At 38.7% G+C, this 57,671-nt stretch carries 53 protein-coding genes (2 of these 53 only partly in view); 24 read left to right on the forward strand and 29 right to left on the reverse strand.

The window, feature by feature from the left end; translation table 11 throughout:
- The 8 genes from ACZ1GV_RS06285 to gyrA form a co-directional block, all read right to left on the reverse strand.
- Positions 1 to 378, reverse strand: partial view of a hypothetical protein gene (locus tag ACZ1GV_RS06285; protein WP_472675725.1) — the beginning only. 777 nt of this gene lie to the left of the window's left edge; 378 of the gene's 1,155 nt are visible here — the first part of the coding sequence; its start codon is at positions 376 to 378; its stop codon lies off the left edge, out of view.
- A complete protein-coding gene (locus tag ACZ1GV_RS06290) occupies positions 371 to 583 on the reverse strand; it encodes a lipopolysaccharide assembly protein LapA domain-containing protein (RefSeq protein WP_472675726.1) in 213 nt (70 codons plus the stop codon). Before ACZ1GV_RS06290 ends, ACZ1GV_RS06285 begins: the two co-directional genes overlap by 8 nt.
- Before the next feature lie 63 nt (positions 584 to 646).
- Complete coding sequence (locus ACZ1GV_RS06295; protein ID WP_210559476.1) at positions 647 to 928, reverse strand: integration host factor subunit beta; 282 nt, start codon at positions 926 to 928, stop codon at positions 647 to 649.
- 79 nt (positions 929 to 1,007) lie between these two features.
- The gene (rpsA, locus tag ACZ1GV_RS06300) at positions 1,008 to 2,675 is read right to left on the reverse strand and encodes a 30S ribosomal protein S1 (protein WP_472675727.1); all 1,668 of its coding nucleotides are present in this window, start codon (positions 2,673 to 2,675) and stop codon (positions 1,008 to 1,010) included.
- Positions 2,676 to 2,765: 90 nt separating this feature from the next.
- A complete protein-coding gene (gene cmk, locus ACZ1GV_RS06305) occupies positions 2,766 to 3,446 on the reverse strand; it encodes a (d)CMP kinase (protein ID WP_472675728.1) in 681 nt (226 codons plus the stop codon).
- A gap of 90 nt (positions 3,447 to 3,536) precedes the next feature.
- Positions 3,537 to 4,829, reverse strand: coding sequence for a 3-phosphoshikimate 1-carboxyvinyltransferase (gene aroA, locus ACZ1GV_RS06310; RefSeq protein WP_472675872.1), 1,293 nt, complete (start codon positions 4,827 to 4,829; stop codon positions 3,537 to 3,539).
- Between the two features lie 25 nt (positions 4,830 to 4,854).
- On the reverse strand, positions 4,855 to 5,949 hold the full coding sequence (gene serC, locus ACZ1GV_RS06315) for a 3-phosphoserine/phosphohydroxythreonine transaminase (protein WP_472675729.1): 1,095 nt from the start codon (positions 5,947 to 5,949) through the stop codon (positions 4,855 to 4,857).
- 219 nt (positions 5,950 to 6,168) lie between these two features.
- On the reverse strand, positions 6,169 to 8,856 hold the full coding sequence (gene gyrA, locus ACZ1GV_RS06320; protein ID WP_472675730.1) for a DNA topoisomerase (ATP-hydrolyzing) subunit A: 2,688 nt from the start codon (positions 8,854 to 8,856) through the stop codon (positions 6,169 to 6,171).
- Positions 8,857 to 9,102: 246 nt separating this feature from the next.
- On the opposite strand from gyrA, the gene ubiG reads away from it, so the two are divergent.
- From ubiG to yfaE, 4 genes are all read left to right on the forward strand, one after another.
- Complete coding sequence (ubiG, locus tag ACZ1GV_RS06325) at positions 9,103 to 9,831, forward strand: bifunctional 2-polyprenyl-6-hydroxyphenol methylase/3-demethylubiquinol 3-O-methyltransferase UbiG (protein ID WP_472675731.1); 729 nt, start codon at positions 9,103 to 9,105, stop codon at positions 9,829 to 9,831.
- 325 nt (positions 9,832 to 10,156) lie between these two features.
- On the forward strand, positions 10,157 to 12,472 hold the full coding sequence (gene nrdA / locus ACZ1GV_RS06330; protein WP_472675732.1) for a class 1a ribonucleoside-diphosphate reductase subunit alpha: 2,316 nt from the start codon (positions 10,157 to 10,159) through the stop codon (positions 12,470 to 12,472).
- A 40-nt stretch (positions 12,473 to 12,512) separates the two neighbouring features.
- The gene (gene nrdB, locus ACZ1GV_RS06335; protein ID WP_472675733.1) at positions 12,513 to 13,643 is read left to right on the forward strand and encodes a class Ia ribonucleoside-diphosphate reductase subunit beta; all 1,131 of its coding nucleotides are present in this window, start codon (positions 12,513 to 12,515) and stop codon (positions 13,641 to 13,643) included.
- Between the two features lie 26 nt (positions 13,644 to 13,669).
- Positions 13,670 to 13,936 (forward strand): class I ribonucleotide reductase maintenance protein YfaE, encoded by a 267-nt coding sequence (yfaE, locus tag ACZ1GV_RS06340; protein WP_472675734.1) that lies wholly within the window; start codon positions 13,670 to 13,672, stop codon positions 13,934 to 13,936.
- 3 nt (positions 13,937 to 13,939) lie between these two features.
- Here yfaE and ACZ1GV_RS06345 read toward each other — a convergent pair whose 3' ends face one another.
- The 3 genes from ACZ1GV_RS06345 to ACZ1GV_RS06355 are packed head-to-tail and all read right to left on the reverse strand — an operon-like array spanning position 13,940 to position 16,016.
- Positions 13,940 to 14,587: a DUF2987 domain-containing protein gene (locus ACZ1GV_RS06345; protein WP_472675735.1), complete on the reverse strand. Its 648-nt coding sequence runs from the start codon at positions 14,585 to 14,587 to the stop codon at positions 13,940 to 13,942.
- Between the two features lie 3 nt (positions 14,588 to 14,590).
- Positions 14,591 to 15,388 carry a glucosaminidase domain-containing protein gene (locus ACZ1GV_RS06350; RefSeq protein WP_472675736.1) on the reverse strand — a complete coding sequence of 266 codons (798 nt, stop codon included), beginning with the start codon at positions 15,386 to 15,388 and terminating at the stop codon, positions 14,591 to 14,593.
- Between the two features lie 58 nt (positions 15,389 to 15,446).
- Positions 15,447 to 16,016, reverse strand: a complete 570-nt coding sequence (locus ACZ1GV_RS06355; protein WP_472675737.1) for a hypothetical protein — start codon at positions 16,014 to 16,016, stop codon at positions 15,447 to 15,449.
- 160 nt (positions 16,017 to 16,176) lie between these two features.
- Here ACZ1GV_RS06355 and yfbR point away from each other — a divergent pair, with 160 nt between their 5' ends.
- The 6 genes from yfbR (at position 16,177) to ACZ1GV_RS06385 (ending at position 23,572) form a co-directional block, all read left to right on the forward strand.
- Positions 16,177 to 16,770 carry a 5'-deoxynucleotidase gene (gene yfbR, locus ACZ1GV_RS06360; RefSeq protein WP_472675738.1) on the forward strand — a complete coding sequence of 198 codons (594 nt, stop codon included), beginning with the start codon at positions 16,177 to 16,179 and terminating at the stop codon, positions 16,768 to 16,770.
- Positions 16,771 to 16,781: 11 nt separating this feature from the next.
- A complete protein-coding gene (locus ACZ1GV_RS06365; protein WP_472675739.1) occupies positions 16,782 to 18,104 on the forward strand; it encodes an anti-phage deoxyguanosine triphosphatase in 1,323 nt (440 codons plus the stop codon).
- A gap of 300 nt (positions 18,105 to 18,404) precedes the next feature.
- Positions 18,405 to 19,934, forward strand: a complete 1,530-nt coding sequence (locus ACZ1GV_RS06370) for a GGDEF domain-containing protein (RefSeq protein ID WP_472675740.1) — start codon at positions 18,405 to 18,407, stop codon at positions 19,932 to 19,934.
- A gap of 10 nt (positions 19,935 to 19,944) precedes the next feature.
- A complete protein-coding gene (ppnN, locus tag ACZ1GV_RS06375; protein WP_472675741.1) occupies positions 19,945 to 21,300 on the forward strand; it encodes a nucleotide 5'-monophosphate nucleosidase PpnN in 1,356 nt (451 codons plus the stop codon).
- 89 nt (positions 21,301 to 21,389) lie between these two features.
- Positions 21,390 to 21,776 carry a DUF3192 domain-containing protein gene (locus ACZ1GV_RS06380; protein WP_210559460.1) on the forward strand — a complete coding sequence of 129 codons (387 nt, stop codon included), beginning with the start codon at positions 21,390 to 21,392 and terminating at the stop codon, positions 21,774 to 21,776.
- On the forward strand, positions 21,773 to 23,572 hold the full coding sequence (locus ACZ1GV_RS06385) for a hypothetical protein (RefSeq protein WP_472675742.1): 1,800 nt from the start codon (positions 21,773 to 21,775) through the stop codon (positions 23,570 to 23,572). The genes ACZ1GV_RS06380 and ACZ1GV_RS06385 overlap by 4 nt, the downstream gene beginning before the upstream one ends.
- Here the strand turns inward: ACZ1GV_RS06385 and ACZ1GV_RS06390 are convergent.
- From ACZ1GV_RS06390 to ACZ1GV_RS06400, 3 genes are read right to left on the reverse strand one after another with little or no spacing between them, the layout of a single operon-like run.
- On the reverse strand, positions 23,555 to 23,932 hold the full coding sequence (locus tag ACZ1GV_RS06390) for a DUF423 domain-containing protein (RefSeq protein ID WP_472675743.1): 378 nt from the start codon (positions 23,930 to 23,932) through the stop codon (positions 23,555 to 23,557). The two genes, ACZ1GV_RS06385 and ACZ1GV_RS06390, sit on opposite strands and share 18 nt — an antisense overlap.
- Positions 23,922 to 24,599 carry an alpha/beta fold hydrolase gene (locus ACZ1GV_RS06395; RefSeq protein WP_472675744.1) on the reverse strand — a complete coding sequence of 226 codons (678 nt, stop codon included), beginning with the start codon at positions 24,597 to 24,599 and terminating at the stop codon, positions 23,922 to 23,924. The genes ACZ1GV_RS06390 and ACZ1GV_RS06395 overlap by 11 nt, the downstream gene beginning before the upstream one ends.
- Entirely contained in the window at positions 24,586 to 25,500 is a 915-nt protein-coding gene (locus ACZ1GV_RS06400) for a transcriptional regulator GcvA (protein ID WP_472675745.1), read from the reverse strand. Before ACZ1GV_RS06400 ends, ACZ1GV_RS06395 begins: the two co-directional genes overlap by 14 nt.
- Before the next feature lie 211 nt (positions 25,501 to 25,711).
- Here ACZ1GV_RS06400 and cysK point away from each other — a divergent pair, with 211 nt between their 5' ends.
- Both cysK and ACZ1GV_RS06410 read left to right on the forward strand, forming a co-directional pair.
- Positions 25,712 to 26,680 carry a cysteine synthase A gene (cysK, locus tag ACZ1GV_RS06405; protein ID WP_472675746.1) on the forward strand — a complete coding sequence of 323 codons (969 nt, stop codon included), beginning with the start codon at positions 25,712 to 25,714 and terminating at the stop codon, positions 26,678 to 26,680.
- A gap of 71 nt (positions 26,681 to 26,751) precedes the next feature.
- Positions 26,752 to 27,201: a hypothetical protein gene (locus ACZ1GV_RS06410; RefSeq protein ID WP_472675747.1), complete on the forward strand. Its 450-nt coding sequence runs from the start codon at positions 26,752 to 26,754 to the stop codon at positions 27,199 to 27,201.
- Between the two features lie 7 nt (positions 27,202 to 27,208).
- Here ACZ1GV_RS06410 and ggt read toward each other — a convergent pair whose 3' ends face one another.
- Positions 27,209 to 28,942, reverse strand: a complete 1,734-nt coding sequence (gene ggt, locus ACZ1GV_RS06415; protein ID WP_472675748.1) for a gamma-glutamyltransferase — start codon at positions 28,940 to 28,942, stop codon at positions 27,209 to 27,211.
- A 100-nt stretch (positions 28,943 to 29,042) separates the two neighbouring features.
- Between ggt and rrtA the strand changes: the two genes are divergently transcribed.
- Positions 29,043 to 29,651, forward strand: coding sequence for a rhombosortase (gene rrtA / locus ACZ1GV_RS06420; protein ID WP_472675749.1), 609 nt, complete (start codon positions 29,043 to 29,045; stop codon positions 29,649 to 29,651).
- Between the two features lie 9 nt (positions 29,652 to 29,660).
- Here the strand turns inward: rrtA and ACZ1GV_RS06425 are convergent, their stop codons facing one another.
- From ACZ1GV_RS06425 to ACZ1GV_RS06435, 3 genes are all read right to left on the reverse strand, one after another.
- On the reverse strand, positions 29,661 to 32,090 hold the full coding sequence (locus ACZ1GV_RS06425; RefSeq protein ID WP_472675750.1) for a S9 family peptidase: 2,430 nt from the start codon (positions 32,088 to 32,090) through the stop codon (positions 29,661 to 29,663).
- 18 nt (positions 32,091 to 32,108) lie between these two features.
- On the reverse strand, positions 32,109 to 33,149 hold the full coding sequence (gene sohB, locus ACZ1GV_RS06430) for a protease SohB (RefSeq protein WP_472675751.1): 1,041 nt from the start codon (positions 33,147 to 33,149) through the stop codon (positions 32,109 to 32,111).
- 117 nt (positions 33,150 to 33,266) lie between these two features.
- A complete protein-coding gene (locus tag ACZ1GV_RS06435; RefSeq protein ID WP_472675752.1) occupies positions 33,267 to 36,002 on the reverse strand; it encodes a VolA/Pla-1 family phospholipase in 2,736 nt (911 codons plus the stop codon).
- Between the two features lie 220 nt (positions 36,003 to 36,222).
- On the opposite strand from ACZ1GV_RS06435, the gene ACZ1GV_RS06440 reads away from it, so the two are divergent.
- Positions 36,223 to 36,969, forward strand: coding sequence for a YciK family oxidoreductase (locus ACZ1GV_RS06440; protein WP_472675753.1), 747 nt, complete (start codon positions 36,223 to 36,225; stop codon positions 36,967 to 36,969).
- Here the strand turns inward: ACZ1GV_RS06440 and ACZ1GV_RS06445 are convergent.
- Positions 36,966 to 38,948 (reverse strand): ATP-binding protein, encoded by a 1,983-nt coding sequence (locus ACZ1GV_RS06445; protein WP_472675754.1) that lies wholly within the window; start codon positions 38,946 to 38,948, stop codon positions 36,966 to 36,968. The genes ACZ1GV_RS06440 and ACZ1GV_RS06445 overlap by 4 nt on opposite strands.
- Positions 38,949 to 38,985: 37 nt before the next feature.
- Here ACZ1GV_RS06445 and ACZ1GV_RS06450 point away from each other — a divergent pair, with 37 nt between their 5' ends.
- Positions 38,986 to 40,608, forward strand: coding sequence for an HD domain-containing phosphohydrolase (locus ACZ1GV_RS06450; RefSeq protein ID WP_472675756.1), 1,623 nt, complete (start codon positions 38,986 to 38,988; stop codon positions 40,606 to 40,608).
- Between the two features lie 30 nt (positions 40,609 to 40,638).
- On the opposite strand, the gene rluB is transcribed toward ACZ1GV_RS06450, so the two are convergent.
- From rluB to ACZ1GV_RS06475, 5 genes are read right to left on the reverse strand one after another with little or no spacing between them, the layout of a single operon-like run.
- Complete coding sequence (gene rluB, locus ACZ1GV_RS06455) at positions 40,639 to 41,505, reverse strand: 23S rRNA pseudouridine(2605) synthase RluB (protein ID WP_210559446.1); 867 nt, start codon at positions 41,503 to 41,505, stop codon at positions 40,639 to 40,641.
- Positions 41,506 to 41,546: 41 nt separating this feature from the next.
- Positions 41,547 to 42,146, reverse strand: a complete 600-nt coding sequence (gene scpB / locus ACZ1GV_RS06460) for an SMC-Scp complex subunit ScpB (RefSeq protein WP_472675757.1) — start codon at positions 42,144 to 42,146, stop codon at positions 41,547 to 41,549.
- On the reverse strand, positions 42,139 to 42,966 hold the full coding sequence (locus tag ACZ1GV_RS06465) for a segregation and condensation protein A (RefSeq protein WP_472675873.1): 828 nt from the start codon (positions 42,964 to 42,966) through the stop codon (positions 42,139 to 42,141). Before ACZ1GV_RS06465 ends, scpB begins: the two co-directional genes overlap by 8 nt.
- 1 nt (position 42,967) lies before the next feature.
- A complete protein-coding gene (locus tag ACZ1GV_RS06470; RefSeq protein ID WP_210559445.1) occupies positions 42,968 to 43,588 on the reverse strand; it encodes an L-threonylcarbamoyladenylate synthase in 621 nt (206 codons plus the stop codon).
- Between the two features lie 30 nt (positions 43,589 to 43,618).
- Positions 43,619 to 44,482, reverse strand: coding sequence for a PHP domain-containing protein (locus ACZ1GV_RS06475; protein ID WP_472675758.1), 864 nt, complete (start codon positions 44,480 to 44,482; stop codon positions 43,619 to 43,621).
- 290 nt (positions 44,483 to 44,772) lie between these two features.
- On the opposite strand from ACZ1GV_RS06475, the gene ACZ1GV_RS06480 reads away from it, so the two are divergent.
- The 6 genes from ACZ1GV_RS06480 to trpA are packed head-to-tail and all read left to right on the forward strand — an operon-like array spanning position 44,773 to position 51,548.
- Positions 44,773 to 46,401, forward strand: a complete 1,629-nt coding sequence (locus ACZ1GV_RS06480) for an anthranilate synthase component 1 (protein ID WP_472675759.1) — start codon at positions 44,773 to 44,775, stop codon at positions 46,399 to 46,401.
- Positions 46,402 to 47,004, forward strand: a complete 603-nt coding sequence (locus tag ACZ1GV_RS06485) for an aminodeoxychorismate/anthranilate synthase component II (protein WP_472675760.1) — start codon at positions 46,402 to 46,404, stop codon at positions 47,002 to 47,004.
- Position 47,005: 1 nt separating this feature from the next.
- On the forward strand, positions 47,006 to 48,028 hold the full coding sequence (gene trpD / locus ACZ1GV_RS06490) for an anthranilate phosphoribosyltransferase (RefSeq protein WP_472675761.1): 1,023 nt from the start codon (positions 47,006 to 47,008) through the stop codon (positions 48,026 to 48,028).
- Between the two features lie 11 nt (positions 48,029 to 48,039).
- Complete coding sequence (trpCF, locus tag ACZ1GV_RS06495) at positions 48,040 to 49,530, forward strand: bifunctional indole-3-glycerol-phosphate synthase TrpC/phosphoribosylanthranilate isomerase TrpF (RefSeq protein WP_472675762.1); 1,491 nt, start codon at positions 48,040 to 48,042, stop codon at positions 49,528 to 49,530.
- Positions 49,517 to 50,737, forward strand: coding sequence for a tryptophan synthase subunit beta (gene trpB / locus ACZ1GV_RS06500; protein WP_472675763.1), 1,221 nt, complete (start codon positions 49,517 to 49,519; stop codon positions 50,735 to 50,737). Before trpCF ends, trpB begins: the two co-directional genes overlap by 14 nt.
- A gap of 1 nt (position 50,738) precedes the next feature.
- Positions 50,739 to 51,548: a tryptophan synthase subunit alpha gene (trpA, locus tag ACZ1GV_RS06505; RefSeq protein WP_472675764.1), complete on the forward strand. Its 810-nt coding sequence runs from the start codon at positions 50,739 to 50,741 to the stop codon at positions 51,546 to 51,548.
- Positions 51,549 to 51,557: 9 nt separating this feature from the next.
- Here trpA and queE read toward each other — a convergent pair whose 3' ends face one another.
- Positions 51,558 to 52,232 carry a 7-carboxy-7-deazaguanine synthase QueE gene (queE, locus tag ACZ1GV_RS06510; RefSeq protein WP_472675765.1) on the reverse strand — a complete coding sequence of 225 codons (675 nt, stop codon included), beginning with the start codon at positions 52,230 to 52,232 and terminating at the stop codon, positions 51,558 to 51,560.
- Positions 52,233 to 52,376: 144 nt separating this feature from the next.
- Here queE and queC point away from each other — a divergent pair, with 144 nt between their 5' ends.
- Positions 52,377 to 53,036, forward strand: coding sequence for a 7-cyano-7-deazaguanine synthase QueC (gene queC, locus ACZ1GV_RS06515; RefSeq protein WP_472675766.1), 660 nt, complete (start codon positions 52,377 to 52,379; stop codon positions 53,034 to 53,036).
- Positions 53,026 to 53,661 carry a DNA-J related domain-containing protein gene (locus tag ACZ1GV_RS06520; protein ID WP_472675767.1) on the forward strand — a complete coding sequence of 212 codons (636 nt, stop codon included), beginning with the start codon at positions 53,026 to 53,028 and terminating at the stop codon, positions 53,659 to 53,661. The genes queC and ACZ1GV_RS06520 overlap by 11 nt, the downstream gene beginning before the upstream one ends.
- A gap of 3 nt (positions 53,662 to 53,664) precedes the next feature.
- On the opposite strand, the gene ACZ1GV_RS06525 is transcribed toward ACZ1GV_RS06520, so the two are convergent.
- Entirely contained in the window at positions 53,665 to 53,904 is a 240-nt protein-coding gene (locus ACZ1GV_RS06525) for a hypothetical protein (RefSeq protein ID WP_210559434.1), read from the reverse strand.
- A 117-nt stretch (positions 53,905 to 54,021) separates the two neighbouring features.
- On the opposite strand from ACZ1GV_RS06525, the gene fabA reads away from it, so the two are divergent.
- On the forward strand, positions 54,022 to 54,537 hold the full coding sequence (fabA, locus tag ACZ1GV_RS06530; protein WP_472675768.1) for a 3-hydroxyacyl-[acyl-carrier-protein] dehydratase FabA: 516 nt from the start codon (positions 54,022 to 54,024) through the stop codon (positions 54,535 to 54,537).
- A gap of 65 nt (positions 54,538 to 54,602) precedes the next feature.
- Here the strand turns inward: fabA and rmf are convergent, their stop codons facing one another.
- The 3 genes from rmf to uup form a co-directional block, all read right to left on the reverse strand.
- Positions 54,603 to 54,776 (reverse strand): ribosome modulation factor, encoded by a 174-nt coding sequence (gene rmf, locus ACZ1GV_RS06535; RefSeq protein ID WP_210559432.1) that lies wholly within the window; start codon positions 54,774 to 54,776, stop codon positions 54,603 to 54,605.
- A gap of 186 nt (positions 54,777 to 54,962) precedes the next feature.
- A complete protein-coding gene (locus ACZ1GV_RS06540; RefSeq protein ID WP_472675874.1) occupies positions 54,963 to 56,657 on the reverse strand; it encodes a DUF3466 family protein in 1,695 nt (564 codons plus the stop codon).
- Positions 56,658 to 56,678: 21 nt separating this feature from the next.
- A protein-coding gene (uup, locus tag ACZ1GV_RS06545; protein ID WP_472675769.1) for an ATP-binding cassette ATPase Uup crosses the window boundary here: on the reverse strand, positions 56,679 to 57,671 show its 3' portion. The gene runs 918 nt beyond the window's last position; the window shows 993 of its 1,911 coding nt (coding positions 919-1,911); the start codon falls outside the window, past its right edge; its stop codon occupies positions 56,679 to 56,681.

Genomic DNA, 57,671 nt, shown 5'->3' on the forward strand with positions numbered 1-57,671 from the left:
CTCAAGCATGCCAGCAGAAGTGAAGTCTTGAGCTAATTCAAGTTTGATAATCTCAAGTTCATAACTAGGAATCTGTATCTGATCGGTTTGGACGAGGCCTTGATGAATGGATATGGCTTTATCTATTTCACCTTTTTTTCTGAAAAGTTTTGCTAATGTTAGATAATTTTCAATATTTGCAGGTGTGTCGTCTAAATATTGGATGAGACGATCGAAAGCCTGTTCTTCTTTATTATTTAATAACAAAGACACACTGGAGTTTAATGCTTTGTTTAGTGATTTTTGTTGCTGAAGCATTTCCTTCTTGGCATTGTGTTTTCCCATTACCCAACCATAGGCTACTGCAATAGGTAAAAGTAAGAACAGTAATTCAAGCATTTACTTTTTTTACTACCTTACGAATAACGAAGCTAAGAAGTGTTAACAAAATCCCAACAAGCACTGAAGATGCTAATAGTATTGATAATGGCAACGATAGTTTGACAAATAGCAGGTTGATATCAACCAAGTGACTATTTTCACTTCCCAACGCCAAAGCAATTAATATAGCAACAATAAAAAATAGAAACGAAATCAATCTCAAAAGCCTACCCCTTACATTAGGGGTATAAGGCTATTGTATGTTATTCAAGTAGTCAATTAACGATTACTTAAAATCCACTCTTTCTCGTAATTCTTTACCCGGTTTAAAGTGAGGTACGTATTTGGCATCTAATTGCACTGACTCACCTGATTTTGGGTTACGCCCTACTCTTGGTGCACGGTAATGTAATGAGAAACTACCAAAGCCACGTATTTCTATACGATCACCACTAGACAAACACTCTGCCATATTGTCAATAATACTCTTTACAGCCGTTTCTACGTCTTTAAGAGGAAGTTGAGGGTGTTGTTCTGCTAATTTTTCTATTAATTCTGACTTAGTCATCTATTTCACCTAAAATTGAGATAAAAATAAGGGAGCAATTAAGCTCCCTTATAGTTATAGCTCATTTAAATTCAAAAGCTTAGTCTTTTTGTGCATTTTTAAATGCAGCAGCCATCGCGTTTTCGAATTCAGGAGTTTGATTTTGAAGATTATCAAGTACTTGCTTCTCTTCAGCTTCGTGTATCGCTTTGATTGATAAGCTGATTACACGGTTCTTACGGTCAACGCCAACAAACTTAGCTTCAACTTCTGAACCAGCTGTTAATACAGTAGATGCATCTTCAACGCGCTCTGCTGAAATTTCAGAAACACGGATATAACCTTCTACGTCAGTACCTAGCTCAACAGTCGCTCCTTTAGCGTCAACGTCTTTGATAAGACCTTTAACTAAAGAACCTTTCTTGTTCGCTTCTAAGTATTCAGAGAACGGATCAGAATCCATTTGCTTAACACCTAGAGAGATACGCTCACGCTCAGGGTCTACTTGTAGAACAACAGCTTCGATTTCGTCGCCTTTCTTGAATTCACGAACTGCGTCTTCACCAGAAGCATTCCAAGAAATGTCAGATAAGTGAACAAGACCGTCGATGCCGCCATCAAGACCGATGAAGATACCGAAGTCAGTGATTGACTTGATGTTACCTGAAACGCGGTCACCTTTGTTGTGTGACTTAGCGAATACTTCCCAAGGGTTGTCTTTACATTGCTTAAGACCAAGTGAAATACGACGACGCTCTTCATCAATTTCAAGAACTAGTACTTCAACTTCATCACCTAAGCTAACAACTTTAGATGGGTGGATGTTCTTGTTTGTCCAATCCATTTCTGAAACGTGAACAAGACCTTCAATGCCGTCTTCGATTTCAACGAAACAACCGTAGTCTGTAAGGTTAGTAACACGACCTTTAAGACGTGAAGACTCTGGGTAACGAGCAGCAATGTCGCCCCAAGGATCTGAACCAAGTTGCTTAAGACCAAGAGAAACACGGTTTTTCTCTTTGTCGAACTTAAGTACTTTAACATCGATTTCGTCGCCAACTGCAACGATTTCGCTTGGGTGCTTAACGCGTTTCCAAGCCATGTCTGTAATGTGAAGTAGACCGTCAAGACCACCTAAGTCTACGAATGCACCGTAGTCTGTAAGGTTTTTAACGATACCTTTAACTTCTGAACCTTCTTCAAGGTTAGCTAGTAATTGTTCGCGCTCTGCTGAGTTTTCAGTCTCGATTACCGCACGACGAGAAACAACAACGTTGTTGCGCTTCTGGTCTAACTTAATTACTTTGAATTCTAACTCTTTGCCTTCTAAGTGAGAAGTATCACGAATAGGACGTACGTCTACAAGAGAGCCAGGTAGGAATGCACGGATGCCTTCAACTTCAACAGTGAAACCACCTTTAACTTTACCAGAGATAAGACCTGTAACGATCTCTTCTTCTTCACAAGCTTTTTCAAGACGAACCCAAGCTTCGTAACGCTTAGCTTTTTCACGAGAAAGAATAGTCTCACCGAAACCGTCTTCGATTGAGTCTAAAGCTACGTCTACTTGGTCACCAACGCTAACTTCTAATTCACCAGCGTGGTTTTTAAATTGTGATGCAGGGATAGCAGATTCTGACTTAAGGCCAGCATCAACTAATACAAGGTCACGTTCGATAGATACGATAGTACCTTTAACGATTGAACCAGGGCGTGTTTCGATAGTTTGAAGGCTTTCTTCAAATAATTGTGCAAAATTTTCTGTCATGAGTTTTCTTCATTAGTTCCAGTGCGGCGTTCCTGCGACAAAGGGGTTGATTTTTAACTTGTTACTTCCATGCTAACAAGGCTGTCTAAATTAAATTTCGAACTTTTTTTCAATAACTTGAATAAGTTGTTCGTATACTTCTTGTGCCGATATAGAAGTAGAGTCAATACAAATTGCATCGTCAGCTGGCACCATTGGCGCCACACTTCTGTTCATGTCTCGTTCGTCACGAGCCTTGATATCGTTCAAAAGGTCGCCGATTTTAACATCGTGGCCTTTCTCTTTCAACTCTTTAAATCTTCTATCTGCGCGTTCTTCCGCACTCGCTGTCAAAAACACTTTTACTTCAGCTTCTGGGAATACAATCGTACCCATATCACGGCCATCTGCAATTAAGCCCGGCAATTGTTTAAAAGCTCTCTGGCGTCTTAATAAAGCCTCCCTCACCCTTGGTAAAGCAGCAATTTGAGATGCAACGCCGCCTACTTCTTCATTTCTGATGGATAGGGTAACCTCTTCGCCTTCAAGAATTATTTTTGAGGTGTTTTCTGCTGAGAGGAATTGAACATCTAGGTGTGCAGCTAAAGGAATTAAACTTTCTTCGTCGGAAGGATCGACTTGGTGGTGTATTGAAGCTAAGGCTAATACTCTATAAATGGCGCCACTATCTAAGATTTCCCACCCTAGTTTAGAGGCCAACAGACGACATACAGTGCCTTTCCCTGCGCCGCTTGGTCCATCTATAGTGATGACCGGTACTGATTCTTGCATAAATACTCCACTCGCTGAAATTGCGGGCAGTATTATACTTGAATCTGAGTAAATTTAAATTAATTTAATTTTACCGGTCCGCCACTTTTATTACTTTATGATTAATTGTGTAAACCGTTCAAAATAATCCGGAAAAGTTTTACTCGTAACCTTAGGGTTATTAATAGTTACGCTATTTTCAGCAAACCCTAACAGCGAAAAGCACATAGCAATACGGTGATCATCATAAGTGTCAATATCGGCATGTTGTATCGTTAATGGCGGAGTAATGGTAATAAAGTCCGGCCCTTCAACAACATCAGCCCCTACCTTTTTTAATTCGGTCGCCATTGCAAATAGACGATCCGTTTCTTTTACACGCCAATTATAGATATTCGAAATCGTTGTTGTACCTTTGGCAAATAAAGCTGTAGTGGCAATTGTCATCGCAGCGTCGGGGATATGATTCATGTCTTGACTCACGGCGACTAAACTTTTATTCGATGAAACTCGGATGTGATCATCAAAATATGTCACTTCTGCGCCCATATCAGTTAGCACGTCAGCAAATCGAATATCACCCTGGACACTATTTTTCCCAACACCATAAACATTTACTGGACCACCTGATATCGCACCGGCGGCTAAAAAGTATGACGCTGAAGAGGCATCACCTTCTACCATGTATTTTTTTGGTGATACGTAGCATTGGTTGTCATCAATAACAAACTCCGAGAAATTATTATTTTTAACATGAACACCAAATGTATCTAAAATAGCTATTGTCAGATCGATATAAGGTTTGGAAACTAATTCTCCGATGATCTTAATAGTAACCTTTACCTTAAGTAATGGTGCCGCCATAAGTAGCGCAGTTAAAAATTGGCTTGAGACACTTCCGTCTATCTCTAAATCGACGGAACCGTCTAAGCACTTAACATATGGCGCAATAGCTAACGGTGGGAAACCGTGATCGTTCATATAGTTAACGTCTATACCTAGTGGCTGCATAGCGTCAATTAAATGCTCAATTGGACGCTCAAACATACGTGGTTCACCGGTCAAAGTAGAAGATATATTGCTAACAGCTAATATGGCGGCTAATGGTCTCATTGCCGTTCCTGCATTACCTAAAAACAGCGGTGCGTCCGGTTGTCTAAATACACCACCATTACCAATAACCGTGCACTCTGTCTTATCGTCACTCAGTTTTGTTTTTACACCGAGTTGTTCAAGCGCCACTAACATGTGCTTTATGTCGTCACTGTCTAATAAATTGGTAATGCGCGTTTCACCCTCACACAAGGCCGCCATTAACAATGCTCTATTTGATAAGCTTTTAGAGCCAGGTACGGTAACATCGCCTCTAAATTCTTTTATATGAGGCATAACTAATTGTTCAATAACTGCAGACATAATTTCCCTGAGACTAGGCGTTTTCTAATTCAAATTTTTTCATGAAGTTTACCAAAGCTTGGACCCCTTCAATTGGCATAGCGTTATATATACTAGCGCGGATTCCACCAACACTTCTGTGGCCTTTTAATGCGAGAAGCCCAGCTTGCTCTGCTTGCTCTAAAAATTTACTTTCTAAATCAGTATTTTTTAGGAAAAAGGTAACATTCATTCTAGATCTGTTTTGCGCTGCTACTTTACTATAAAACAACTGCGAGTCATCAATTGCTTTGTATAGCAGCGCTGCTTTTTCGATGTTAACTTTTTCTATTTCAGAAACACCGCCTTTGGCTATTAACCACTTGAATACCAAGTTTGCTAAATAAATGGCAAACGTAGGTGGTGTGTTAAACATACTTTCTTTTTCAGCGGTTAACGCATAATTAAAAATGGACGGAACATTATTCTGGCTTCGCTTTAGTAACGCGTTTTTAATGATTACAATAGTAAGTCCCGACGGCCCAATGTTCTTTTGGGCACCAGCATAGATCAGGTCAAAATCATTTACATCAATAACACGAGATAAAATAGTCGATGACATATCGGCAACAACACATAAGTTACGCGATACTTTTTTTGGTGATTCGAATACTTCGATACCATCTACAGTCTCATTTGGACAATAATGAACAAAGTCTACCTCGTCATCTAATTGCCATTGTTCTACAGGGAGAACCGAATAAAGATTATTGTCATTTATAACCGGCTTAGTTTCTTTTATTTGCCCAAATTTCTCGGCTTCTTTAACTGCATCTGCAGACCAGGAACCTGTCGTGACATAATGTGCGCCATCAGTGCTACCTTGTTTTAACAAGTTTAATGGTACTGCTGAAAATTGGCCTCGCCCGCCACCATGCATAAATAAAACACTATAGTCTTTAGGTATATTAAGTAAACGTGTTAGACCTTCGACCGCTTCGTTATAAACGTTAATAAACTCTTTGCTACGATGACTCATTTCCATTACAGAGCAACCCGTATTACTCCAGTCGAGTAACTCTGCTTGCGCAATTCTTAAAACATCATCTGGAAGCTTTGCCGGGCCCGCGCAAAAGTTATATTTAATCATAGTGTTCTCAAAAGAAATGAACGAAAAAGTGGAATAAAGACTCTAACTCTATGAAACCGATTTCTCAACTCAATTTTGAGGTGGTTTACATATAATTTCATAATTGAAATGGAACAGGCTTACCTTGTTGTTTTAACGCACTCACTTTTAATAAATTTCTAAATAAAAAACAAAAAAGGCCCCTTTAAGGAGCCTTTAGATAAATATTTAAGTAACAGTTTACTGTTCGTCGTCTTCCGCTACATCTTTTGAGTCGGCAGGACCAGTTGAGCTGCCTTCACCTTCTGCTGATTCAATCTCTGATTCCGTTGAGTCTTGCTCAAGGTCTGAGCCTTCAACAATGATTGGATTTCCATCTTCATCCAATTCAACTTCTTCTTCGATTTCTTCAATACGAGCTAGACCAACAACAAGTTCGCCGTCAATTGTGCGTATCAAACGAACACCTTGTGTGTTTCGACCAACAACAGAGACTTCCTCTACTCTTGTTCTTACTAAAGTACCTTTGTTACTAATGATCATGATTTCATGATTATCAGCCACTTGAGTAGCACCTACCACCAAACCATTACGTTCACTAACTTTAATAGAAACAACACCTTGAGTTGCTCGACTCTTTGCCGGGTACTCATGCTGTGGTGTACGTTTACCGAAGCCGTTTTCAGTAATAGTTAAGATATTATCCTCATGATTAGGGATAATAAGTGAAACTACTTTCGCATCGTCTGTTAACTTAATACCACGCACACCCGTTGCTGTACGTCCCATTCCACGAACTTGATTTTCATGGAAACGAACAACTTTACCGTTTTGTGAGAACAACATGATTTCGTCTTCACCATTCGTGATGTCAACGCCAATCAATTTATCGCCTTCATTCAAGTTTACGGCAATAATACCGTTTGAACGAGGTCGAGAGTATTCTGTTAATGCTGTTTTCTTAACGGTACCGTTGGCTGTCGCCATGAAGACAAACTTACCTTCTTCAAATTCACGAACAGGCAAAATAGCGGTAATTTTTTCATCTGGGTCTAACGGTAAAATATTTACTATTGGACGACCACGAGATTGACGACTTGCAAGAGGTAGCTGATAAACTTTTAACCAATACAAGCGACCAAAGTCAGAGAAACATAGAATCGTATCGTGTGTATTTGCAATTAATAACTTCTCGATGAAATCTTCATCTTTCATTTTAGTTGCAGACTTACCTCTACCGCCACGACGTTGAGCTTGATAGTCAGTTAACGGCTGATACTTGGTATAACCCTCATGAGAAAGCGTTACAACAACATCTTCTTCATTAATTAAGTCTTCTAAATTAATATCATGCGAAGCGTCGCGAATTTCTGTGCAGCGCTCGTCGCCGTAAGTCGCACGTATTAATTCGATTTCTTCACGAATAACTTCCATTAAACGCGCTGGGCTACCTAAAATCTCTAGTAATTCAGCTATTAGCTCCAAAAGCTCAGCATATTCACCAAGGATTTTTTCGTGCTCTAGACCGGTTAACTTATGAAGTCTTAATTCTAAAATCGCTTGAGCTTGTTGTTCAGTCATAAAGTACTGACCGTCACGAATACCAAACTCATCTTCTAGCCATTCTGGACGTGCAGCATCATCGCCAGCACGCTCCAACATTGCAGCAACAGAACCTAGGTTCCATCCACGAGAAGTTAAGCGAACTTTTGCTTCAGCTGGCGTTGGAGAGGTCTTGATTAGCTCAATAATTTCGTCAATATTTGCTAATGCAATGGCTAGCGCTTCTAAAATGTGTGCGCGATCTCGAGCTTTGCGTAAGTCAAATACGGTTCTGCGAGTTACAACTTCACGTCTGTGCGACAAGAAGGCTTCAAGCATTTCTTTTAGGTTGAATATCTTTGGCTGACCATGGTCAAGCGCAACCATGTTGATACCAAAAACCGTTTGCATTTGAGTTAATGCGAATAAGTGATTTAGAATAACTTCTGTTGGCTCACCACGTTTAAGTTCAATAACGATACGCATACCGTCTTTATCAGACTCGTCACGAAGTGCAGAAATGCCCTCTAGCTTCTTATCTTTTACTAATTCAGCAATCTTTTCAATTAAGCGGGCTTTGTTAACTTGGTAAGGTATTTCGTTAACAATAATTGTATCTTTACCCGTTTTTTCATCCGTTTCGATTTCTGTTTTAGCTCGGATATAAACTTTACCACGACCGGTGCGGTATGCTTCTTCAATGCCTTTACGGCCATTAATAATAGCACCCGTTGGGAAATCAGGGCCTGGAATATGAGTCATCAACTCTTCTAGGTCCATGTCAGGGTTATGTGATAAGGCTAAAGTAGCATCGACAACTTCACGTAATGAGTGAGGAGGTATGTTTGTTGCCATACCAACAGCGATACCAGACGAACCATTGATCAGTAAGTTAGGAACCTTGGTTGGTAACACCGCTGGAATAAATTCGGTACCATCATAGTTTGGAACAAAATCAACTGTCTCTTTTTCTAAGTCAGCTAACAGCTCGTGAGCTAGTTTTTCCATACGTACTTCGGTATAACGCATGGCAGCCGCTGAGTCACCGTCAATTGAACCAAAGTTACCTTGGCCATCAACTAGCGTATAACGTAAAGAGAAAGGCTGAGCCATACGTACAATCGTATCATATACGGCGCTGTCACCATGTGGATGGTATTTACCTATTACATCACCTACTACACGAGCAGACTTTTTGTAAGGTTTGTTCCAGTCATTACGCAATTCGTTCATTGCGAATAATACACGTCGATGTACCGGCTTTAATCCATCACGTACATCTGGTAACGCTCGACCTACAATTACGCTCATCGCATAATCTAGGTAACTGGTTTTTAATTCTTCTTCAATATTAATCGGGCTAATATTGTTGGCAAGATCTGTCATAAACGCACTGTTCCCTGCAACTACTTTAATGAAGTTTTATTGTTATAAAGTCAGCTCGCGATTGTAACACAATGACGATAACTGGCTAGTTTAAATTAGTAATTTGTCCGACATCTAATTAAACATCAATCTATAACTTTTTTATACAAAAACAAAATTTTTCTACTTCAAAGATCATTGATCCATCTTTATAATAAATTTTAGTTGTGTCATCTTACCCTGGTGGCGATAAATTAATGGATCAAAATGAAGCCTGAACAGAATCCTCAAAATATAACTAATGTTGATGATAGTGAAATCAACAAGTTTAACTCTATAGCAGCTGCTTGGTGGGATAAAGAAGGAGACTTTAAACCTCTACATTTATTGAACCCTACTCGTGTTGCATATATCCAAGAAAAAACAAATGGTGTAGACCAGCAAGTTGTTTTAGATATTGGTTGCGGTGGTGGTATTTTTGCTGAGCAATTGGCTAAGTTAGGTGCTGATGTCACTGGTATCGATCTCGCTGATGACTCGCTAAATGTTGCCCGACTTCATGCTATGGAATCCAAAATAGCGAACGTAGAGTATATAAAAGCTAGTGCAGAACAATTCGCAAATGAATATCCAGATAAGTATGACATAGTTACTTGTCTTGAAATGCTGGAACATGTACCTGATCCTGAGTCTGTTGTCCGTGCGGCAATTACATTATGTAAGCCTGGAGGAAAGGTATTTTTCTCAACACTTGATAAAACATTCAAAAGTTATTTATTAGCGATTATCGCCGCAGAAAAGTTATTAAAAATCGTTCCTGACGGAACGCATGACTTTGATAAGTTTATTAAACCAGCGCAGCTCATTGGATGGGCTGAGCGCCATGGTGTAAAGGTTAAAGAAGCAGTAGGTGTACATTTTAATCCGTTTACCGAACAGTTTAAGATTAAACCAGGGGTAGATGTAAACTATTTAATCTACTGTGAAAAACTGTAACTAAAGTGGGCTCGTTTTGAGCCCTTTTTTATGAATTTTTTCGAATAAAAAAAAGATCTTTTTTTAGTTTTTAACTAGATTTTTTCTGTCGGTATTTGACAGTAATTGTCATAGCGTTAGGGAACACTTACCCTGTAAAAAAGTGGCTATATTTACCACAACATTTAGGGTTGCATTGAGACTCAACACACTCTATCTTGTGGCACTGTAATAATTAAAACACTATATGATGTGTTTTTATCCAATGGGTAAAATAATTGGTTAATGTTAATACGATTAGCATAATCCGTGCGCATACAATAAAAATAAAGGACAAGCAGGCCAGATGAATACCAGCCTTTCTGTTAGCAAACGAGATGGTTCTAAAGAACCTCTCGACTTAGATAAAATCCATAGAGTCATTACTTGGGCCGCTAAAGGTCTAGATAATGTGTCTGTATCTGAAGTTGAAATTCGCTCTCATATACAATTTTATGATGGCATTAAAACAGAAGACATCCATGAAACTATTATCAAAGCAGCCGCAGATCTGATTTCAGAAACCAGTCCTGACTATCAATATATGTCAGCGCGTTTAGCTGTGTTTCACCTACGTAAAAAAGCGTATGGTCAGTTTGAACCACCTCGTTTGTACGATCATGTTAAAAAGATGGTTGCAGATAAGCGTTATGACGAGCATTTACTCGAAGACTTTACCGAAGCAGAATTCGATGCGATGGACGAGTTTATGGTCCATAACCGCGATCTTGATTTTAGCTATGCAGCGGTAAAACAACTAGAAGGGAAATACTTAGTTCAAAACCGAGTTACCGGTGAAATTTATGAAAGTGCACAGTTTCTATACGTCCTTGTAGCAGCTTGCCTTTTTGCTAAGTATCCAGCAGACACTCGGTTAGATTATATTCGCCGTTTTTATGACGCTGCGTCCCAGTTTAAAATTTCTTTACCTACACCAATTATGTCTGGTGTTCGTACCCCTACTCGTCAATTTAGCTCTTGCGTATTAATTGAAGCTGGCGATAACCTAGATTCTATTAATGCAACGTCATCTGCAATTGTTAAGTATGTTAGTCAACGCGCTGGTATTGGTATCAACGCTGGCCGTATACGTGCTTTAGGTAGCTCTATTCGAAATGGTGAAGCATTTCATACCGGCTGTATCCCTTTTTACAAACACTTTCAAACAGCCGTTAAAAGCTGTTCGCAAGGTGGAGTACGTGGTGGTGCCGCTACCCTATTCTATCCACTTTGGCACTTAGAAGTAGAGTCGCTTTTAGTGCTAAAAAACAACCGCGGTGTTGAAGAAAACCGAGTTCGCCACTTAGATTACGGCGTACAGTTTAACCGCACTATGTATTCTCGTTTGATTAAAGATGACTACATTACTTTGTTCAGTCCATCTGATGTTCCTGGCTTATACGATGCTTACTTCGAAGACCAGGACAAGTTCGAAGAGTTATATGTAAAATATGAAAATGATGACAGTATTCGTAAGAAACGTATAAAAGCGATTGAGTTATTTAGCTTGTTCTTAAACGAACGTGCTAGCACAGGCAGAATCTATTTACAGAACGTCGATCACTGTAATACACACAGTCCTTTTAATCCTAAATTAGCGCCAGTTAGACAAAGTAACCTTTGTTTAGAAATCGCATTGCCAACTAAACCGCTTCAGCACATTAATGATGAAGAAGGTGAGATTGCCTTGTGTACACTGTCAGCATTTAACTTAGGTGCTATTGACTCTTTAGATGAATTAGAAGAATTAGCAGAACTTGCTGTTCGTGCTTTAGATAACTTACTTGATTATCAAGATTACCCGGTAATTGCTGCTAAAAATGCAACTATGGGTCGTCGTACTTTAGGTATCGGTGTTATTAATATGGCGTACTACTTAGCCAAGAATGGTGCTAAGTATTCTGATGGTTCTGGCAACAATCTTACGCATCGAACATTTGAAGCTATTCAGTATTACCTATTAAAAGCATCAAATGTGTTGGCCAAAGAACAAGGGCCTTGTCCTAAGTTTAATGAGACCACCTATTCTCAAGGTATACTGCCTATCGATACGTATAAAAAGGCCGTAGATGAGTTCTGTGATGAGCCTTTACATTTAGATTGGGAAGGTCTTCGTGCGGATATGGTTAAGTATGGCTTACGTAATTCCACATTATCAGCACTTATGCCATCTGAAACTTCATCACAGATTTCAAATGCTACTAATGGTATTGAGCCACCGCGTGGTTTGATTTCTATAAAAGCAAGTAAGGACGGTATTCTAAAACAGGTAGTGCCAGAGATTGCGACGCTTCGTGACCAGTATGAGTTACTTTGGAGTTTAGAGAACAACACAGGTTACTTACAACTAGTTGGCATAATGCAGAAGTTTATCGATCAAACGATATCTGCAAACACAAATTATGATCCAAGTAACTACCCTGATCATAGAGTACCTATGCAACAGTTACTTAAAGATTTACTAATGGCTTATAAATACGGCGTTAAAACGCTTTATTATCACAACACGCGTGACCAAGCTGGTACGGTAACTGAAGGTGGCAAAACGAAAGCTGTAGAGCCACCGACGACTGTAGTAATCGAAGATGATGAAGACTGTGAAGGCGGTGCGTGTAAGATTTAATTACACGCCATTCATAACCTAATTAAATAGAGTAAAGATAATGCGTTATACCACTTTTAATCAAAAAGATGTTAATCCACTAGAGCAGCCGATGTTTTTTGGCGAAACGGTTAACGTTGCTCGTTACGACCAGCAACGTCATTCCATCTTCGAGAAACTTATTGAAAAACAACTTTCTTTTTTCTGGCGTCCAGAAGAGATTGACGTAAGTCGCGACAGAGCCGATTTTCAGTCTATGACAGAAAGCGAAAAACATATCTTTATTTCTAATTTAAAGTATCAAACGCTGTTAGATTCTGTTCAAGGTCGAAGCCCTAACGTAGCTCTTTTACCAATAACGTCTTTACCAGAATTAGAAACTTGGATTGAAACATGGTCTTTTAGTGAAACTATTCACTCACGTTCATATACACACATCCTTCGAAATTTGTTTAACGACCCTAGCCCAATTTTTGACGATATAGTTAGAAATGAAGAAATACTCAAGCGTGCTACTGATATATCTCAATATTATGATGATTTAATATTTCACACACAGTTATTTCAAACACTAGGTGAAGGCAAGCATACTATTGACGGCGTTGAGTACAATGTTACAACTCGTGAATTAAAGAAAAAGCTTTATCTTGCTGTAAACTCTATCAATGCGCTTGAAGCTATCCGTTTTTATGTAAGCTTTGCTTGTACTTTTGCATTCGCAGAACGTGAAATCATGGAAGGCAACTCAAAAATTATTCGCTTGATCGCTCGTGACGAAAATCTACATTTAACCTCTACGCAACACATCATTAACTTGTGGGCTGATGGGCAAGACGATCCGGAAATGCAAGAGATCAGTGTTGAGTGTTTTGCTGAAGCGCAACAAATCTTCCTTAAAGCGGTTGAGCAAGAAAAAGAATGGGCAACTTACCTATTTAAAGATGGCTCAATGATAGGTTTAAATGAAGAGATTCTTTGTCAGTATGTTGAATACATCGCAAATCATCGTATGGCCGCTATTGGTATGCCGACTATGTTTGATGTAAAAAGCAACCCTTTGCCATGGATGAATAAATACTTAGAATCAGATAACGTACAAGTTGCTCCACAAGAAGCTGAAATTAGCTCTTACTTGGTGGGTCAAATCGACTCTGAAGTAAACGCATCTGCGTTTGACGGTTTTGAATTGTAATTGATTCATCAATTACTTTTCTCTCTATGGCAAAAGTTCGTGTAATTCGAAGTGACAAAGCTGATACTGATTTTGATTACACAAACTCAGATAAAACCTTGCTCGATTCATTACAATCTAATGGCGTAGACATGCTATATCATTGCCGAGAAGGTTTTTGTGGTGCTTGTAGATGTAAGTTGAAAAGTGGTTCAGTTGAGTATTTAAATGAACCACTGGCCTTTGTTCGCAAAGGTGAGATCTTGACTTGCTGTAGTCAACCTATCGAAGATATAGAAATAGAGCTTTTGTAAGCTCTATTTTTTTATGTATGGCACGACTTTATCGGGCCTTTCATTAAACCTTACTTTTCTAGAAAGATCGGTCATTTCTATTTTGGTGATCGTACAACCTAAATCATTGCAAACGCCTACATCTGGGGTTTGAATTTGCAGCGTCGTACCTCCTTTCCCAAGAAACGTAAGACCGACAACGTCAGGTGCTAAAAAAGACATCATACCTGTTTGCTTTTTTAATGCTTCATCAAATGTATTTGTCATACTATGGATTTGTTGGCCAGTCACTTCTTCGCCAAAAAGCAACACACTTTCTAAACGCATATCTAACCCACAGTTATCATCATTTCTTTTATCAATAACAACTTGCGCCTTGTCTAAGTCAAACTGCTTATCAAAAGGAAGAATGATCTCCCCGTCTTCGTAAAAATATACATCTAGTGACTTTAGCTTGGTTTTTAACTTTACCGAATTAATCTCGCATGGTTGGCCAGTTGTTATTTCTTTGAGATAAAAAGCTAGTTTCACATTCTGAAACTCAGGCTTATCTAGTTTTTCTATTCGGTCAAAGAAACCGTCATAACTTAGAGATAAAGACTTAGTATTAGCTGCTGCTATCGGAGCAACTAGAACCGATAGCAATAGTGTGCTGATTAAGGTTTTGTTCATGAATTAATCTATATACTTATTGTTAACACGGATCATTGTTTGTATTTCTTCAACATAAGCTTCTCGTCTAATGGAATACTTTAACAAACCCGTTGCTAACATTGACGGATCTAGTTCTTCTTGTTGATTTCGTTGTTGCTCTCGAACACTACGTAAAGAAACATAAGCATGGCCAGTGTTAAGGTTATTAAAATAACTACGTATTGATGCTATCGGATGCTTAAACAGGCGCACTTCATAAGTTTGCCCTTCTGGGCGACCTGTTGGAATAACACCACAACCTTTTTTAAAGCACCATTGGCCAAAAAGGTTGTTTGCCTCTAACGCAAACCTCGACGTTCCCCAAGCACTTTCATTTGCAGCCTGCATTAATACTAACGCTACGGGTAAAGTATCTGCTCTACGCAATAGACGTTTTTTCATTTCTGCGAATGATAGTTCACTAGAAACATCATAACGTTTTAATATTTTTGCTAGTCTCGCTTTTTCGTTTTTAGATACCGGCATCTTATCCAAGTTCAAGATAAAATCACGTTGCTGCTCTATTTCGTAATTGACCTGTTCGACAAGGGGCTGTAGGTATGAGAAAAATGCCTTTTTTTTCTCTCGAACATCGCTAATTGCTGAAAAGTCCGGTAGATGTTCATTTTCGTAAACGACATTAGTCTCTGCCGCGATTTCATCTTGTTGGTCTTCATCAGCCTTATCAGGATGATTAAAGAATGGATAAGCCGCAAATGTAGTTACAATAACTATTGTTAGTAAACGACTGACCAGATTAGACTTTGGAGGATTGTGCATAAACACCTAAAATATTATCAAATTATTTATTAATATTTTAGCATAGCAATTAAGCGCGTTATACCTTAACTTTATCCCAATAAACTTGGCTACCGCTTAGGTTAGATATCGCCTTTGTTAGCGACGAAAACAAAGTTATTTTATCGTCACTATTTGTTATACATTGATATACGAAGTTATGACAATTATTCTCTGCTAAATCATATTCATTATACGTAAACACGCGCCTTACTGCCCTGTCTGCCAAACCTTCAAACTGAATTGACTGACCTTTTTTATCATTGGCAACATAAATGTGATTTCCAGACCGTTGTTTTAAAAAGCGCTCAGCTGATACAGCCTTTACCAGACCTGAATTACTAAACTCTATTATCGTATCCCGGTCAATCCACACTCCGGTATGATCGAATGCATTAAAAACTTCACAGCACACCACACTGCCCATTGCGGGTTCGTTACTATAATTTCCATTACAGTAACTTGATGGCATTTTAACGGTACGTGCGAAGTCTAGGTCATGGTCATCTAATGATCGTCGGCTATCGAGTTCTCGATAATATTTTTTAGCGTTTTCGTTAGCTAACGCTGTACCAATGACCGTGGCGAACGCTATTAAAGGTAAAGCCATAAAATACTCTTTGGTTAATTTACAAACACACTTACGTATACAATCTCACATGTGTTTAATTATAGATGTATTTTTGTGCAACAAAATGTGACTAATGACAATCGAACTGAAAATAAAATACTGCTATGCTTGTCTCATATTTATAAGAAGAAGTTAAGTTATGGAAAAAAGTCACTTTTTTGCGAACATGTCACGATTAAAACTCATTTTTAGATGGCCATTAATGAGAACCGTGACACCAGAGAATGTTCAAGAGCATAGTCATCAAGTTGCGACTGTTGCACATATGTTAGCAATAATAAAAAACAAGAAGTTTGGTGGCAATCTCGATCCTTATCAAGTGGCCGTTGTTGCTTTGTACCATGACGCTAGCGAGGTATTAACGGGCGATCTTCCAAGTCCTATTAAATACCACAACGAGGAAATAGCTCGCGCATACAAGAAAATAGAAAACATTGCTGAGCAGTCACTTATATCAATGCTACCCGAAGAATTTCAAGACGAATTTCTACCATTAATTGATCATCACAAAATACCAGAAGACGTTGCATTTATTGTAAAATCCGCTGATGTAGTATGTGGTTATATCAAAGCAATTGAAGAAATAGCTGCAGGAAATCATGAATTTGAAAAAGCAAAAAAAAATATAGAGAAGTCATTAGAGAAATATCAAACAGATGAACTACGTTATTTTATCGATGTTTTTTTACCTAGCTTTTCGCTTAGCTTTGATGAAATATCTCAACCTTTGTAAAGAGTAGATTAATGAAAGCTTGGACTGAGCGTCGCTCACAAAACGACAACGTAAGACCGAACGATCACCGCGAGCCTTATCAAAGAGATAAAGCCCGAATTTTACATTCTGCAGCTTTTCGAAGGTTACAAGCTAAAACTCAAATCATGGGAGTCGGGCAAGATGATTTTTATCGAACCCGCCTAACCCACTCATTAGAAGTGGCTCAAATTGGCACTGGCCTATTAGCGCAACTTAAACAAAGCGAACAAGTAATAGCTAACGCCACTTTACAAGGCATCTTACCCCCTGATGCATTAGTTGAAGCAATCTGTCTGGCTCATGATATTGGTCACCCGCCTTTTGGACACGGCGGTGAAATAGCTTTAAATTACATGATGTTTGACGCTGGAGGCTTTGAAGCCAATGGACAAACATTACGAATAGTTTCTAAGTTAGAACCGTATACTGAACATCATGGTATGGATCTTACCCGTAGAACGGTTTTAGGCCTTATAAAATATCCGCAATTTATTAGTAACAACGCTGAATTTAAGAATAATAACGACAAGTCTATCCCTTTTTTGAACACCAGTCTTTGGAAGCCAACCAAAGGGCTATTTAGAGCCGATCAAGATGTTGTTAACTGGGTGTTTTCACTTTTTAATGACGACGATAAACACTTGTTTTGCACAGCCATTAACAGTTCGAACACCAACGAAGCCCCTTATCAACAAAGTAAAACTATTTATAAATCTTTTGACTCGTCCCTAATGGAAATTGCAGATGATATCGCTTATGCCGTGCATGATTTAGAAGATGCAATAGTGCTTGAAAATGTTCAAAAGCATCAATGGGAAACTGACGTTTTATCTGAATTAAAGATTATTGAAAATCCTTGGGCAAAAAAACATGCCGAACAATTAACAATCATGCTGTTTAGCGACACACCTTCTAAGAGGAAAAATGCAATTGGTGCTTTGGTTAATCATTTAATTACCAGCATCGAAATAAAACAAGTATCTGAGGACTTTAACGACCCTTTACTTAAATATAACGTCGCTTTAAATGAAATGTCGAAGCCAATTTTACAATTACTAAAAAGATTTGTTTTTAACAACGTGATTCAGACACCTGAAATTCAGCAAGCTGAGTTTAAAGGACAACAAATGTTAGTTAAGCTATTTTTAGCCTTTCTATCTGACCCGCAACGACTTCTGCCTTCCGCCACCTTAGCTCGTTTTGAACAGTTAAATTCACAAACTGAGCAACGCAGAGAGATCTGCGATTATCTAGCAAACATGTCAGACAGCCAAGCGATTAGATTGTATAACACCATGTTTGCATCATCTTAATTTGTAACCCAACCTGTAACCATACAAAAGTACTTTCAATATTTGCAATATTGGTTTATATTTGGACGTATAAGCCTATGTTGCTATTTATGGAGAGTCACTATGAATGATGAGTACAAACAAGAGCCGAACTGGTTACCTTATTACCTACTAAAATAAATCATTTATTTTAGTAGTTTATGTACCAAAATAAGCTGATCGACCAATAGAAAAAGTCATGTTACATGGCTTTTTTTTTGGTTTACAATTATAGTTACTCCATATCCCAAATATTAAAACTCACCTATCACAAGCGACTATATGAGTACTAAATCAAATTCGGAAGTGAATAAGCTTCATGATGTAAACGCTTCGCTAGATAAGAACCTCACAGAGTCCTTTAAACTTATCGAGCGATTTGGAGCTTTACTCAAGGGAAACCAAAAAGAGCTTGATCATAAATTAGCCGGTCTAAGAAAAGCTATAAAGCAAACCTCTACAGGTGACGACTTAAGTGGGCACATAATATCTGTTAATCAGAGCTTAAAAGGATTTGAATCTGAATTTTCTACCTGTCTACGAAACATTAAAAAAGACATGTTAGATATCGGCGAGTCGCTACAATCGATTAAAGGTATGGACGCCGACCTGCGTCGCAGCTTGAGAATGGTGTTAAATAAAATAAAAGCAACTGACTCAAACGTCCTTACAGAGATACAGCCCAATATAACGAAACTTGTAAAGATATTAGTTTCAATTAAAGTACCCCCGTCGTCGTCGTACTCAGGCAACAGTAATCCAGAAACGAATGTTTTGAGTAATAACATGATAGAACGTTTAATAACTGGGTTGGTAAGTCTATCTCAACAAGATGTTATTAAGCCGAGCCTCGACTCGTTTAGCGATAGAATACGTATTTCTAGTAATGATGAACAAAAGTTAGATATTTGCCTTGGTTTTTTCGAAGATGTCGTAGGAAGATTTAGTGAAGAGTTTACTCAGACACAATCATTAATTGTTAATATTAACAAAGCATTAGCAGATGTACACACTACGTTAATTGAGTCGCTAAAAAGCTCAAAGGGTTATGATAAACAGTTACGAGCACTCAACTCTCAAATTGACAAACAAATTAAAGAGTTGTCGGAGAGTACTAGCACTGCTACTTCTTTAAACGAACTGCAAGTCGTAATTGATAAAAAGCTTTCTGTCATAAATACCTCTATCAAAAAGCGTGATGACATTGAACAACAACGATCTGACAAGTTACAGAAGTCCTTAAATGCAATGGAAGCAAAATTGGGTGGCTTAGAGCAACGTACTGACTACTATAGAAACAAGTGGTTGGAAGAAAAGGTCAGAAACGGTATAGATACTTTAACTGGCTTACCGAATAGAGGCGCATACGACAACCGTATACAAGAGGAATACCAACGCTGGTTAAGACAACCTCAGCCTTTGACAATTGCTGTTATTGATATTGATCATTTTAAAAAAATAAACGACAACTACGGACACAGTGTCGGTGATAAAACACTTAAAATTGTGGCTAACACATTACAAAAAAACTTGCGGAAAACTGATTTTTTAGCCCGTTATGGCGGCGAAGAGTTCGTTGTCATAATGGTGAACAGTGATCCAAACCAAGTGGCAGGACCACTAGAAAAATTACGAATGGCGGTTGAAAAAATACCATTTAAAGTTAAAGATACGCCATTAAATATTACAATATCCATTGGATTTACCGCATTTTTAGCGGCTGACAATGTACATACCGCTTTTGACCGAGCGGACAAAGCCTTATACGAAGCCAAACATTCTGGACGTAATAAGGTTTGTTATAAAAAATAAAGGAGTAGTTATGCGGATAGTATTAAGCCCGCTCGATGGAATGAATTTATTGTCTCAAATCGAGGTAAAACAACTAGAGAAGTCGTCAAACAGTGATTTATATAGACTTTTTAGAAGTTGTGCCCTTGCAGTATTGAACGTAGGCAGCGAAACAGATGATAGCGCTGAAATCTATAATAAATATAAAGACTTTGATATTCATTTAATTTCAAAAGAACGTGGAATAAAGATTGAGTTAATCAACCCACCAGAGTCAGCTTTTGTTGACGGTAAAATCATTGTAGGTATTCAAGAGCACTTACAAGCGGTAATACGAGATATTTTATTTAACGCAAATAAATATCAGCACCAACCTGCCCTGAATATCCCAGAGCATAAGCAAATAACAAATAATGTTTTTGACATGCTTAGAAATGCGGGTGTAGTGCAACCTATTGACGCGCCGAACCTAGTCGTTTGTTGGGGTGGGCACTCTATCGGCCCAGAGGAATATGACTATACAAAAGAAGTTGGTTATCAACTTGGACTTCGTGGCTTAAATATATGTACGGGTTGTGGCCCAGGCGCGATGAAGGGTCCAATGAAAGGTGCCGCGTTAGCCCATTCGAAACAGCGCATTAAAAACGGTCGTTACTTAGGATTAACTGAGCCTAGTATTATCGCCGCGGAAGCACCAAATCCAATTGTAAATGAATTAGTAATTTTACCTGATATCGAAAAACGCTTAGAAGCCTTTGTTCGCGTTGCTCACTCCATCGTTATATTTCCAGGTGGTGCAGGAACAGCCGAAGAATTGTTATACATTGTTGGATTAATGTTAAATCCTGAAAATGAACAACAGATATTGCCTATTATTTTAACTGGGCCTAAATCATCAATTGCATATTTTGAAGAAATTGCTGACTTTGTGGAAAGTGTGTTAGGTAAAAAGGCTAGAGATTTACTTACAATCATTCCGAATGATGCAATTGAAGTAGCGTCTTTGATTAAATCTAAGATGGAACCGCTTAGAATTCACAGAAAGACTATTGGTGATGCCTACCAATTCAATTGGACATTAAAAATTCCTGAGCCTTTCCAGCAGAGTTTTGATCCTACGCACGAGAATATGGCGCGTTTAAATTTACACTTAGACCAACCAGTAGAATCATTGGCGGCAAATTTACGCCGAGCTTTTTCTGGTATCGTTGCCGGAAACATCAAAGAAGAAGGTCTGTTGTCTGTAAAAGAGCATGGCCCGTTTGAGCTTTCGGGAGATAATGATCTGATGGAAAAGATGGACAAACTTCTAGAAGCGTTTGTTAAACAAGGTCGAATGAAGTTGCCTGGCTCACACTATGAGCCTTGTTATAAAATTAAAACTTAAAACAACAAATTTTTACAAAGTTAGTTTTGACAATCAAATGGCCTTTATCGTTATAATGATAAAGGCTTTTTAATATTTTGGGATTCAAAATGAGTAATAAAGTAGTTAAATACTCTTTAATAGGGTTTGGTCTATATGCTGTGCTAGCTGCGGGCGTTTTAACTTTATATGAAGACGACCCAGAACAGATGAGATGGGACGATAGGCAAGCCTATAACAAAAAGTACATTAATCAGTTATCAATAGATGTTCCTCTAACTAAAGAAAAAATTATCAAAACGTTAGGCTCGCCTGATATAACTGAAGCAAAAATACTCGATAGTGAAACTTATCAAGTTATGTTCTATAGGACGAACCACCAAAAGTCAGATGGCATTACGACAAAGGACGAATGTACACCGTTACTTTTCAAAGATGGCAAGCTCATTGCTTGGGGTATATCAGCCTTTGAACAATTTGACTCTATTAAACTTTGAATATAGATAACCCATTACTTAATCACTCCATACCAGATGTGCGCTCGTTAATCGAAAAAGCGAGCGCTTGTGCGACTATATTCAAGACGCAAGACTCCGTGCTGTTACAACAAGCTATAGACGATTTATTCGAGTCGTTGACGCTATCTTTGGAAACTTCAACTGATACAACATTATTACTGCTTAACTTACGGGACAAACATCGGAGCTTTTTAACGAACACAATTTTAAAAACCGTTCTTGTTACTTCACTATTGAGTTTGCATAGTCGCTACGGTAAAACTACGGCAAGGCGGTTAGTTACTGCCAGTTTATTAATTTTATATACAATAACACCCTATCTATTAAGTGTACGAAAGAACCCTAGTCTTTTTAACCGCTATGTAAATACTTTTAAGCATGCTGCGAGTCTTTGTTTTAAACAAGTAAAAAACATTTATATCAAAGAGCCTGACATTCTTCGTCTTATTTCACAAATCGCTAACATCAACGAATTTAGTAGTAAAAATCAGTTATGTCAGTCCATTGTTATAGTTGGTTTAAACAGTGCGATAACAACCAATTCTGGTGTGTTTGGCTCGTCTGCATTAACGGCTGATAATGCCCTAATGAGAAGTCTCACTTTAAAGAATTATATTTGCCCTAAACCCTTTACCTCGATTTACACAAATAATTTTATTGGTGTGCTACCTTTGTTAGCTTCAGGAAAATTATGTGTCCTTGCCAACGGCACAGCTGTGATCGTCGGTCAACAGCGGGTGAATGATGAATTTATCAATAACGTTACTAAACGAGATATTCATTGTGTTCCTTACATAAAATCAAAAGGTACCTATCAAATAGCAAACGGGCTGTCGATAAGTCAAAATATGATACGATTTGTTCTGCCACAACAGGCGGTTGACTTTACGAGCATATCTTCAAAATGGCTGCAATGTACATTAGACCTGCCTCTCGAAAGTAAGCCGTTAATATACGAAAGCAAAACTCGTTATATGCCTCCATCACATTTAGAAAGTGCGTCTAAGGCGTTATTGTCTGAAACTAACCAATTAATTGCAGATTACTTATCACAAGACTCTATGCGTTCTAGTTTGGTTATGCAGTATGCGCAACATAGTACTCGTGTAATGCAACCAATTTCTAGTATAAAGCACGCTATTGCCTTATTAGGTATGATAAGAATATTTCCTGTTGTTTGCATATCTGAAATGCAGGTTGCAGAATCACATAATTTAGCTTTTGGGGAATATGAAATTATTAATAAGGAAGAGATGTTCGCCAAAGTCGCTAATATTATTACCAAGACTTTTAACTTCGACATTCCTGAATACGTAGAGCTGTTAGCTAGAGTTGTATTTCAAGGTTTAATGCTCATTCCAAAGAGTCGTTATGCCGCTAGCGTTTCCACGTTATTGGGCGCCAATGATGAAATGACCATTTCGCTAAATACAGCGTTTGGGCAAGCGGACGCTCAATCTTGGTTCAAAACATCAAAACAGTTGGCAACCAAATGGAAACTCCCAAAGTTATACTTATCGAGTACTACGAGTTTTTTTGAGGTTAAATCAGGCCGTTTAGCACTTAGTAACTTGCCAAATAAGACAAAACAAATAGTCGCTTCCTTGATACTTTCTGAGTGGGTGTTAACTCAATGGTTGAGAGGCGAACATAAGATTAGAAACATAAACGATATTAACAGCACAATTAAGGACGTCGGCATTTTACCAACAGAGTTACAGAGTCTGTATCAAAAGCTAATAGAGAGTATTAGCCCATCAAGTAGTCTTATTTAATTTTGCAGCGACAAACAAAAGTACCCAAGCAATTATTAAGATAACACCACCTATCGGCGTAACCATGCCAAGTATTTTTATACCGCTTATCGCAAGTATGTATAGCGATCCGGAAAATATAATTATTCCGCTAACAAAACACGTAAGCGCTTTATCTAGGTACTTATTTGACGGTATAAATGATAGCCCTAATATAACGGGCGTATGAAACATTTGATATTGTATCGCTGTTTGCCAAATGGATAGTTCATACGGAGACAATGTAGCCTTTAAAGCATGCGCTCCAAACGCTCCTAGAACAACAACTAAGAAGCCTAAACAAACAGCACTATTAAACATAAATCTGTTTTCAATTTTCATTGTTTAGACCACTATTAATAAAACTTACTATGTGTGAAGTTACAAGCATGTTGTTTGATTCTTCGGTATAACCGGATGATTTTCTTGGTTTAAAGCTGTGATCGCCGTCTGGTATCCACGCTAACTTAGTGTCTATTGGTAAAGTAACCTCACTTAATAGCGCCCTTCCACCAAAGGTATCTCGCTCACCTTGAATAATAAACATGGGCGTTAAAATACGCTCAAAATGTGCTGTTCTCCCTTCGAGTTTTTCAGGCTTGCCGGGGGGTATGAAAGGATAACCGAGTACGATCACACCGTTAATTGGAATCTGCGGACTAGTAGCAACCATACTTGCAATCCGTCCTCCCATACTTTTTCCTACTAAGTAAACAGGGTAATTATTAGTGTTAGCGGCCACTACAAGTTCAACCTCTTTGACAAAATGATCTGTCAATAATTCAGCTTTATTGGGCGGTCGACGTTTAGATTGCTCGTAACTAACTTGCATATAAGGGAAATTAAAAGCGACAACTTGAAAACAGTTTTTAGCTAGGGACATAGCTTGTGTGACTATAAAATCGTGCTGATTACCGGCACCGGCACCGTGAGCTAATATTACAATCGCTTTTATCTTTTCAGGAGTATATATCGTTCTCTCTAACGACGTTTTATCAATGCTTATCAAACTCTAAACCTTGTGATTCTTTTTTTACTTTATTCAATAACCAATTTCTAAATATTTTTATTTTAGGGCTATCTATTTGTGAGTCTCGACACACCAAATAGTAGGCTCGTTCGCTAACCAATGCCTGTGTAAATGGCACTACCAAGCGACCAGAGTCTATGTCTGGTTGCGCTAACACGCTATGTGCTAAGGCAATTCCTTGGCCATGAATAGCGGCTTGTAACACCATAGATGAATGCGAAAATATAGGCCCTTGGTTAACGTTAATATCTTGAACACCTACGGACTTAAGGTAATCTTTCCAGTTAGTTCTAGCGGTATCGTGTAGCAAGGTAAAATTACGTAAATCATCTAGTGTTTTAAGACCGTTGTTTTGTGACAATAGCAAAGGAGAACAAACAGGTATTAGATATTCTGTGTGCAGTTTATCAGCATGGGTCCCACTCCAATGCCCTTTCCCATAATAAATCGCAACATCAACATCATCCGTTAACGAGTTATCGTCATGATCTTGAGCTTTAATCCTTACGTCAATATCTGAATTATGCGCCGCAAAATCACTAAGGCGAGGTACTAACCATTGAATTGCGAAACTAGGGGTCAATGCAATACTCACTGAACCTTTCGCGCCACGGCTTAATAGACGTTCAGTAGCATCATGTAAATTAACAAAAATATCTTTAATGTCGAGATAGTAACTTTGCCCTTCTTCTGTGAGTAAAAGGGAACGGTTTCTTCGCATAAACAACTTTATACTTAGATGATCTTCTAATAATTTAATTTGATGGCTAATCGCTGCTTGGGTAACAAACAGCTCTTCCGCTGCTTTAGTAAAACTCAAGTTACGTGCAGCTGCTTCAAAAGCTTTAAGTGAATTAAGTGGAGGTAATCTACGAGCCATTATTTTTATTTTTGTCATTAGAAATATTGAAGTGAGTGTACCACTAGAATATTTATATAACATCTAAAACATAGCTGACCAGTATCAACAACGCATTAATATTATTAATAAAGATAGTTAAAAAGTAATATTATATAAGCAATTATAATTTCTATAATTGTTAGAAAGCGCCTACCTTTGCAGTATTAGGTATTATTAAATTAGGACTATTATGACTCAAATACTTACCGACAACTCTCAAAGTATTGGCAATACGCCTCTAGTAAAACTAAATCGTGTCACTTCAGGTAACGTTTATGCCAAAATAGAAGCGAGAAACCCTTCTTTTAGTGTCAAATGTCGTATTGGTGCAAATATGATATGGGATGCCGAGAAAAACGGCCGATTAACTCCTGGCAAAGAACTAATAGAACCTACTTCTGGTAACACTGGTATTGCTTTAGCGTTTGTGGCGGCGTCACGAGGGTATAAACTTACGTTAACTATGCCTGAGACTATGAGTTTAGAAAGACGTAAATTATTGAAAGCGTTGGGTGCAAAGCTAGTTCTCACCGAAGGACCAAAAGGAATGGGTGGCGCAATCGCAAAGGCAAATGAAATTGTTGCTAGCGATCCAGAAAAGTATGTGTTGCTTCAGCAATTTGAAAACCCTGCAAATCCACAAATACACTTTGAAACAACCGGTCCTGAAATTTTTAACGCCACTGGCGGCAATATCGACTTCTTTGTAGCTGGCGTTGGTACGGGTGGAACCATCACTGGTGTTTCCAAATATTTAAAGAAAGAAAAAGGGTTAGGTGTAAAATCAGTCGCGGTAGAGCCAAGTGACTCCCCAGTTATTACACAAAAGCTAGCGGGTTTGGAATTGAAACCTGGTCCTCATAAAATTCAAGGTATTGGTGCTGGTTTTATCCCTAAAAATTTGGATTTGTCTTTGCTAGATAGTGTTGAACAAGTTAGCAACGACGATTCAATGGCAATGGCACATAGATTGATGAAAGAAGAAGGTATTTTGGCAGGTATCTCCTCGGGTGCTGCTGTTGTTGCGGCCAAACGTATTGCTGAACGTCCGGAAAATAAAGATAAAAACATTGTAGTGATATTGGCGAGTTCGGCAGAGCGTTATTTATCATCACCACTTTTTTCGGGTGAATTTGATGAGGAAGAACTTGTTCAATAATCTCAAAGACTTTCCATAGCCTATTTTTATGTTTACACTTGTAGCTGTCCCATCATAAAGGATATCTACAAGTGATAAAAAAATGCCTTTTAGCTTTTGTTTTAATATTTACCGTCGGTTGTGAAAAAAAGAGCGATAACATCCCTGCTTTTGCCAATCCAAATGCGCCTGAATACCGAGCGCTGACGTTTTTTGATGCACTTTATAACAACAACGACTTAGAACTAGCACTAAAGTATTCTACTGAGCAGCACGCTAGAATCATAAAATCATATGGCAGTACAAAAGGCTATGCTCGTTATGTTCTAAATCTACAGTTTGATCCTGGCGTTGATTTAAAAATTGATAGAACGTTAAGCCAGGTAGAAACTGACGCTCAACAAACAACATCGGTAAACATTTTATTTTCTGGTTTTTATCACGGCAACAAGATAAACGATTTAAGGCAAGTTAATTTTGAAAAAGTAGACGGTAAATGGTTAATCGCAAAAATAGCGGGCGACCCATACGCCCGCCGATAAAGCTGAACTAAAAGCCTTCCGCAGTGCCTTCTCGTCTTGGATCTGCGGCACCTTGCCACCCTTCTTTCGTTTTTAATACACCGTGAATACCAGAAGTTAGATTTAATAATTTTACCTTGTGGCCTTTCTTTTCTAACTCTAGTTTAATAGCGTTCATGCTGGTTCTGTTTTCTAATGATGTGTAACCGTTTCGATTAGAAACTCGCGGCATTTCAACCACTGCCTTCATGTCTAAACCATATTCTAGTAACCCGAGTAAAGCATATCCAACGTAGTTAATAATTCGACTACCACCTGGCGAACCGATTACTGCGAATACTTCTCCATCCTTAAAAACAATTACTGGTGTCATCGAGCTTCTAGGTCGTTTTCCAGCTTCAACTCGATTAGCTATTTGCTTTCCATTAGACTCAGGTTGGAGGGAAAAATCGGTTAATTGATTATTAAGTAAAAAGCCATTGGTCATTACTGTTGACCCAAACCCCATTTCAATACTGGTTGTCATAGAAATCGCGTTTCCAAATTGATCGACAACTGATATATGACTTGTATTAGGTTGTTCAATGGATACATTTGAAGCAAGCGACGATGAGTAAAACCGTCCCGCTTTAGCAATGCCCAAATCGGTATCGTCTTTAATAAGCTTCGCACGTTCTAAAAGATACTTTTCATCTAACATCTCAGTAACGGGTACGGAAACAAAATCACTATCAGCGATATACCGATCTCTGTCGGCAAAAGCAAGCTTGGCCGCTTGCGTGTATTTATGAATCGTTTCAGCGCTGTCTATTGCTTCTCCCTTTAAATCAACGGCTTCTAACATTTTTAAAATCTGCAGTACTGTGATCCCGCCTGAACTCGGTGGTCCCATACTACAAATGTCAAATGTATCCTGTGCGTCATAAGTAATACAAACGGGGTCCCGTTCTTTAGATTTATAACTATTTAAGTCCTTCAGACTTAATAAGCCAGGTGCTAAAGATGATGTTTGCACCGCATTAACAATATCTTTTGCAGTTTGGCCATTGTAAAACTCTGAGACACCATTTTTGGCGATGCGCCTTAGCGTGTTTGCGTATTCTTTATTTTTTAGTAATTGCCCTTCCTTTATTGCAACACCATTTGGATAAAAATACTCTTTAGCAGGCGATAACTTTTTTAAGCCTGGATTCATTTCCATTTTAACTAGAGACGCGAGTCTTGGGCTTACGATAAAACCACGCTCGGCAAGTTCGATGGTAGGTTCAAAAAGTTTAGCCCAAGCTAAGTTTCCGCGTTTATTATGAAGGTCAGACAACATTCGTAGTACTCCAGGAGTACCCACAGAACGTCCACCAACAACCGCGTCTATCCACTTTACCGGTTTACCGTCTTTATCCAAAAACAACGAAGGTGAAGCCGCTAGTGGTGCAGTTTCACGCCCATCATATGATTTTAGTTGTTTAGATTCTGCATTATAGTCGAGGATAAATGCGCCACCACCTATTCCTGATGATTGAGGCTCGACCAACGTTAACATAAGTTGCGCGGCTATCACTGCGTCCGTCGCTGAGCCACCTTGTTTTAACATAGCTAATGCTGCTTTAACCGCATGGGGGTTTGCAGCGGAAACCATAGCCTTTTTGCTTGTTGCGCTTTTTGTATAATTTAACCCAGTAAATGCTTCAGGAACAGCACGCGAAGGCTCATCGGCTAAAACATAACTTGCAAACAATATAGGAATAAGACTAAATATGCGCATAACTCTCTCATATGTATAACGAATAGAATGATATTACCAAAACCTAAGTTATTTCACACAGAGTTTTCCATCAATAAGCAATATTTTAAGAGGTGTCATTTTGTTAGGCTTTCCAACACAGTGGTTCTTTATTAAAGGACCACTATTTATTTCAGTCATATTGATTTTGTTTGGACTTTTAGCACCCGAGATCCAATCACAACTGACTTTGATACCTGACGAAGTTAAAGATGGTCAGATATGGAGAATTATTAGTGGACAATTGGTGCATACTAATACCGCCCATCTTTATATGAACTTAGCTGGATTACTTTTGGTCTGGGCACTACATGGCGACCACTACCGTCCCTATACCCTTCCTGCTTTGAGTATTATTGGTGTTGTATGTGTAGGTCTACTTGTTACGTTTTTTAGCCAAACCGGCAGTTATTCTGGGTTTTCTGGTGTGTTGCACTTTCTTTTGGCATTTGGCGCATTAATTGACATAACCAACCGAGATAAAACAGGTTGGTTGTTAATAATAGGTCTACTACTAAAAGTGGGTTACGAAAATGCGTTTGGTGCAGCTTCAAGTACCGCAGAGCTTATTGGCGCTGCTGTCGCAGTCGATGCTCACGCTTTTGGTGTAGTGTCGGGTATATTGATTTTTTTGGCAATAAAAAAGCCCTTTATGAATTATCACAAAGGACTTTATAACCATGTTAACTAAGACTATTTTTTAGAGATTTTGTTCAAATAGTTTATAGATTCGTCTGTACTCATCTAACCAACTAGACGGTTGAACAAAACCATGCGGCTCAACCGGGTAGATAGCCGTTTCAAAGTCTTGCTTTTCCAACTCTATAAATCGTTGCACAAGTCTAACAACATCAACAAAAAAGACATTATCATCAACCATAGGTGCGTTAATTAAGAGTGGCTTCTGTAAACCTTCAGCAAAGTATATTGGTGAACTACGACGATATGCAATCATATCATCAGCAGGTCTGTTTAGAATGTTAGAAGTATAGCCATCGTTATAGTGAGCCCAGTCAGATACCGGTCGTAACGCAGCACCTGCTTGGAATAACTCAGGCTCTTTAAATAGCGCCATAAACGTCATGAAACCACCATATGAGCCGCCATACGTTCCAATGCGCTGCCTATCGACATTCGCATTCTTAACCAACCAATCAACACCATCGACCAAATCTTGGATTTCTGGTGTACCCATTTGACGGTATATTGCTGTACGCCAGTCACGGCCGTAACCTTTAGACGCACGGTAATCCATATCCATGACGACATAACCTTGTTGGGCTAACATACTATGAAACATAAACTCTCTAAAGTATCCCGACCAACCTTTATGACTATTCTGTAGATATCCAGCTCCGTGATTAAAAATAACGGCTTTACGAGGAGAACCAGAACTTACGTTTTTGGGCATATATACGCGTGCATATATTGGTTTATCAGTATGACTAGAAGGTACAGCAATGATCTCTGGTTTAACCCATGGCATTGAAATAAACTCTTGGCTGACTGTATCAGTTAATTGCTGTGTTTTATTAGATGACAAATCAACTAAAAACAATTCTGTTGGTCTTAGCAAACTGGAATGTTCAACGAGTAATTTGGTCTCGTCCGGGCTGAGCTTGAAGGTATTTTCACCAATTAGTGTCGTTAACGCTTTAGGCTCAGTCGTTTTCGCTGTTGGTAACTGGTAAACGTGATACTCACCAGGGTGGTTAATATTTGCTCTAAAATAAAAATTGCTGTCATCACTCGTTAACACTAACGACGAAACTTCAAAATCACCTGACGTGTGTTGAATTACTTTTTTAGTGGCGAGATCTTTTGTGTAAATATGAGAGTAACCCGACTGCTCCGATAAATAATATAACTTATTCGACTTGTTAAACCAGCCGAATTGATTAAATGTGTAGTTTATCCAAGCTTCATCATGGAGCTGATGTTGTGGTATTAATTTATTATTTTTAAAATCGACAGTGACCAACCAACGATCTTTATTGTCCCACGCTTCAAGCATTATCGCGACGTTTTTGCCGCTGTTATGCCACACAACAGCACCTTGATCCCAAGTCCAATCTTGCAACAAATTTATTGTTCTAGGCGCTTTTTTAGATTCGTATTTTTTTCCTTCCGCTTTAAAGTTTTCAGTTTTTACTTTAGCTAAGACATCTTTATCGTAGTCTGGAAGGTTATTAATTTTTAACTCAAATTTCTCATTTTTAGTTAAGTCAACAAGCCAAAACTCTTGTTGTACAGGCTTTGCATCTGCAACACGGCGACGTACTTTTTCGATTTCTATACGTCCATCATCGGCAATGTAATTAGGCATAACATCGCCCTCTCCACGCCAACTTGTTCTTTTTTGAACAACAACGATCGCTTTATCACCTGTTGGAGCCACTTTTGCTGACGAAACTACATTACCCTCACCAAAGTAAAAAATACTATTGTTTACAAACTTATTTGTATTTTTAATAGCCACTTTATTATCAAAACGTTCTTTAGAGTCAGCGTGCTGTTTTGCGACATATTGAATAAGCTTATGCTGTTCTTCCGCAATGATATCTTGAGGGCCTTTGGGTGCTTCTGGCTTATCGGTCAAAGCTATTTTAAAAAGCTCTTTCTTAGATTTTGTTGCTAAATCATAAGAAATAAAACGATTAGACTCCCAATAACCGAGCTTTCCATCTGTTAGAAACTGAGGAGAGGACTCATAATCACTTGTTGACGTTATTTGTTGTACTTGACTTGAAGCGGTATTCCACAAATATATATCACCCTCAAAAACATAAGAAGCGAGGGTCTTATCAATGTTGTAAACAGTTTGGTTTAACTTTGTTTTGTGGTATTCAGTAATCGCTACATTTTTAACACTATTAATGTTGCTTGTGTCCAATCTAAACTGATTGTTAATTACCGAGTTGTCTTGTTTTTGTTGATAAACTACATGACGTGAATCTGGCAGCCAAGCTGCTGCTTGTGGCGTATGACCAATCCAACTTGGATCAGACATAATTTTTTCTAACGTAATCTTGGTATCTGAGGCTGCTAACACCGATGTTGTCGTTGTAATTACGACGCTTGCAAGTCCTAACAGAAGCAACCGTTTAACACTGATTTTATTGTTATACATTCGTTAAAATCCTATTTTTTACTTAGAGTTAGTAATAGACCAAGTGCTAAGCTTTCCAAACATTTTTGTTAATGCAGATGACGCTGCGAAACCAAGCTTTTCTGCAATATTATGTTTTACTTTATATTCTAGTTTAAATACGTTGTAGTCTTCCATTGCGTCTAGGACCACATCGTCACTTGTCATCACCTTATCTATCAAATTAAGCGCAAGGGCTTGAGTACCATACCAATGTTCGCCAGTTGCTACGGCATTAATATCGACAGAAGGACGATTATTAGCGACAAACTCTTTAAACAATACGTGTGTTTCTTCAAGTTCTTCTTTAAATTTTTCGCGCGCTTTATCAGTATTTTCACCAATAACCGTTAACGTACGTTTAAACTCACCAGCAGTATGTTGTTCAATTTCGACATCATGTTTTTTAAGTAATTTATTTATGTTAGGTAACTGGGCTATAACGCCAATTGATCCAATAATAGAGAATGGTGCCGCTACGATTTCATTTGCAACACAAGCCATCATGTATCCACCTGAGGCTGCAACTTTATCAACCGCAACAGTAGTATGGATATTTTTTGCTTTTAATCGTGATATTTGTGAAGCCGCTAATCCATAGCCGTGAACTACACCACCAGGGCTTTCTAACCTAATCAAAACCCTATCGCCTTCTTGGGCAATGGAGATAATTGCTGTCACTTCTTCACGAAGTGACTCTGTTGCACTTGCGTCGATATCACCGTCAAAGTCTACAATGAATAACCTAGACTTCAGCTTTTCATCTTGCGGATTTTTCTTTTCTAGTTTTTTCTTTTTCTTTTGTTCTGCTTTTTGTTGCTTTTCGAAAGATTTTGCTTCGTCTTTACTTAGTAGTGCTTTTTTTAAATCTTTTATGTCATCTTCAAAATCTTCAGAAATATACTCTAAATTTAATTCCCCTTTACGACTTTGCTTTTGCTTAATCGCAGCACCAGCGATAACGCCAATAACTAAGGCTATTGCTACAACAATAGTGGCTGTTTTGGCTATAAATAAACCGTATTCGTATAAAAATTCCAAGTCTTGCTCCTGATTGATTTTTAATCTTAATGATGATTGTAATAATGTGTATTATTTCTAAATAAAAACAAAAAACCAGCCTAAGCTGGTTTTTTATTTGTAACGTTAAGTTAGCTATTACGGAGCGGGTGTTTGACACGCAGTTTCCGCGTCAACGCCCTCTATAATACCGGCACCAATGGCTGTCGGAGTGATATTAACAAGTTTACCGTTCGAACCAAAGAACGTACCTGCCATAATAATGGTTTCAGCATTTACCGCAGAATAAAGCTGAGGGTAAGGCATAGGTAACGATGTTGCCGGGCTAAGTACAGTACTATGAGAACCATATTTAAACTCAACAATGCTTTGGAAGCCTGTTTCAGACATACCACAATCTGTTACTTTGGAAAGTCCCATTACTGCTTCAAAGCCACTTGTACCAGCAAGAGGGTTTGTTGTAACAGAGTTTGGTACAACTTGGTCTGATGGGTTAAGGCCTAAACCTGCGACTTCGCTACCTTCATCACCAACCATTTCGTAAACTAATACAGGCGTACCGTTTGCTTTAAGCAGACTTGCATAGTTTGTCGGGTCAGATGAATCTATAACAGTTTGAGCTGCAAAAGAGAACTGAGCAAAACCTGCTTGCATTCCGGCTAATAACTCCACGTTATTTTCCGCTTCAGCTTGCGCTTTTAATGCTTGATACGCACAAACTAACGCTACGTTTTGATCAACAACATTAAAGTTAGCATCTAACGCTGGACCACATTGTTGTGGGTTAGCTTGAACAATTGCTGCAAATGCTTCTGGTTGCAGATTTGCGGCTAACGCTGCAGTTAACTCATTGCCTAAGCCATAGATGATTGACGCTTGAACCAATGGGCCAAATGCACCAGACTCAACTAAGAAGTTACCAACACCGCCACCTGGGTTAGATAATACCGAGCTGTTAATCTTATAAAGTGCGTCTAGTTCAGGAACACCAGTCGGTGTGTTCGCAACTGCGGTAAAACCAGCACCAGTAATTGCGCCTAAAGAATGCCCTAAATAATGAACGTTCGATGTATCTATCACATTCATATCTGGTGCCGTTGGGTTAGTAAAGTCTACTAAGGCATTAATTGAAAGACGTAATTTTAAAGCATCAGCGATAGATTGACGCATATTGTCACGTGCTGATAACAAGCTTTGTAAGTTCAAGTATGCTGTCGGGTTATTCCCAGGTATACCTGAAGAAGCGTTTACTACAATCGGGTCTGCACCTTCAACTTCCACTACAAAACCACGTTGACCATGCAGCGGGTGATCAATCGCAACAGTTACAAAACCCATTGCAGATAAGATACCTGTTGCTGCCAACATATCTTCTTTTTTAGAAGTTACACCATGCTGTAGAATAACTACAGGCCAGCCATTCTCAGGTTTAACTAGTGGCTCTGTTAGCCCAAACGCTGGTCGAACCAAATTTGCATTATCAATATTTGGAACCGTGATTTGAACTGGTACATTTTGAACACTTTGTACCGCAGGAATCGGATTGTATTTTGTCAAATGGCGAGCAGTGTCGACACCAAAATCGGCAAGACCAAGTTGCACACACATTTCATGATTATCACCAGCGCCAGCAGCTAATGCAGCTTTTTGCTCATTTGATAATGCATTTAACGTAGCACCACTATCACACATAGCTTTCCAACGGCTAGATAACGCATCTGTGCCATCTTCTAGGTAGTATGGTAACGAAACCATAGCGCCAAACAAGTTTGCCGAGTTATACAACGCATATGCTTGTGATGTTGGATCATTTGGAATCGCGCCACCTGCAGCTAGTGCCATTGCAACGGTTAAATCTACGTCAACAGTAGTTCCTTCAGCGTCAATTGGAACCGCCACAGTAGCACGCCTCATTGGCATTACAACAGAAGTTGCATCAGCTTGCGCCATTGCACCAAATGTTTGACCATTGAGTTTTTTAACAACTTGCAGCGGATCTGCTGACGGCAACCCGGCTGACTGAACAGTGAAGGCCTGTGTATAAACAATAGACGCACCATCCGCGCCCAAATCTGCTTCTAATACGTCTTCAAAGTTATTAATCATCGTTTGAAGTAAACGGATACCCGCTTGGGTAGCATTTAGTTCAGATGCCGGTATAGAAGGAAGTACTAGTGGAGCGGTATTAATGTCAGTTTTTACACTGTTATACGTGCTCGATGGTAATAAGGCGTTGCCGTTGCTATCGACTACTTTGTTGGTTAGCGCAACAACATAGCTCGCACCACCTTCGAATGGCTTAAGTGGAATTATCGCGATAGAGCCACCGACCAATCTAGCAAAATAATCTACGCCAAACGTTAGCTTCTCTTCACCTTTACATAATAAGCCTGACTTTGCCGGATCCATACATTCTGCATCCGTCAAACTTGGGAATTTTTCTACTTTATAAACATCAACCGCGCCAGGAACCATAAGTGAGTTTGCGTCAATGGTGACGTCGCTAGCACTGGAATAGTCCAAGGTTATTGTGAAAGAGTTTTGTGTACCCCAACCATCAAGAGCACCGATTGCAGATTGTGGGTTGTTAAAATCAACTGGCTCGCCAGCCGACTTAGAAGCAACTTCAGAAGGCATTTCTAATGTACCGTCTGTAGTTCCACTATATAAAAGGTCGTTTGGTACAGATATTTCACCGGCTGATGGGTTAAATACCACTCTAATTCTTGGTGTGGTCGCCTTGGCTACCGCCGCAGCTTCCAGTTCTGTGCGCTGTTGCGCGTTTTCTGTTTGAACATCAGCAAGTGTTGTATCATCACAGGCTGTTAGGCCTAGTGCACTTGTAATTGCTAAACTAAGTACTAATTTTTTCATTTCTCTCCCCAGAGTCCTAGTTATTATTTTTATTGACGTTTCTTCGTCTTATTTTAATTCGGGACATTATTAACAGCTTAGACCAGTCAAAGTTACATTAGAAAAAAACAATAAGCTAGTATTAGCGTCAAAATCAATGTAAAAATTTGCATCTACTAATGAATTTAACCTTGATGACCTGTAACATACTGCTACTTAAATTCTTTTATAACGATATTTTATGAAACTTGATCAACTTCCTGAAGATAAAACGCTGTTAAATAACAAGGTTATATTAGTAACCGGTGCCGGAGACGGTATCGGGAGACAAGCTGCAATAACTTTCGCTGAGTATGGTGCAGAAGTTATATTACTCGGCAAAACAGTAAAAAAACTCGAAGCTGTTTACGATGAAATAATTGATAACGGTGGTAAACAACCGGCGATTGTTCCTTTAGATATGAAAGGCGCTACGGTAAAAAACTATCAAGACATGGCGGCAACTATTCTTGATCAGTTCGGCCGGTTAGATGGGTTGCTTAACAATGCCTCAATATTAAACTCGTTAAATCCTATAGAACACATTAACGAAGACTCCTTTGATAAAGTAATGAAAGTTAATTTCAAGGCAACGTTCTTTTTAACTCAAGCACTTATCCCAGTTCTCAAAAAAGCTCCCCACCCTTCGGTAATTTTCACGAGCAGTAGTGTCGGGAAAAAAGGCCGCGCTTTTTGGGGTGAATATGCGTTTTCAAAGTTTGCCACTGAAGGCCTAATGCAAACAATGAGTGATGAATATGCCCACATAGGAATGCGTGTTAATGCAATTAACCCTGGTGCGACTAAAACAAAAATGCGAGCTAAAGCTTATCCTGGTGAAGACGTAACTGTTTTAAAAACACCAGCCGATATAATTGCGACTTATGTACAACTTATGTCTGACTTAACATTAGATATACAAGGTCAATCAATTGACCTGCAAAGCTAGACTTTATCTCCTTCAATTTGCTTTGGGATCTCAATAATAAACTGAGATCCCTTTTTCTCTGTACTTTTAACCGTAATTTTTCCTTTCAACGCTTCGTTAACTATATTGTAAACAATACTCAAGCCCAATCCACTGCCACCCTGACCTCGTTTTGTTGTATAAAAAGGGTCGAAAACTCGCGCGAGATACTCTGGTTTAATTCCCTTTCCATCATCAATAACCTTTATTATTAATATATCCTCAAGTTCTTTGCATCTTACTTCGACACAACCCACATCGCCTTGTTCGTATCCGTGTATTAACGCGTTAATCAAGAGGTTTGAGATAACCTGGGAAAAAGCACCAGGCCGAGTTGAAATGTTTATATCGGTCGGACAATTGAGTTTTAGATCCACCTTTGTTGGTCGGTATTTTGGGCGCACAGTGTCAAATATTTTATCTAAATACTCATATAGATTCAGGGTTCGTATATCGAAGTTATTCTGATCAACCGCTACTTCCTTGAAATTTTTTATTAAACTCGATGCGACATTTAATTGATCTGTCATCAATAACAGAAGTTTGTTTGACTCGGTAATATAAGTATCAAAGCTCGTTGCCGTTAGCGTGCCGGTATTTTTTAATTTTTCGAGTTGCTTAAGTTGGGACAATGCCTGACTTACGCCCGTTACTGCAACTCCTAACGGTGTATTTATCTCGTGAGCAACCCCTGCGACAAGCTCCCCTAGCGAGGCCATTTTCTCCGATTTTACTAGCTCGTTTTTGGTGTCGTGTAATTCTTCTAACGCTTGTAATAATGAGCTATTCGCCTCTTGATATTCTTTTGTTCGATCAGCAACTGTGAGTTCCAGACTTTCATTTAGTTTTGTTAACTGTGCAGTCCGTTCATTTACTATATCCTCAAGACCTTGATTCATGTGCCACAGATTTTTTGCCATTATCTCAATATTGTAAGATAGCGTTTTTATTTCTGATGGGTCTTTGTGATGATAATCAATTTCTATATTTTTTTTACCGGTGGCTATTTCACTTACTTTATTATTTAAATACGTTATTGGCTTAGTAATTTGTCGGCTGAATGTAAATCCAATAAACAACGTTATTAACATAACTAAAACAAAGGCTGAGAATAAATAGAGATAAAAGGTATCAATCGCATTAAATACTTCTGCGCTTGCAATATTTACTGAAACCACCAATGCTCGGCCGGGAATTTGTTTTTCGATAGTGATCAAAGGTTGTCTAGTGTTTAGAATATTACTAAGAAATCCGTCATATTTAACTTGGTTTATTAAAATACTTGGTTTTAAATCTTCAACAACCGCCAAGTCCGATAGCGCTATCCATTCGCCACTTTGGCTAACGGTGTAGACCTGCGTAAAACCATCATCACCAAAGCCTGCATTGTCATAAAAAGTTTCTATTGACGAAGTCATGTCTATGACGATATCGATCTCGGCGATTAGCTGTGCGTTTACAAAAATTGGTTCTTTAACATGTAAGTACGTTTTTCCAACAAAAGATTTACTTATACGATGAAAGCCATAATTCGCTTTATTGCTCTTCACTATTAAATCTTCGCCTTTCACTAAATTATTTAACTCTCCTAGCGACGATATAATCTTGCCGTCCTTTGCCAAAATATCAATTTTTACTAACATACCTGACGATTCCATCAAGTCGTTAAGAAGCTTACGAATTGCTACAAAGTTCTCTGGTGACTCGTCATTTATAAAGTTGCCAACACTAACAGCAAGTTGGGAGTTATTGGCAACACTAAAAGCGAGTTCTCCCAAGTTATCAAGGGACTGTTCAACCTTTATCTCTTGGCTTCTTACTAACGCCTCTATTCGCTCGTTTAGATTTTCATTTATGTATGACTTACTGAAGTTTACGGTTAGGAAAATCAGAACAATAAGGGCAAACATAGATGTACCAATAACAAAAATTAGAGTTCTTGAAAATATTGACAAATTCACCTTCCTCGCCTATTAAATTAATAGTAGTCATAGTGTTATGGACACCGACAATATTATAAAAATAGCACATCATCCGATGTTTAATGTTAAGGACAAAGAAAGTATGTCAAATGACGGTGCAAACACCTCTTTTGTTTTCGCTCCAGAAGCGCCTGTAGATGAACATCAAGTGAAGGACGTACTTAAACCATGGAATATTCTCATCGTCGATGATGAACCAAGTATTCATCAAATTACTGAAATTGCATTAAGTCATTTTGAATTTGCCAGCCGTCCTTTGCATTTTTTACATGCATATTCTGGCGAACAAGCGTGCCAAATTGTCGCTAATCATAACGACATTGCATTGGTATTATTAGACGTCGTAATGGAAACCGATGATGCTGGATTAAAAACAGTAAACTATATTAGAAACGAATTAAATAATAATAATGTACGGGTTATTCTAAGAACCGGACAACCTGGGCAAGCGCCAGAAATGGAAGTTATCGAAAAATACGATATTAACGGATACAACGAAAAAACTGAGCTAACAGCCAATAAACTACACTCAATCTTATATACCGCACTTCGATCTTATCGCGATATTGTTGCTCTCGACAAACATCGAAAAGGCCTTGAAAAAGTTATCGATGCAACTGCAAGTATTTTGGAAAAAAGCTCTATACAGGGTTTTGCGCAGGGCGCGCTTGAGCAGCTTGCTGCTATTCTGTATGTCGATAATGATCTCGTTTTAATGGAATATGATGCTGTAATGGCAACACGAGACTCATCGAGGGTAAATGTTTTAGCATCAGTAAAGTCGGGAAATCAAAACCCAAACATAGAGGATGAGAATGATCTCATTACTGAGTTAACGTCAATCACAGAGTATCATCAGGGAAGTGAGTTATTCACGGAGAATAACCGAATAGTCTTTACGAACTCTTATGGCGAAAAACGGCTTGTCCTGGCCATTAGGGGGAACACAGACATTTCCCCTTCAGATTATTTTTTAATTGAACTATTTTGTAAGAATGTTGCAATAGCGCTGGAAAATATCGAACTTTACGATGAAGTATCTACGACCCAAAAAGACATTATTTATTCAGTATGCGAGTTAGCTGAGTCTCGCTCTAAAGAGACTGGCAATCATGTCCGTCGCGTTGCTATGTACTCAAAGTTAATGGCACAGAAATATGGCTTAAGTGAAGCGCAATGTGACGAATTATTTTTTGCCTCTCCACTACATGACGTAGGTAAAGTTGCAATTCCTGACAGTATATTAAATAAGCCTGGTCCACTCACTGATTCAGAGTGGGAAATAATGAAAACCCACGCTGAAGTTGGCTTTAATACATTAAACCATTTAAAGAAACCGATATTTCAAGCAGGAGCGATACTTGCTGGACAACACCATGAAAATTGGGATGGCTCTGGCTATCCAACTGGCTTAAAAGGGAACGACATCCACATTTATGGACGAATTACTGCTGTTGCTGATGTGTTTGACGCATTAATGAGTAAACGATGTTACAAACCAGCATGGGATCAGGCGACCGTTAACTCATTTATTGTTGAGCAGTCCGGTATTAAATTTGACCCCGAATTAGTCAAATTGTTTATTGAAAATTATGAAGAATTTGTGTCCATCTACGAACAATATAAAGACCCTGAATAGAAAAGCCCCTAATTTTAGGGGCTTTAAAAGTTATTTTTGTTTCGCTTGACGCATTTTATGCTTTTTAACTGCTCGTTTAATTCGAGCATGGGCTACACGTCTGGTCTGCGCGGTATCTTTCTGTATATTCGGGTTAAATTCGCGTAGTTCTCTGTCTAGACCAACTTTTTTACGTAATTGATTTAACTCGTCCAAACCAAGTTCTTTCCAGCCACCTTGGATTAAACGTCTATCTAGTTTTATCTCGGAGTACCTTACACGCACTAACCGTGAAACCGTTAACTCTTGTGACGCCCATAGACGGCGTACTTCTCGATTACGACCTTCTTTTAGGCTTACGCTGAACCATTTGTTTTTACTTTCATCATCAGAATTACGCTCAGCTTTAACACGATCAAATTTTGCCATCCCATCTTCTAATTCAACACCTTTAGTCAAATTATGAAGTTTTTCATTCGTAACTTCACCAAATACACGCACCGAATACTCACGCTCTACTTCATAACTCGGGTGCATTAATCGATTAGCTAACTCGCCGTCATTGGTAAACAATAAAAGTCCTGACGTATTAACGTCTAAACGACCAATACCAATCCATCGACTATTTTTTAACTGTGGTAAACGATCGTAAACAGTCGGGCGACCCTCTGGATCTTTACGTGTACACATCTCACCTTCTGGTTTGTTGTACATAATTACACGACAAATTTCATCTTCTTGCGATCTAATATCAACAATATGGCCATCAACTCTAATTGTTTCTGTACCTTCAACACGATCGCCAAGTTTGGCAACGTTGCCGTTTACGCTGACTCTATTACTTGAAATATACGTTTCCATTTCACGTCTCGAGCCAACACCGCAGCGTGCTAATACTTTTTGTAGTTTTTCACTCATTTATATAATTTCTCTACTATTTAATTTGTACATAACGACGTCTAATCACCGTCATGTGTTAATTCTTTTTCTAACCTACCGGCAATTAGTTCAATGGATTCTGGCTCCATTAAGGTCGGAAGTTCAGACAATGACCTTAATCCAAAATAATCTAAAAAGTTTTTATCCGTTCCATATAAGGATGGCCGACCTGGGACTTCTTTATGCCCAACTACTTTTATCCACTCTCGATCAATTAATGTTTTGATAATGCTAGAGCTTACAGATACGCCTCTAACATCCTCTATTTCACCGCGAGTAATTGGCTGCTGGTATGCAATTAGCGCAAGGGTTTCCAATAACGCTCTGCTGTATTTTGCAGGTTTTTCATGCCACAAACGACTAACCCAAGGTGCATACTCTTGTTTAGTTTGAAAGCAGAAACCTGTTGCTAATTCTACTAACTCTATTGACTTGTTTTTATAATCTTTTTTCAATAACTCTAACGCTGCTTCAATATCCACTTTTTTGATGTTGTCATCAGGAAAAATCAAACTTTGAATTTGTGCAATTGAAATTGGTTTTCGTTGACTAAATACAACAGCTTCTATAATAGATTTTAATTGGTTTTTAGAAAATAGACCTACTTTTATTTCACTCAAGGTCTGCTCCTTTGTATTTTACATGCAAAACACCAAAAGCCGAAGCTTGAACGACGTCTAACATGGACTCTTTTACTAATTCTAAAATTGCTAAAAATGTTACTACTACACCCGCTTTTCCTTCACTAACATCAAACAGTTGTTCAAAAGGGAAAAATTGGCGGTTATTCCTTAATTTTTCTAATATCTGTGACATTCGTTCTCTTGTGGAAAGGCGCTCTTTAGATATTTCATGATGCTGAAAAGCATTCGCACGCTTTATGATGTCTTGAAACGCCATGACCAACTCTTGAATATCTATACTAGGTAATTCTATCTGTATTTCCATGTCACTTGGAGGTAATGCGGAAACGATCCAGTGATCCCTTTCTAAACGTGGAAGGTTATCTAAATCTATGGCTGCAGATTTTATAACTTCATATTGTTGCAGTCTACGAATCAGCTCAGCCCGCGGGTCATGTTCTTCTTCTTGAAGATCATCGTGTTTTGGTAACAACAATCTTGATTTAATCTCTGCCAGTAAAGCCGCCATGACTAAGTATTCAGCAGCCAATTCAAGTTTTAAATCGCGCATCAACTCAACATACTTCATATATTGTTGTGTTATTTCAAAAATAGGCAGATCGACAATATCAAACTTTTGTTTTTTAATTAGATACAACAAAAAATCTAGTGGTCCTTCAAAAGCGTCCAAGAACACCTCCATTGCATCTGGAGGTATAAACAAATCTTGTGGACGTTCTATAACAATTTCTCCTCTCACTAACGCTAAGGGAAGATCTTGTTGAATCATTTGCGTTGTATCTAACTCAGTTTTCATCTTATTCAAATAAACTAACGTCACCTTCACCGTGACGAATAACTTGAGGCTCACCCTCAGAAAAGTCAATTATAGAAGTTGGCTTTTCAATGAGGTAACCGCCGTGAATAATTAGGTCTACTTGTTTTTCGATCCTAAAACGAATTTCTTCTGGATCCGACTCTGCAAAATCCTCGCCTGGCAATAGTAACGAAGTGGACATTAGAGGTTCACCGAGTTCTTCTAACAAAGCTAGCGCTATTTTGTTATCTGGAATACGTATCCCGATTGTTTTGCGTTTCTCATTTAATACACGCTTTGGAACTTCTTTAGTGCCTTTAAAAATAAACGTGTACGGACCAGGAGAATGTGCACGTATCGCCCTAAAGGCTTGATTATCCACCCTAGCAAAATTTGAAATCTCTGCAAAATCTTTACACACCAAGGTAAAATTATGATTCTTATCTATTTTTCTTATCTGAACAATTCTATCCATTGCCTTTTTATCGCCCAGAGCACAAGCAATGGCATACCCAGAATCAGTTGGATATACAATCACTCCGCCTTGACGAATAATTTGGACAGCTTGGCTAATTAAGCGCCCCTGAGGATTATCTGGATGTATGTGAAAAAATTGGCTCATGTTGTTCTCTTGTTATCTCAATTTTACTATTTAGGCTAAGCGCCAGCTTGGATGTTGCCAAACAGGTATACAGTTTTCACTTAAATGCAGACCTCGCCCTAATTCTGTCCACCTTGTTGGAGCATGAAAATCAGATCCAAGTGAGCTGTATAGACTATGTTCTTTTGCAATATCAGAAATAAACCTTCGTTGGTCTGGGCTCATTTGAGTTAATCCTACCTCCAACGCATCACCGCCAACACTTGCAAACTCTGCCACTAGTTTTCGTAACCATTTATTAGACATGTCGTAACGAACTGGATGAGCTATTACTGATATGCCGCCTGCAGCACGAATTAATTCAACCGCATCGGATACACTCATCCACTCAGGCGTTACGTATGCACCCTTGCCTTTGCCGAGGTATTTTTTAAAAGCCTGATCAAATGTATTCACAGCGCCTAATTCCATTAACGCTTTTGCAAAATGAGTGCGGCTTATCACTCCATTACTGGCATGTCTTTTGGCCAACTCTAACGTTCCTGAAATACCTTTTTTTTCTAGTTTTTGTGCGATACGTTCAGCTCGACCTTCACGTTGTTGTTGTTGCTTTTGTAACGAAACATTAAGTGTCTCATTTTGGGTATCAATACAAAGACCAACTACATGAATTTCAAAACCATGCCATCTTGTTGATATTTCAACGCCCGAAGCAAGCCTAACTTTTAGACTTCTTAATTTAATTTCTTCTTGTGCAATTGCGAGTGCCGCTAGACTGTCATGGTCCGTAATCGCTAATATATCTACTTGTTTATTATCCGCCCTAAATACTAATTCGGTAGGACTTAACACCCCATCGGAGCAAGTAGTGTGTGTATGGAGATCATACTTTAACGCGATCTCATTTTTATGCATGCTTTTCATCCCGGTATTATGACATACTGCCGTAACTACCGCTATTGATTAAAATTATCATTGACACCAGCTATAAAACGCGTTTTTATATACGCTCTTAAACAAAGTAGAAAGATAATCAGATGACAAACTTACATTCAACTCGCAGCTGGCATTGGTGGAGCATTCCTAATTAACGCGGGTGGATGATCTGTATCTAACTTTTAAGATACTAATTTCAAAAAACAAACCCGCTTATTGCGGGTTTTTTTATACCTGCATTTCGGAAATATTAATAGAAAGAGTAAAAGATGTTATTTAGTCAAATTAAAACCAAGCCAGGTGAAGCAACTAGCCTAGTTATGCCGTGCAAATATGTAGCATCACCGACCATTGCTTTTGAACAATTAGCAGACAACAGCGAGCATAGTTTGTTATTGGAATCTGCCGAAATCGATAGCAAAGATAATTTAAAAAGTTTGATGCTCATTGATGCTGCAGTTGTTTTTGAGTGTTATGGACACAAAGTAATCGCAACGGCTAAATCTGAAAATGGCAACGCGGTGATAGACTATCTGTACTCTATCTTTAATTCCGAATTATATAGCAGTGACAGTCAAGAAGTTCAGGCTACACGCAACGAACATACGTTAGAGCTTACATTTGAAAGTAACGGTTTAGATACTGATGAAAGAGCTAGACTAAAGCAGTTAAATGCCTTTGAAGTGTTACGCGCTGTTATAAAAAACATTTCTCACAATGAAGAGGACGTATTTTCAGTATTCTTAGGTGGTGTTTTTGCTTATGACATGATCGCTAACTTTGAGACACTTCCTAGCGTTCCTGATGGTTTTAATACTTGTCCCGATTATTCGTTTTATCTTGCTGAAACTATGCTGGTCATTGACCACCAAAAAAAATCGACGGATTTGATCGGTAATGTATTTAGTGGCGATAGTGTATATCAAACTTGTTTCGCCATTGGCCGTAGACTAGAACATCTTAAAAGTAGCGTAAATTCTATTGAACACACGGAACCAACCCCTACTACCTACTCTGATGTTAATTTTGATTCTGCAGTGCCTAATATCTCTGACAAAAATTTCAAAGAAACTGTCACTAATTTAAAAAATAATATTATTCTAGGTGACGTCTTTCAAGTGGTACCTTCACGCGGTTTTACGCTTGATTGCTCCGACGCTATGTCCGCTTACAAACAGCTAAAAGCCGATAATCCAAGTCCATATATGTTTTATTTAAAACATCCTAGTTTTGAATTATTTGGTGCATCACCGGAGTCCGCATTAAAGTTTGATGCGGAGTCAAAAAATGTAGAGGTGTATCCAATCGCTGGTACGCGTATTCGAGGCTTTGATAACAAAGGCAAAATAGATAAAGATTTGGATTCACGAATCGAGCTGGACCTGAGAAATGACAAAAAAGAAGTGTCTGAACATATCATGCTTGTCGACTTAGCACGTAATGACGTTGCGAGAATAAGTAAAACCGGCTCACGATATGTAAAAGACTTCTTAAAAGTAGATCGATATTCCTATGTAATGCATTTAGTTTCCCGTGTCATTGGTGAGTTAGAAGATGATTTAGATGCATTACATGCATATCAAGCATGCATGAATATGGGCACCTTGGTAGGCGCGCCAAAAATTAAAGCAGCCGAACTAATCCGTAAAGTAGAACAAACAAGACGTGGAAGCTATGGCGGTGCTGTGGGTTATTTAAACGGTCGTGGTGACATGGATACTTGTATCGTAATTCGAAGTGCATTTGTTAAAGACGGTAAAGCTTTTGTTCAGGCTGGTGCTGGTGTCGTGTTTGATTCTGACCCTGAGTCTGAAGTTAATGAGACTAGTAATAAAGCTAGAGCAGTTATTAAAGCAGTGCTAAATGCAAATCGAAGTGTTAACGAAGGAGAAAAGTAAATGGCTAACATCGTCTTTATCGATAACCAAGATTCATTTACCTACAATTTAGTTGATGAATTAGAGAAACTAAATCATAAAGTTACCGTATATAGAAATACAGTGTCGAAACAAACGATAGAATCAAAGGTGTTTGAATTACAAAAAGCTGGTCAATCAGTTATTCTGTTTTTCTCTCCTGGCCCCGGCACTCCTTCTGACTCACCTTGCATGAGTGTCTTACTAAAGTCATTAAGCGGTGTAGTTCCGATATTTGGTGTTTGCCTAGGACATCAGGCAATTGCGGAGTATTTCGGTGGTAAAGTTGGTTTAGCAGGCGAAACAGTACACGGGAAATCGTCAGTGATTCAGTGTGAAGCGCACCCTATTTTTGATGGTTTACCAAGAAATCTCACTGTAGCTCGTTATCATAGTTTAGTGGCGACTAGCGTTCCTGATAATTTAATGGTGATCGGGCATTACAATAATATGCCAATGGCGTTTATTGATGAAAATAATCGGATCCTTAGTTTTCAGTTCCACCCGGAATCAATTTTGACAACGCTCGGAGCGAAACTGCTAGAGCAAAGTATTAACTATTTATTAAAGGAAAGTGGTCAATAATATGAACACAGTACAATTGGACCTTATTCATCTAGCGATGACAAATCGCTCTCTAACAAAAGAACAAACATACAAATTGTTTACCGATGTGGTAAATGGAGAAATGGATGACATTCCGTTGGCTGCTTTACTCAGCGCTTTAAAAGTTCGAGGTGAAACAGCCGAGGAGATTGCCGGGGCAGCAATGGCGTTAGCCGATAATGCGGTGCCTTTTCCATCTTTAGACTTCGACACGATAGACAATTGCGGTACAGGTGGCGATGGTACCAATACCATTAACATAAGTACGTTGTGTGCCATTGTTGCAGCTAGTATGGGTCTAAAAATGGCAAAACATGGCAATCGAAAGGTTTCGTCTAGCACAGGATCTGCTGATGTACTTTCAGAACTTGGTGTACCCCTCGATATGACGCCTGAAGTGGCAAAAAAATGTTTAGTTGAATCAAACTTAACATTCCTAATGGCGCCTCATTATCATCGAGGTATTAAACATGCGATGCCAGTTCGTCAAACTTTACGAACTCGCACTATTTTTAATGCGCTTGGTCCTTTAGTTAATCCAGCTAAGGCGACGACTTGTATTATTGGGGTGTACGATCCAGATCTATGCCGCCCTATGGCAGAATCTTTGAAGTTACTTGGTAAAAAACGAGCATGGGTGGTTCACGGTGCTGGTATGGATGAAATTGCAGTCCATGATAAAACGAAAGTCGTTCAGTTAATCGATGGTGAAATATCAGAATTTACGGTTAAGCCAGAAGACTTCGGGCAAATAAGATATACGGTGAAAGATTTGGTGGGTGGTGAACCAGCGCATAACGCAAGTATTATTCGTCAAGTGCTCGCAGGTGAAGGTTCTCCAGCACATAACGCTGCGGTAATAATTAATACCGCACCGTTACTATTACTAACTAATAGAGCGGACTCACTTTTAGACGCTGCAAATCAAGTTCAAGATGCGCTAGCTTCAGGTCAAGCACTTACGACGCTCACAAATTTTGTAGACATTGCAAATAGAGGTTAATGGATAGCAAAATGAATGTATTAGAAAAGATAGTTCTTGATAAACGCGAAGAAGTATCAAACCGAAAAGCATCGTTACCGCTGGAAACTTTTATCTCAGGTTTGACAAATTCAACAAGAAGCTTCTTCGACGCTATAAAAAAAGACAAACAAAAGAATGGGCGTGGTTTTATTTTAGAGGTAAAAAAAGCCAGTCCGTCAAAAGGTTTAATTCGTGAGCGATTTGATTTAGAAGAAATCTGTGCGGCATATAAAGACTACGCAAGTTGTGTTTCAGTTCTTACTGATGAAAAGTACTTTCAAGGTGACTTTGAAAGGCTTCCAAAAGTGCGAGAACTAATGACTCAGCCAATATTATGTAAAGATTTTTTTGTTGATATTTATCAAGTTTATTTAGCTCGTTTTTACGGTGCCGATGCTGTACTTCTTATGTTATCAGTACTGAATGATAACGAGTATAAAGAGCTTTCACATGTTGCCTTCGGTTTAGGTCTTGATGTATTAACCGAAGTTAGTAACGAGCAAGAGATGTTGAGAGCAATTGAACTCGAAGCTAACATCATAGGTATAAATAATCGAAACTTAAGAGACTTATCAACCGATTTAAAACAAACGGTGTTACTCGAGGAAGTGTTTAGGCAGAACGCTTCTTCTTCACAAAAACAAAACACGCTACTTATTTCTGAGTCAGGAATTTATAACCATCAACAAATAAATCAATTGTCGAGCTTAGTTGATGGCTTTTTGGTTGGTAGCTCGTTGATGGCCGAACAGGACATAAAGCGAGCCTGTCAAAAGCTTACCTGCGGAGAACATAAAGTCTGTGGATTAACGAATATACAACAAATTAATGATATTGCGAACGCGGGAGCTAGTTACGCAGGTTTTATATTCGCACAAGGCAGTAAAAGGCAAATAAGCCTTGAACAAGCAAAAGAAATTGTCACATCGGCCAATTCCACAACTAACAATCCATTAAACCGTTTAAATATTGTTGCTGTTGTACAAAATCAACCGATCGATTTTTTATTGCAATTAGTCGAGCATTTACCACTAAGTGCAATTCAATTGCACGGTACTGAGGACGATAGCTACATAACCCTTATTAAAGAGGCGCTGGCAAAGTCAGGCCATAGTATAGAAATTTGGAAAGCTATTTCTATCGCTGCGGGTGAGGCTTTACCGAATAAATGGCCAAATGTAGATAAAATTGTCTTAGATGCAAAAAGTGATAGTGGTGAATTAGGCGGAACAGGAACAACTTTTGACTGGTCAGTGCTCGCGGCCTTAAAAGAAGATTTTACATCTCCTAAAATATTTTTAGCGGGCGGATTAAACCAAGATAACTTTAGTTCTGCACTATCACTACCTGTTATCGGTTTAGATTTTAATTCAGGGTTAGAAGATTCACCTGGACAAAAATCAACATTAAAAATAAATACTGTATTTTCTAAAATAACGAGTCGTACAACGTCTCTAAAGGAACAACATGAATTCGATTAAAAAGACCCTGCCGGCTTATTTCGGTGAATTTGGTGGTATGTTCGTACCTGAGTTATTTGTACCTGCGCTTGAGCAATTAGAACAAGCCTACATTGAAGCGATGGACGATGACGCATTCCATAGTGAGTTTAATGCGCTGCTAAAGGACTATGCTGGTCGCCCTACGCCTCTTACGTTATGTAGGAATTTGACGGCGGGTACAAAAACAAAAATATACCTTAAACGTGAAGACTTATTGCACGGTGGTGCGCACAAGACTAACCAAGTATTAGGCCAAGCGCTTTTGACCAAGCGAATGGGTAAAAAACGTGTCATCGCCGAAACCGGAGCCGGTCAGCACGGTGTAGCAACCGCTTTAGCTTGTGCGTTACTGGGATTAGAAGCAAGAATTTACATGGGCGCCAAAGACATCGAACGTCAACAACCCAATGTGTTTAGAATGAAGTTAATGGGCGCACAAGTTATTCCAGTTAATTCAGGTTCAGGTACGCTTAAGGATGCAGTTAATGAAGCGATGCGTGATTGGGCTTCTACATATGAAGAAAGTCACTATTTACTTGGCACAGCTGCAGGCCCTCATCCATTCCCGACGATAGTACGCGATTTTCAAAAAATGATAGGTGAAGAATCCAAGCAGCAAATTTTGAAAGCTGAAGGCAAACTTCCAGACATCGTAATGGCATGTGTTGGAGGCGGCTCTAACGCTATTGGTATGTTTAATGACTTCATTCCAGAAGACGGTGTTCAACTTATCGGCGTAGAGCCTGGTGGTAAAGGTTTAGATAGCGGTTTACACGGAGCTGCATTGGCAGTAATTGACAAGGGTATCGACTCCACCGGTATACTACACGGTGCATATACCCACATAATGCAGGACAAAGATGGGCAAATTGAGGAATCATACTCAATTTCTGCGGGATTAGACTACCCTGCCGTTGGTCCTCAGCATGCACATTTAAAAGCAATTAGACGAGCAGACTATGTTGCAATTAATGATGATGAAGCGTTAGAAGCATTTCAAGTGCTCGCTAAAAAAGAAGGTATTATCCCAGCTGTTGAGTCCTCTCATGCACTTGCCTATGCACTAAAATTAGCAAACGAAAATCCTAGTAAAGAACAAGTTATTTTGGTCAATCTGTCAGGGCGCGGCGATAAAGATCTTGCCCACGTTCATGCGGTATTAGCCGAACAAAACAAGGACGCTTAAAATGAGCCGATATAGTAAACTTTTTAATGAATTAAAAGCCGCAAAACAAGGAGCTTTTATTCCATTTGTAACCGTTGGTGATCCATCGCTTGAGCGAAGCCATGAAATCATTCGCCAATTAATTTTATCTGGTGCAGATGCATTAGAGTTAGGTCTGCCGTTTTCAGATCCAATTGCGGACGGGCCAACGATTCAAAAAGCCAACATTCGTGCGTTAGAACATAAAATTACAACTCAAGACTGTTTAGATATTATTAGAAAAGTTCGAGACGAGTTTCCAGACACACCAATCGGCTTGTTGCTTTATAGTAATTTAGTTATGGCGAAAGGCCTGTCTAGCTTTTATCAAAGCTGCGCTGAGGCCGGGGTTGACTCTGTTTTAGTGGCCGATGTACCTGTAAGGGAAAGCAAACCTTTTAGGTTAGCAGCAAAGAATGCCGGAATTGAAGCTGTATTTATTGTACCGCCGCACGTAACCGATGAAACATTACGGGCAATTGCTTCATATTCTCGTGGCTATACATATTTGTTGAGTCGTGCAGGCGTTACTGGCGCCGAAACAAAAGCCAATATGCCGCCAGAGGTTATGATTAATAAGCTAATCGAATACCAAGCTGCACCTCCTGTTCTAGGTTTTGGTATTTCCTCGCCTGAGCAGGTGAAAGAAGCGATTTTGTCTGGTGCAACTGGTGCAATTTCAGGCTCAGCCATTGTTAAGATAATAGAGCAAAACCTTAACAATCAAACTGAGCTATTATCATCGCTAGCAACTTTTGTAAGCAGTATGAAAAACGCAACTAATAAAGCTTAAAAGAAAATATTAGCTAATACCTATGTATTTGTGAACCTGCACTGATAGGCGCCAATTTTTATCTTTGCAGGTCTCTATTGCTAGCTTAGTTGCTGATGCCTTTTGACTAATCGGTTGTAGATATATAAGCGCGTTATCGGCTATCGGCGCTTTGGCAATTAGCTGCTCTAACTCCTCGACATGCTTCTCTCGGGCTATCGGGTGCTTAATCTCGTTAGCCCTCGCCATACAATTAGCTAACACTTCGTAACCACCGGCCATGTTAATTTTTGGAGACACAGTAACCCAAGTTAAATCAGGAACTTTCAGTTCAAAAGTGCCACTTGTTTCTATCTGTGTCGAATAACCATTATTATGTAATAAATCACATAAAGGCACTAGGTCGTACATAGCTGGCTCGCCGCCTGTAATCACTACATGTTTGGCGCGATAACCTTGCGACTGTATAAAACTGAGTAGTTGTTCTGCACTAGCATCTGCCCATTGTTCAGTTTCACTATTCTTTTCAATAACATTGTTTAATGTTATTTCCTTATCGCCGTCCACGTTCCAAGTGTGTTTTGTATCACACCACGAACAACCCACTGGACATCCCTGAAGTCGAATAAAAATCGCAGCTGTGCCAGTATATTGGCCTTCACCTTGGATTGTCTCAAAAAACTCATTTATTTTATATGTTGTCATACCCAACCTAATAAAACACCACAGGTTATTCTATAGTTTAAGAATAGTTACCTTTTGATCTGGCGCCGAATACATTAAAATCTGTTAATCGCAAAGTATAACAAAACTTGAACATAAAATGTTTGGTTCTAAATAGGATTTTTTATGACTGAAAAAGTCGTGGTCATTTACTCTGGTGGTATGGACTCATACACTGTTTTAAATAAAGCAATAAAAGATGGTTATGATGTGTATGCCCTCACCTTTAATTACGGGCAACGTCACGTTAAAGAAGTTGAATATGCGAAACGTGCGTGCGATTTATTAAAAATTAACCACAAAATTGTCGATATTAGTGCTATCAATTCTATTATAGCGGGTTCTTCGCTTACCGATGATATAGACGTTCCCGACGGTCACTATGAAGCGGATAGTATGAAACAAACGGTAGTACCAAATAGAAACATGATCTTGTTATCGCTGGCAATTGGCTACGCCGTTAGCCTTGGCGCAACAAAAGTATACTACGGCGCACATTCTGGAGACCATGCTATTTATCCTGACTGTCGGCCTGAGTTTGTAGAAAAAATGCAAGATGTATCTGCCATTGCAAACTATGAACCAGTCGATATAACGGTCCCTTACATTAATAATGACAAGATAGAGATATTAGCTGACGGGATTACAATGGGCTTAGATTATAGCTTAACTTGGACTTGTTATAATGGCCGAGAGAGAGCATGTGGGACTTGTGGCGCTTGTCAGGAACGTTTAGAAGCATTCGCTAAAAATGGAATTACTGACCCTTTAGTCTATGAAATCTGATGTATCACCGCTTAATATAGATGAATCAAGGTTAGCGTACCTTGATGCATCTATATTTGAAATAATTACTAAGCAAACATTATCTGAATTTGAATTAATAAAAACACTGCAATTAAAACCTTATGAGATTTTTTCAGAAAATGCTTTAAGCCACTCCTTGTCGCTTTTTCACACCCATTTTATTGTATTTAACTCTCTGTATCGCCTAAAACTCGAGGGAGAGAAACAAGGTAACTTTACAATACATATTAGCGCTTTAGCTATAAAACTTGTCATGTTGAAAACTGATAAAGAAGTCTCAGGATCTAAAAACAATGAAATCAATATGCCTGCAATCGGTGACGATAAACTTCAGGCGTTTTATTTAGATTGGGAAAATTTTGATATAGAGCAAAGGGACGTCGATGCTCTGTTCGATTCATTTTGGGACCGCTATAACAATCATTATCAAAATACGTTGACTGCAGCTTTATCGCTGTTCCAGTTTAGTAGCATGCCAAGTAAGAGGGAGCTAAAGACGGTCTTTAAGAAAAAGAGTCTAACATTACATCCCGACAGAGGCGGTTCGAGCGAACAGTTTAAAGCGCTTTTATCAGCCTACCAGGTGATCAACAAAGCGATGTAATGCTTATTTACTATTTTTTAACAACCAGTTATTTAATATTTTAACTTGGCCACACTTTTGGGCTGCGTAAGTCAATCTTAATGCGTTTGATAATATAGTACTGTCATCCCAGCCAGTTTGTTGCCGAATATCCTCCAAACACTGTTGAGCCGGTTCGGTCAAGTACCCTCTTACTTCTTTCTTTCCTGCTTGAGCTTTACGCTCTCTATAACGTTTTTGTTTTTCTGCGTTTGTTAACGGCATTCTATTGACCTAAAGTTAAGATATCAGTGACTATTTCACTGTTCAGAGTTGTTTAGCGTACAAGTGTAAGCTAAATTACCAGTTCTCTAAATCTTAGTGGAAATAAGTAATAACAATATGGTACAGAAAAATAGCTACGATAAAAACGATTTAATTGCATGCGGTAACGGAGAGCTATTCGGACCGGGAAATAGCCGCTTACCATCTGATAATATGTTAATGATGGATAGAATCATTTCCATTACTGATGACGGTGGTGAATACGGCAAAGGACAAATCATTGCTGAGCTTGATATAAACCCAGATTTGTGGTTTTTCGAATGTCATTTCAAAGGCGACCCTGTAATGCCTGGCTGTCTTGGACTAGATGCTATGTGGCAATTAGTTGGGTTCTTTTTAGGTTGGTCTGGTGGCCCCGGATTAGGCCGAGCTTTAGGCGTGGGTGAGGTAAAGTTCACCGGTCAAATCTTACCGACTGCAACCAAGGTTACATATAAAATAGACTTAAAACGCGTTATTAAACGAAAACTGTTTATGGGTTTAGCTGATGGTTCTGTTTCTGTTGATGGTAAAGTAATTTACGAAGCAAAAGATTTAAAAGTCGGTTTGTTTACTGACACATCGTCATTTTAAGTCCGTATATCTAATTCAATAAAAAAGCTCGTTATTTACGAGCTTTTTTGTGGCTATCATATTAACTATTTAAACAAACCATAGTTTTTGTCACCTATGGCTTCTCGATACCCTCCAAGCCACTGCGATTTAGAATCCTGAGATTGATATGGACAAGCTTCTTTAGACCGTCCAGTAATACCTGCTTTATAACCTTGCGAATGAGCTCTATCTAAGCGATCACGTTTTTGTCTTTTCATAGGCATAACCTCTATATTTTGTTTATTGTTATACGAGCACTGATTTGAATAAATACCTTTTTCTCGTCAGTGCCTATGTATATGAATAGTAAATTACAGAATTATGATCAACTGTTTATTTGCAATAAATTCGTCACAATTAAAAAAGCCCATGATATACATGGGCTTAATACATAGATTAAAGAGTTATAAAAATCGGCGTCTAATAACTACAAATACACCTAAAAGTGAAATTAACCAAATGCTATTAGCAAAACCTTTTCGCTCATAAGGTGCCGATACGTCTTCTGCACATACATCAACTGAGCCACCATCGATAGGCTCTAATAAAACAGCAACTGGGACTTCTACGGTTACGACGGCACCTGAGTCATCTTTAACGACCTCGCCTAACGCATCTCTTTGTTCCACTGTCTTTAGAGCTGTTGCTACAATTTCATTATTGTTATTTATGTCACGAGCTTCAATTATCTCATAAGTTGAGCTGCACTCAGTTAAATCGTTAATATCATTAAACTCTTTACTAATAGCATTGTAGATAAACGCATGTTTACGACGTTGATTTGCTGTTGTAACCTCGTATTCGCCTTCACCTACAACGATTCCATTATTGTTAATGGAATTACCAATTGCTTGGCTACCTTTATAAAACACGACTGGAAACTCCAGAGTATCCGAGTTTAAGTCATAAACAAAAAATGTGTCGTTAAATTGGCCGTCAAAAAACTTTTGAACCTTACCTACAACTAAGTTTTGATTGTTGATATCAACAGCATAACCAGCATCATAGCCATCACTTTCTGATAAAATATGCTTAGTTTCGCCATTAGCAAATACTAAAGGATACTTTGCTACAGCGGTCGCACTTGAAGAGTTGAAAAGTGGTGCATCACCATAACCTACGGCGATCCCAGCATCATTCACTGCCGCTGCATATGCCGTATAATTGCCAGTTTGCACCTCTGTCGGTTCAAAGGCTAAATCATATGTTGTTGTTTCTATAACCGAATTATTGGAATCAAGTTTCCAAACTACAGGACGCAATTTAAATACATTACCCTGGACGGTATAACTCCACTGACATATTTCTAGAGGTAAATTGGAGTCTTCACAGCCCGTTTCTATTTGCGTGGTAAAAGTATCTGTCACACCAATAGATTGAATACCTGATACATATCCTGTTTCTGAGATATCAAATGCGCTTGAAGCGCCACCATATGTCGTGTTTGTTGGCTCGATTGTAGAGACCTCTCCATTGGCCAGTAATACTGCTCTTTTGCCATATTCTCTAGAAAAGAGAATCGTTGGAGTAAACTCTCCTTCTGTTGTTTCTATATCAACTGTTGAATAAACATATGGCGCTGATACAGTACCAACGGCTACACCCGAATTGTTAATATTAGATAACTGCTCAGTATTACTTTTTGTATAAGTGCCAAGGCGTTCATCTATTTGATCAACTAAATTAAGCACGCCATTATCATAATTATTTCCAAAGTAGCTTGTTTTTATATCACCCACTTTTTGAAAGGCCGAATTATAGGCATAGATTGTTGAAGCAGGAGACGTTCGGGCTAACTCTGACTTTAAGCATGCTGCCGAAGAAGCATCTAACGCTTCGGCATCTAATTCTTCTTGGGACACACCACAATTTGCTCTCAAAGTGGAGTGTATTGATGACGACAAAACATCAAAGTAAAACGGAAAATTTACACTGTCCCTTGAAATACTTAATACATCACCTACATCGTTATTAGCGATACCAAAACTCTGCCTGTAATCTGGAGCAACTGATAATTCTACAACTTTATATTTAGCTGCATGAGATGCAGTACTTATAAGTAACGTTGCGACTGCAATCGCAGTTTTAGAAAATTTCACCTTGTTCAAAATAAATACTACCTATTGATTTTGTTGTTGTTCTTCTAGCTCTTCCCATCGTGCGAAGGCAATTTCCATCTTCGACTCTAATTCAGCTAATTGGTTCAATGCTTTTTGTGTTTGATCACTACTACTCTTAAAAAAGTCAGGCGAATTTACTATTAGTTGCGCCTCTTCTATCTCTTTCTCTAGAGATTCCAATAACTTTGGTAACGATTCTAACTCGCGAGCCTCTTTATATGAAAGTTTTTTCTTGTTCGAAGCTTTTACTGACTTGCTTACTATACTTGGTTGAGATTTTTTTTCAGCATCGGAATTTTTAGTTTTGTCATTTGATTCAATCCGCCCAAGGTAATCTCGATAATCTGCGTAGCCACCCACAACCTTATTGATATAACCATTTCCCTCAAATGCCCAAATAGTGGTCGCTGTATTATCAATAAACTCCCTATCATGACTCACCAATAAAACAGTACCTTGATAGTTTGCGACCAGCTCTTCTAATAATTCCAGTGTTTCCACGTCTAAGTCATTTGTTGGTTCATCAAGGATAAGAACATTTGATGGTTTAACAAAAAGCTTGGCTAATAATAATCGGTTTTTTTCGCCGCCTGATAACGCTTTTACCGGTGTTCGTGAACGAGCTGGTGGGAATAAGAAGTCTTGTAAATAACCAAGCACATGACGCGATGAACCGTTAAAGTCAATTTCTTGCTTACCGTCAGCTACGTTGTCTTGAACTGTTTTTTCCATATCAAGCGCTAAACGGTGTTGATCAAAGTAGGCAACATTTAAGTTTTCGCCAATATGTATAATTCCTTGTTCTGGCGCTATGTCTCCTAACAAAAGCTTGATTAAAGTAGATTTACCAACTCCGTTAGGACCAACTAACGCTACACGGTCTCCTCGCATTACTAAACAAGAGAAGTCATTAATTAATGTTTTGCCCGGAATAGAGTAACTGATGTCTTTCGCTTCAAATACTTTTTTAGCGCTCTTTTCACCTTGTTGTAT

Source organism: Psychrosphaera sp. HA2-10 (genome assembly GCF_055693745.1).

Coding starts and splice junctions, on each gene's coding strand:
- ACZ1GV_RS06295 (WP_210559476.1), bottom strand. CDS start 928: ATGACTAAGTCAGAATTAATAGAAAAATTAGCAGAACAACACCCTCAA.
- rpsA (WP_472675727.1), bottom strand. CDS start 2,675: ATGACAGAAAATTTTGCACAATTATTTGAAGAAAGCCTTCAAACTATC.
- cmk (WP_472675728.1), bottom strand. CDS start 3,446: ATGCAAGAATCAGTACCGGTCATCACTATAGATGGACCAAGCGGCGCA.
- serC (WP_472675729.1), bottom strand. CDS start 5,949: ATGATTAAATATAACTTTTGCGCGGGCCCGGCAAAGCTTCCAGATGAT.
- gyrA (WP_472675730.1), bottom strand. CDS start 8,856: ATGACAGATCTTGCCAACAATATTAGCCCGATTAATATTGAAGAAGAA.
- ubiG (WP_472675731.1), top strand. CDS start 9,103: ATGAAGCCTGAACAGAATCCTCAAAATATAACTAATGTTGATGATAGT.
- nrdA (WP_472675732.1), top strand. CDS start 10,157: ATGAATACCAGCCTTTCTGTTAGCAAACGAGATGGTTCTAAAGAACCT.
- nrdB (WP_472675733.1), top strand. CDS start 12,513: ATGCGTTATACCACTTTTAATCAAAAAGATGTTAATCCACTAGAGCAG.
- yfaE (WP_472675734.1), top strand. CDS start 13,670: ATGGCAAAAGTTCGTGTAATTCGAAGTGACAAAGCTGATACTGATTTT.
- ACZ1GV_RS06345 (WP_472675735.1), bottom strand. CDS start 14,587: ATGAACAAAACCTTAATCAGCACACTATTGCTATCGGTTCTAGTTGCT.
- ACZ1GV_RS06350 (WP_472675736.1), bottom strand. CDS start 15,388: ATGCACAATCCTCCAAAGTCTAATCTGGTCAGTCGTTTACTAACAATA.
- ACZ1GV_RS06355 (WP_472675737.1), bottom strand. CDS start 16,016: ATGGCTTTACCTTTAATAGCGTTCGCCACGGTCATTGGTACAGCGTTA.
- yfbR (WP_472675738.1), top strand. CDS start 16,177: ATGGAAAAAAGTCACTTTTTTGCGAACATGTCACGATTAAAACTCATT.
- ACZ1GV_RS06365 (WP_472675739.1), top strand. CDS start 16,782: ATGAAAGCTTGGACTGAGCGTCGCTCACAAAACGACAACGTAAGACCG.
- ACZ1GV_RS06370 (WP_472675740.1), top strand. CDS start 18,405: ATGAGTACTAAATCAAATTCGGAAGTGAATAAGCTTCATGATGTAAAC.
- ppnN (WP_472675741.1), top strand. CDS start 19,945: ATGCGGATAGTATTAAGCCCGCTCGATGGAATGAATTTATTGTCTCAA.
- ACZ1GV_RS06380 (WP_210559460.1), top strand. CDS start 21,390: ATGAGTAATAAAGTAGTTAAATACTCTTTAATAGGGTTTGGTCTATAT.
- ACZ1GV_RS06390 (WP_472675743.1), bottom strand. CDS start 23,932: ATGAAAATTGAAAACAGATTTATGTTTAATAGTGCTGTTTGTTTAGGC.
- ACZ1GV_RS06400 (WP_472675745.1), bottom strand. CDS start 25,500: ATGGCTCGTAGATTACCTCCACTTAATTCACTTAAAGCTTTTGAAGCA.
- cysK (WP_472675746.1), top strand. CDS start 25,712: ATGACTCAAATACTTACCGACAACTCTCAAAGTATTGGCAATACGCCT.
- ggt (WP_472675748.1), bottom strand. CDS start 28,942: ATGCGCATATTTAGTCTTATTCCTATATTGTTTGCAAGTTATGTTTTA.
- ACZ1GV_RS06425 (WP_472675750.1), bottom strand. CDS start 32,090: ATGTATAACAATAAAATCAGTGTTAAACGGTTGCTTCTGTTAGGACTT.
- ACZ1GV_RS06435 (WP_472675752.1), bottom strand. CDS start 36,002: ATGAAAAAATTAGTACTTAGTTTAGCAATTACAAGTGCACTAGGCCTA.
- ACZ1GV_RS06440 (WP_472675753.1), top strand. CDS start 36,223: ATGAAACTTGATCAACTTCCTGAAGATAAAACGCTGTTAAATAACAAG.
- ACZ1GV_RS06450 (WP_472675756.1), top strand. CDS start 38,986: ATGGACACCGACAATATTATAAAAATAGCACATCATCCGATGTTTAAT.
- rluB (WP_210559446.1), bottom strand. CDS start 41,505: ATGAGTGAAAAACTACAAAAAGTATTAGCACGCTGCGGTGTTGGCTCG.
- ACZ1GV_RS06465 (WP_472675873.1), bottom strand. CDS start 42,966: ATGAAAACTGAGTTAGATACAACGCAAATGATTCAACAAGATCTTCCC.
- ACZ1GV_RS06470 (WP_210559445.1), bottom strand. CDS start 43,588: ATGAGCCAATTTTTTCACATACATCCAGATAATCCTCAGGGGCGCTTA.
- ACZ1GV_RS06475 (WP_472675758.1), bottom strand. CDS start 44,482: ATGCATAAAAATGAGATCGCGTTAAAGTATGATCTCCATACACACACT.
- ACZ1GV_RS06480 (WP_472675759.1), top strand. CDS start 44,773: ATGTTATTTAGTCAAATTAAAACCAAGCCAGGTGAAGCAACTAGCCTA.
- ACZ1GV_RS06485 (WP_472675760.1), top strand. CDS start 46,402: ATGGCTAACATCGTCTTTATCGATAACCAAGATTCATTTACCTACAAT.
- trpD (WP_472675761.1), top strand. CDS start 47,006: ATGAACACAGTACAATTGGACCTTATTCATCTAGCGATGACAAATCGC.
- trpCF (WP_472675762.1), top strand. CDS start 48,040: ATGAATGTATTAGAAAAGATAGTTCTTGATAAACGCGAAGAAGTATCA.
- trpB (WP_472675763.1), top strand. CDS start 49,517: ATGAATTCGATTAAAAAGACCCTGCCGGCTTATTTCGGTGAATTTGGT.
- trpA (WP_472675764.1), top strand. CDS start 50,739: ATGAGCCGATATAGTAAACTTTTTAATGAATTAAAAGCCGCAAAACAA.
- queE (WP_472675765.1), bottom strand. CDS start 52,232: ATGACAACATATAAAATAAATGAGTTTTTTGAGACAATCCAAGGTGAA.
- queC (WP_472675766.1), top strand. CDS start 52,377: ATGACTGAAAAAGTCGTGGTCATTTACTCTGGTGGTATGGACTCATAC.
- ACZ1GV_RS06520 (WP_472675767.1), top strand. CDS start 53,026: ATGAAATCTGATGTATCACCGCTTAATATAGATGAATCAAGGTTAGCG.
- ACZ1GV_RS06525 (WP_210559434.1), bottom strand. CDS start 53,904: ATGCCGTTAACAAACGCAGAAAAACAAAAACGTTATAGAGAGCGTAAA.
- fabA (WP_472675768.1), top strand. CDS start 54,022: ATGGTACAGAAAAATAGCTACGATAAAAACGATTTAATTGCATGCGGT.
- rmf (WP_210559432.1), bottom strand. CDS start 54,776: ATGAAAAGACAAAAACGTGATCGCTTAGATAGAGCTCATTCGCAAGGT.